The organism is Streptomyces sp. PTY087I2 (assembly GCF_001687325.1).
Lineage (GTDB): Bacteria > Actinomycetota > Actinomycetes > Streptomycetales > Streptomycetaceae > Streptomyces.
Map to the genome: position 1 here is coordinate 114,494 of NZ_LZRD01000009.1, position 56,293 is coordinate 170,786.

Sequence of the window (56,293 nt, forward strand, 5' to 3'; positions counted from 1 at the left end):
TCTCCACGTCTTCCTTCCAGGAGAGCGTCGTCCGCAGCTCCAGCCTCAACCGTGGATGCACGGGATGCGGGCGCACGGTCTTGAAGCCGACGGCCAGCAGATGATCCGCGGGGAGGACACAGGTGGCCTCCCCGGACCGCGCGTCGCCGAACGCCTCGATCGCCTTGAAGCCCCGGCGCAGCACATCCTTGGCCACCGTCTGCACCATCACACGGCCGAGCCCCTGGCCCTGGTACTCGGGAATGATCAGACCGGTGATGAGCTGAACGGCATCGGGGGAGACCGGGCTCGTCGGGAACGCCGTCGAACGGGGGACGTACGCGGGCGGGGCGTAGAGCACGAAGCCGACCGGCACGTCGTCCACATAGACCACCCGGCCGCAGGAGCCCCACTCCAGGAGAACCGCGGAGATCCAGGCTTCCTTCTCCAGCTCCGCCTTGCCCGCCTTTACCGCGGCTTCCCCACTGACCGGGTCAAGCTCCCAGAAGACGCACGAGCGGCAACGCTCGGGGAGATCCGGAAGGTTGTCCAGGGTGAGTGGTACGAGCCGGCGTCCCATGACGGCGATTCCTCACTTCCTTCGCCCGCCGCACCACGTGCGGCTGCCAGCGCGCTCCGTTCGCGGAACAGGCTGCCGACGAATCCCCCGACGGCGCCCAGGCCGAGACCGACCGTGACGAGCCGACTGCGGCTCACTCTTCGCAAGGCCTCCGCCCTCCTCTGAGGTCGATCACCGTGGATGCGCCGTCCCAGAACGCATCGTATCCACCCAGAGGTGATGCGGATACCGAGAGAGGGCAAAGGGCGGGCCGTGTTCCGGTATGCACCGGCGCACGGCCCGCCCTTCGATGAACCTCTGCGGCTCAGCCCTCGCCGTCCTCCTCGGACGCCTCGGCGAGCCCGCGCTCCAGCACCCGGCCCTCGCCCGGAGCGAGGCTGCCGAGGATGCGGTCCAGGTCCTCCATCGAGGCGAACTCGACGACGATCTTGCCCTTCTTCTGCCCCAGGTCGACCTTCACCCGGGTCTCGAAGCGGTCGGACAGCCGCGTCGCCAGGTCGCTCAGGGCGGGGGACAGACGCCCGCCGGCCCTCGGACCCTTGGACTTCGGGGAGCTCGTGGGGCGCGAGCCCATCAGTGTCACGATCTCCTCGACCGCCCGCACCGACAGCCCCTCGGCCACGATGCGATGGGCCAGCTTGTCCTGCTCCTCGGAGTCGTCCACGGACAGCAGGGCCCGGGCATGACCGGCGGAGAGAACACCTGCGGCAACCCGGCGTTGCACCGGCGGGGACAGCCGCAGGAGCCTCAGCGTGTTCGACACCTGCGGACGGGAGCGGCCGATCCGGTCGGCCAGCTGGTCATGCGTGCACTTGAAGTCCTTGAGCAGCTGGTCATACGCGGCGGCCTCTTCCAACGGGTTCAGCTGAGCCCGGTGAAGGTTCTCCAGCAGCGCGTCCAGCAGCAGCTTCTCGTCGTCCGTGGCGCGGACGATCGTAGGAATCCGCTCCAGGCCCGCTTCGCGGCAGGCCCTCCAACGGCGCTCACCCATGATGAGCTCGTAGCTGTCCGGGCCCACCTTGCGGACGACGACCGGCTGGAGAAGGCCGACCTCCTTGATGGAGACGACCAGCTCGGCCAGCGCGTCCTCGTCGAAGACCTCACGGGGCTGGCGCGGGTTCGGCGTGATCGCCGCGATCGGCAGCTCGGCGAAGTACGCACCGGACGTCCCGACGCCCTGCTCGGACCGGTCCTCCGGGGCGGACGCCGGCTCCGGCACCACCGGGGAGGACGGCAGCGCGGTCACCTTCGCGGCGGCCACCCCGCGCTCCGCCGTCAGCACCGGCCCCGTGCCCGACGCCGCACCGCTCCCGGGCGTCTGCACCTGCTTCTCCTGAGGAGCGGCGGGGATCAGCGCACCGAGCCCACGCCCCAGTCCTCTACGACGCTCACTCACTGAAGGCCCTCCGAAACGTTCTGCTGGCTGTTCTGACTGCTCGTGTGGGCGTGCTGAGCCTCGTAGTGCACACCGACGCCCCGCAGGGCGATCTCCCGGGCGGCTTCGAGATACGAGAGCGAGCCGCTGGATCCCGGATCGTAGGTCAGCACGGTCTGCCCGTAGCTCGGCGCCTCCGAGATACGCACCGACCGCGGGATGCTCGTCCGCAGCACTTCCTTGCCGAAGTGGGTACGGACCTCCTCGGCGACCTGGGAGGCGAGCCTCGTCCGGCCGTCGTACATCGTCAGCAGGATCGTCGAGACATGCAGCTCCGGGTTGAGATGGCCCCGCACCAGATCGACGTTCCGCAGGAGCTGCCCCAGGCCCTCCAGCGCGTAGTACTCGCACTGGATGGGGATCAGCACCTCGGCACCGGCCACCAGCGCGTTCACCGTCAGCAGCCCCAGCGAGGGCGGGCAGTCGATGAGGATGTAGTCCAGCGGCTGCTCGTACGCCTGGATGGCCCGCTGAAGCCGGCTCTCCCGCGCCACCAGCGAGACCAGCTCGATCTCGGCACCGGCGAGATCGATGGTCGCGGGGGCGCAGAAGAGACCCTCGACATCCGGTACGGGCTGGACCACCTCGGAGAGGGGGCGGCTGTCCACCAGGACGTCGTAGATCGAGGGGACATCGGCGTGGTGATCGATGCCCAGAGCCGTGGAGGCGTTGCCCTGCGGGTCGAGATCGACCACCAGAACGCGCGCACCGTGCAGGGCCAGGGAGGCGGCAAGGTTGACCGTCGTGGTCGTCTTACCGACCCCGCCCTTCTGGTTGGCCACCACCATGACGCGGGTGCGGTCAGGACGGGGCAGCCCTTCACCGGCGCGGCCAAGGGCCTCGACCGCCAGCTGAGCGGCACGGCCGATGGGTGTGTCGTCCATCGGCGGCGGTGTTTCACGTGAAACACCCTCACCCACGGACTCGGTTCGGGGACCGGGGACCGGGTCGGTCATCGGTCCCGCGATGTTGGCGTCGGACCGCAAGGATTCACTCTCCTCGACTTCAGGCTCGCAATGAACAGAGCCTGCCATGCTTTCGGGGTCGTGAACCAGCGAGGCCCGCTGTTCTGTGGATGAATCCGTGGGTGTGGACAACTCGGCCACCCGTCCGGGCTTGCGGTCGCGCGGCGTGGCAGCCGCACGACCGCGGCCGATGATTCCCTGCAACAGAGAGCGACGTTTCACGTGAAACACGATGCCCCTGCGGAGCAACTACCAGGCCACGACACTCCGCAGCGGTGAGGTATCGCCACTTTCCGTCGGAAATGCTGCTAAGCAACCCAAGGGACCACAGAGTTCGTATAGCGCACACCGCCGGAGTCCTTCCGGCCGGACGGCGTCGCCGTCTCAGCGACGCCTGCGCGTGCGCCCCGTGCGAGCGGCCTTGGCCCTCTTTGCGGCGAACCTCACACCGCCCGGGCTCTCGCCCACCACGACGCGGACCACCGTGGAGAGCGGATCGACGACGCCTTCACCGACATGGAGCACCTCGGTCTCCACGACACCGAGCTTGCCGAGCGCGGCCCGGGCGCCGGCGATCTCCTCCTCCGCGGTGTCGCCCTTGAGCGCGAGCATCTCCCCGTACGGCTTCAGCAGAGGAACGCCCCAGCCCGCCAGCCGGTCCAGCGGCGCCACCGCACGGGCGGTCACCACCTGAACGGGCTGCAACGTCCCGAGGACCTCCTCGGCCCGGCCGCGTACGACCGTCACATGGTCCAGGCCCAGCAGCTCGACGACCTCCTGGAGGAAGTTCGTCCGCCGGAGCAGCGGCTCCAGCAGGGTGATCTTGAGGTCGGGGCGCACCAGAGCCAGCGGGATCCCGGGCAGACCCGCGCCCGAGCCCACATCGCAGACGGTGACGCCTTCGGGCACGACCTCGGAGAGCACCGCGCAGTTCAGTAGGTGCCGCTCCCACAGCCGGGGGACCTCACGCGGGCCGATCAGGCCGCGCTTGACCCCGGCATCCGCAAGAAGTTCCGCGTACCGGACAGCCTCCGGGAAGAGCTCTCCGAACACCGCCTGCGCCTCCGCAGGTGCCTGGGGGAGCTCTGCTGCCTCCGTCACGGGGACCGTCCTTCCATACCGCACTCGCGCACTGTGGGTGGCTGACTATCGGGCTGACAAAGATCGGCCCCGCCTGCGTACAGACGGGGCCGACAGTACAAGGATCCGGTCAGGCCGGGAGAACGACGACGAAGCGCTGCGGCTCCTCGCCCTCCGACTCGCTCCGGAGACCGGCCGCGGCGATCGCGTCGTGCACGACCTTGCGCTCGAACGGCGTCATCGGGTCCAGCTTCACCGGCTCGCCCGTGCTCTTGACCTCGTTCGCGGCCTTGGCACCCAGCTCCGCGAGGACCGCGCGCTTCTTGGCCCGGAAGCCGCCGATGTCCAGCATCAGACGGCTGCGGTCGCCGGTTTCCCGGTGGACGGCCAGCCGCGTCAGCTCCTGGAGCGCCTCCAGGACCTCACCGTCGCGGCCCACGAGCTTCTGAAGGTCACGCGGCGATTCGCTGATGATCGACACCGCGGCCCGGTCCGCCTCGACGTCCATGTCGATGTCGCCGTCGAGATCGGCGATGTCGAGCAGTCCCTCGAGGTAGTCGGCCGCGATCTCGCCCTCCTGCTCCAGGCGGGTCAGGGTGTCGCTGCCCGCCTCAGCGGCGGCCGTGGAGGTGGTGCCTTCCGTCACGGATGGACTCCTTCTTACTTCTTGGACGGGTGCTTGGGCCGCTGCGGACCCTTGCGCTGCCCGGACTTGGCTTGGCGTGAGGAGCCGGAGGCGGGCTTGCCCGCCGACTTCGGCTTGCTGTCCTGCGGTGCGTCCTGCTTCTCGAGCGAGGTCTTGGAGCCGGCTGCCGCGGACTCCGTGTCCTTGGCACCCGCCGTCGCGTGACCGGCCGTCTGGCGCTTCGCCTTGGTCTGGCGCTTGGGCTGCTGGCGCTTGTGCGCCTGGCCGCCCTCGGCGTCGGCCGCGGCGGTCTCGCTCTTCGCCACCGTGCCGTCCTCCTGGGCCGCGAGACCCAGCTTGCCGAGACCGGTGATGAACTTGCGCTCGATGTCGTTGCGGTCGGAGCCCTTGGCGACGATCGCCTTGACCATCTTGCGCCGGGTACGGCCGCGCACCTCGCCGTGGGAGGTCACGCTCTTGAGCACCCGCTGGAGGTAGGCGTCCTGCGCCTTGCTGCCCGGCGTCGGGTTCTGGTTGATCACGTACATCTGCTGACCCATGGTCCAGACGTTGGTGGTCAGCCAGTAGACGAGGACACCGACGGGGAAGTTGATGCCCATCACGGCGAAGATGACCGGGAAGATGTACATCAGCATCTTCTGCTGCTGCATGTACGGGGTCTTCACCGTCAGGTCGACGTTCTTCGTCATCAGCTGGCGCTGGGTGAAGAACTGCGAGGCCGACATCAGCACGATCATGATCGCGGTGACGATCCGGACGTCCGTCAGGGACGCGTCCAGCGAGGTGACCTTCTCGACGCTGTCCGTGAACTTCGCGGCCAGCGGGGCACCGAAGATGTGCGCCTGACGCGCGCTGTCCAGCAGGTCCTGGTTGATCGCGCCGATCTTCTTGCCCGAGGCGATGGACGACAGCACGTGGTACAGGGCGAAGAAGAACGGGGACTGCGCCAGGATCGGAAGGCACGAGGAGAGCGGGTTGGTGCCCGTCTCCTTGTACAGCTTCATCATCTCTTCGGACTGACGCTGCTTGTCGTTCTTGTAGCGCTCCTGGATCGCCTTCATCTTCGGCTGGAGCACCTGCATATTGCGGGTCGACTTGATCTGCTTCACGAAGAGCGGGATCAGGCAGATCCGGATCAGCACCACCAGGGACACGATCGACAGGCCCCAGGCCCATCCGGAGTCATCGCCGAAGAGCGCTCCGTAGACCTTGTGGAACTGGACGATGATCCATGAAACAGGTGTGGTGATAAAGCTGAACAGACTGGCAATCGTGTCCACTAATCAGGCTCCTTGAGCATTGGGCGAGGTCTCTGCGGCCGGGCTCGGAGGTTCGGAGACCGACCCCCCGGACGGCACTTCAGCGGCGGACTCCCCGCCCTTTTCACCGCGCAGGGCGTTGCGCAGCAGCTCGTGCCACCGCGGACGCTTACGAGGCGGAACATGATCCACACCACCGGGTGACCACGGATTGCACCGCAGGATGCGCCAAGCGGTCAGCGCCGTTCCCTTGATGGCACCGTGCCTGTCGATCGACGTATATCCATAGTGGGAACACGACGGGTAATACCGGCAGACAGGCCCGAGGAGTGGACTGATCGTCCACTGGTACAGCTTGATGAGAGCAAGCAGCGGGTACTTCATCGCGCGCCCCCTCCCAGCAGCCGCTGAAGAGCGGCATCCAGGTCTCGGGCCAGCTGTGCATGATCGGCGTCGCCCGCACCGGGCAGCGCCCGTACGACAACAAGGCTACCGGGGGGCAGCTGAGCCAGCCGGTCGCGGACCAGGTGGCGAAGCTTCCGCTTCACCGCGGTGCGCACGACGGCGCCCCCCACAGCCTTGCTGACAACGAAACCCGCACGCGGCGGGGGAACAGTCTCCCCCGTCACGTGCGGGTCCGTTGCACCGCTGCGTAGATGGACGACGAGCAGCGGACGTCCGGCTCGACGTCCTCGTCGTACCGCGGTCGCGAAGTCCTCGCGCCGCCTCAGCCGATTCTCGGTAGGCAGCACGGCATGGACCTGTGAGCGATCAGGCGGACAGGCTGCTGCGGCCCTTGCCGCGGCGGTTCGCGAGGATCGCACGGCCGGCACGGGTACGCATGCGCAGACGGAAGCCGTGGGTCTTGGCGCGACGGCGGTTGTTCGGCTGGAAGGTGCGCTTGCTCACTCGGGGGCTCCAGAAATGATTCGTGTCTTGGCGGGACATCGCCTGGCTGTCACCGTGCGCCCACGAGGAACTCGCGTAAACGCCTTAGTGCACCGCTTCACAATCACAGATCGTGATCTTTGCCCATCGGAGGCAGGCGGCAGCAGCCATCGACAACTCGACCTGGTCACGGTACGCGCGGCTACGCCATCCGGTCAAACCGGCTCCGTGCGACCCCCCATTGTGCACAGCCTGTGGACAACAACTTGAACCGCGCGGGTCGGCCTGACTACCGTGGCTGAACTCCGGTTCTTTTCCTTCCCGACTGCCGGGCCTCACCCATCCCGACCCATCCCGTCCCGAGAACCACACATTCGTGGGACATGCGAGAGAGCGTGCCTTGTGGCTGACGTACCTGCCGATCTTGCCGCAGTGTGGCCGCGAGTGCTGGAACAACTCCTCGGGGAGGGCCAGCAGGGCATCGAGCCGAAGGACAAGCAGTGGATCGAACGCTGCCAGCCGCTGGCACTCGTCGCCGACACCGCGCTGCTGGCCGTCCCCAATGAATGGGGCAAGCGCGTCCTGGAGGGCCGGCTCGCACCGCTCATCAGCGAGACGCTGACCCGCGAGTGCGGCCGCCCCATCCGGATCGCGATCACCGTCGACGACTCCGCGGGCGAACCGCCCGCCCCGCCGGCACCCCCGATGCACCAGTCGCACCAGTCGCATCAGTCGCACGGAAGCCAGCAGGACCACCGCTACCCGGCGCCGCCGCGCGACGACGCGCCCCGGGGCGACGCGTACGACGGATACGGGCACCGGCCCTCCGACGACGGTATGCCGACGGCCCGGCCGGCCTACCCCGACTACCAGCAGCAGCGCCCGGAGCCCGGCGCCTGGCCGCGTACCCAGGAGGACCTCTCCTGGCAGCAGCCGCGGCACAGTGCGTACCAGGACCGCGAGCAGCCCGCCGGTGAGCCGTACCGCGAGAGCGAGGCGTACCGGGAGAGCGAGCAGTACCGGGAACAGCCCGCCGAGCAGTGGCGCGAGCCGTACGGAACCGGGCGTCCGCAGCAGCCGGGCCACGACTACCGGTCGCAGCCGCCCGAGCACCAGGGGTACGAACAGCAGCGCCCCGACCGGCAGGACCAGCAGCCGCAGCACCGCCCGACCGGTCCGGGCCACAGCCCCGGGCGCACCGGCGGCTCGGTCCCCGGTCCGATGGGCGCCCAGCCGGCCCCCGCACCGGGCCCCGGCGAGCCGCACGCCCGGCTGAACCCGAAGTACCTCTTCGACACCTTCGTCATCGGGGCGTCCAACCGGTTCGCGCACGCCGCGGCCGTCGCGGTGGCCGAGGCGCCCGCGAAGGCGTACAACCCCCTCTTCATCTACGGGGAGTCGGGGCTCGGCAAGACCCACCTGCTGCACGCCATCGGGCACTACGCGCGGAGCCTCTACCCGGGGACCCGGGTGCGGTACGTGAGCTCGGAGGAGTTCACCAACGAGTTCATCAACTCGATCCGCGACGGGAAGGGCGACACCTTCCGCAAGCGCTACCGCGACGTGGACATCCTGCTGGTCGACGACATCCAGTTCCTGGCGAGCAAGGAGTCGACGCAGGAGGAGTTCTTCCACACCTTCAATACGCTGCACAACGCGAACAAGCAGATCGTGCTCTCCTCGGACCGGCCGCCCAAGCAGCTGGTGACGCTGGAGGACCGGCTGCGCAACCGCTTCGAGTGGGGTCTGACGACCGACGTCCAGCCGCCCGAGCTGGAGACCCGGATCGCGATCCTCCGGAAGAAGGCGGTGCAGGAGCAGCTCAACGCCCCGCCGGAGGTACTGGAGTTCATCGCCTCGCGGATCTCGCGCAACATCCGTGAGCTGGAGGGCGCCCTGATCCGGGTGACCGCCTTCGCCTCGCTGAACCGGCAGCCGGTCGACCTCGGGCTGACCGAGATCGTCCTCAAGGATCTGATCCCGGGCGGCGAGGAGTCGGCCCCGGAGATCACGGCGCCGGCCATCATGGCGGCCACCGCGGACTACTTCGGGCTCACCGTCGACGACCTCTGCGGATCCTCGCGCAGCCGGGTCCTGGTGACGGCGCGCCAGATCGCCATGTATCTGTGCCGTGAGCTGACCGACCTCTCGCTGCCGAAGATCGGTGCGCAGTTCGGCGGCCGCGACCATACGACGGTGATGCACGCGGACCGGAAGATCCGGGCGCTGATGGCGGAGCGCCGCTCCATCTACAACCAGGTCACCGAGCTGACCAACCGCATCAAGAACGGCTGACGAAGCTCTCTCAAGGCGTCTAAGGCGCCTCGCACCGACCTCCCACGGTCCGCGCGAGGCGCCTTTTGTCGTTCCCAGAGGGCCCCGGGAGCCGTCGCAGCAGTCTCCTCCGCACCCCCACTGTTCGAATACGGGCAGCTCAGAGGCCCTTCTCCACAGATGTGCGGGAAATCTTCCGTCCACAGCCTGGGGACCGGGAAGTTGTCCATATTGCGTCCACAGGACCTGCTGCCGATACTCCATCAGGCCAGGTCACATGGTTGGGGATTTGTGGCCAACGATGATCCACAGCCTGTGGACAGAATCTTCGTCCACAGAGGGTCGTCGACGTTGTCCACCGGCGGCCCACAGGCTGGACGGTGTTGTCCCCAGCTTCGCCCTGCTTCTCCACACCTCTGTCCACTGTTCGGCAACGCAACACACGCTCTCACCGCCCGGAGTGAAAGGCGTCACACCAAGGTGCTGGGTTGGGCTGTGGGGAACAGGGGTAAAGCTGGGGACAGGTCTGGGGAGAAGTGGCCCCCTCCTGTGCATCGGGTGTGCAGAACTTTCGTCCGTCCACAGAAGGCCCGGGTTGTCCACGGGTGCCACCCACAGGACCGGTGGACAAAAAACAGTCGCTGACCTGCGCAAACGACGTTATCCACGGTATCCACAAGGCCTACTACTACTACCACCCAGAGTTAGCCAGGAATCCGCTTCGAAGTGGGGCCTGTGTACAACTCGACCGTCGACCGCCGCGAACCTCTTGGCCCGACTTGACCCCGAGCAGCAACGGCTGTCGGTGCCGTACGTCAGACTGGACCCCGGAGCATCCGCCGCCTCGGCAGCGGACTCCGTCCAGACGACGAAGGCCAGCAGGGCGAGCGAGCAACAGCAGGAGGCGGTTCCGGTGAAGATCCGGGTGGAGCGCGATGTACTCGCGGAGGCGGTGGCCTGGGTGGCCCGCAGCCTCCCGGCCCGTCCGCCGGCGCCCGTTCTCGCGGGCCTTCTGCTGAAGGCCGAGGACGGGGCTCTCAGCTTCTCCAGCTTCGACTACGAGGTCTCCGCAAGGGTCTCCGTCGACGCGGAGATCGACGAGGACGGCACGGTGCTCGTCTCCGGCCGGCTGCTCGCCGACATCTGCCGTGCTCTTCCCAACCGCCCGGTGGAGATCTCCACCGACGGTGTGCGGGCCACGGTCGTCTGCGGCTCCTCCCGCTTCACCCTCCACACACTGCCTGTGGAGGAGTACCCCGCGCTGCCGCAGATGCCGACCGCCACGGGCACCGTCCCTGGTGAGGTCTTCGCCTCGGCCGCCGCCCAGGTCGCCATCGCCGCCGGCCGCGACGACACGCTGCCCGTGCTCACCGGTGTGCGGATCGAGATCGAGGGCGACACGGTCACCCTCGCCTCCACCGACCGCTACCGCTTCGCGGTCCGCGAGTTCCTGTGGAAGCCGGAGAACGCCGACGCCTCCGCGGTCGCTCTGGTGCCCGCCAAGACGCTCCTGGACACCGCCAAGGCGCTCACCAGCGGTGACACGGTCACCCTGGCGCTCTCGGGCTCCGGCGCGGGCGAGGGCCTGATCGGTTTCGAGGGCGCCGGGCGCCGCACGACCACGCGGCTGCTCGAAGGCGACCTGCCGAAGTACCGCACGCTGTTCCCGACCGAGTTCAACTCCGTCGCGGTGATCGAGACGGCCCCCTTCGTCGAGGCCGTCAAGCGCGTGGCCCTGGTCGCCGAGCGCAACACCCCCGTACGGCTCAGCTTCGAGCAGGGCGTCCTCATCCTGGAGGCCGGCTCCAGCGACGACGCACAGGCTGTGGAGCGGGTCGACGCGGTGCTGGAGGGCGACGACATCTCGATCGCCTTCAACCCGACGTTCCTGCTGGACGGGCTGAGCGCGATCGACTCCCCGGTCGCCCAGCTCTCGTTCACCACGTCCACCAAGCCCGCCCTGCTCAGCGGCCGCCCGGCCGTCGACGCCGAGGCGGACGACGCGTACAAGTACCTGATCATGCCGGTGCGCCTCTCCGGCTGATCCCGCGTCCCCCGCCCGATCGGGGGACGTTCTCCGCGGCAGTTTCCGGCGGGCCCGCTCGGCGCGGAGCGGGCCCGCCGCGCTGTCCCCGGCCGGGCGTAGGCTCGGTCGTGGGTGCAAACGCCCCGACGCTTATCGCCACGACGCTTAAGGAATCTCTGATGGAGCTCGGTCTCGTCGGCCTCGGCAAGATGGGCGGCAACATGCGCGAGCGCATCCGCCGCGCAGGCCACACCGTCATCGGTTACGACCGCAACCCGGATGTCGCCGATGTCCACAGTCTCGAAGAGCTTGTGGGCAAGCTGAAGGGCCCGCGGGTCGTCTGGGTCATGGTTCCGGCCGGTGCCGCGACCCAGTCCACGATCGACGAGCTGGCCGAGCTGCTCTCGCCCGGCGACATCGTCGTCGACGGCGGGAACTCGCGCTGGACCGACGACGAGAAGCACGCCGTCGAGCTGGGCATCAAGGGCATCGGCTTCGTCGACTGCGGCGTCTCCGGCGGTGTCTGGGGCCTGGAGAACGGCTACGCCCTGATGTACGGCGGCGACGCCGAGCACGTGGCGAAGGTCCAGCCGGTCTTCGACGCGCTGAAGCCCGAGGGCGACTTCGGTTCCGTCCACGCGGGCAAGGTCGGCGCCGGCCACTTCGCGAAGATGGTCCACAACGGCATCGAGTACGCCATGATGCAGGCCTACGCCGAGGGCTGGGAGCTGCTGGAGAAGGTCGACTCCGTCACCGATGTGCGCGAGGTCTTCCGCTCCTGGCAGGAGGGCACGGTCATCCGTTCCTGGCTGCTCGACCTCGCGGTCAACGCGCTGGACGACGACGAGCACCTGGACAAGCTCCGGGGCTTCGCCGCCGACTCGGGCGAGGGCCGCTGGACGGTGGAGGCCGCGATCGACAACGCGGTGCCGCTGCCCGCGATCACGGCGTCGCTGTTCGCGCGGTTCGCCTCGCGTCAGGACGACTCGCCGCAGATGAAGATGATCGCCGCGCTGCGCAACCAGTTCGGCGGGCACGCGGTCGAGTCCAAGACCGAGCACTGATCGGTCCGTCGGCCGCGCGCCGGCGCACAACAACCTGCGAAGCACTGTCGGGAGAGGGTGGCCACCATGCACGTCACGCATCTCTCGCTGGCCGACTTCCGCTCGTATGCCCGGGTCGAGGTCCCTCTCGACCCGGGCATCACCGCGTTCGTGGGGCCCAACGGGCAGGGCAAGACGAATCTCGTCGAGGCCGTCGGCTATCTCGCGACCCTCGGCAGCCACCGGGTCTCCTCGGACGCCCCGCTGGTGCGCATGGGCGCGGAGCGGGCGGTGATCCGGGCGGCGGTGACGCAGGGCGAGCGCTCGCAGCTGGTCGAGCTGGAGCTGAACCCGGGCCGGGCGAACCGGGCCCGTATCAACAGGTCCTCGCAGGTCAGGCCGCGTGATGTGCTGGGCATCGTACGGACCGTGCTGTTCGCGCCGGAGGATCTGGCGCTGGTCAAGGGCGATCCCGGCGAGCGGCGGCGGTTCCTGGACGAGCTGGTCACCGCGCGTTCGCCCCGGATGGCCGGGGTCCGTTCCGACTACGAGCGGGTGCTCAAGCAGCGCAACACCCTGCTGAAGTCCGCGGCGATGGCACGGCGGCACGGCGGCCGCTCGATGGATCTGTCGACCCTGGACGTGTGGGACCAGCATCTGGGCCGGGTGGGCGCCGAGCTGCTCGCGCAGCGTCTCGATCTGATCGCCACGCTCCAGCCGCTGGCCGACAAGGCGTACGGGGACGTCGCGCCGGGCGGCGGTCCGGTGGCGCTGGAGTACCGCAGCTCGGTCGGCGAGGACGTGGGTCCCGAGCGCACCCGCGACGAGCTGTACGAGCAGTTGCTCGCGGCGCTCGCGGGGGTCCGGAAGCAGGAGATCGAGCGGGGCGTGACGCTGGTCGGTCCGCACCGGGACGATCTGCTGCTGGGCCTGCGCGGGATGCCGGCGAAGGGGTACGCGAGTCACGGCGAGTCCTGGAGTTACGCGCTGGCGCTGCGGCTCGCCAGTTATGAGCTGCTGCGTTCCGAGGGCAATGAGCCGGTGCTGGTGCTGGACGATGTCTTCGCCGAGCTGGACGCCCGCCGCCGGGAGCGGCTGGCGGAGCTGGTGGCTCCGGGTGAGCAGGTGCTGGTGACGGCCGCGGTGGCGGAGGACGTACCGGGTGCGCTGGCGGGGACGCGGTACGCGGTGACCGCGGGCGAGGTGGAGCGCGTATGACCGGCCGGGACGAGCAGCCGGGCGGGGCGGGCGCGGTCGGCGGTACGCCGGAGGCCGGGGGCCCGAAGCCGCCCGAGGTGTCCGGGGTCGATCTGGCCCGGGTCGCGTTGCGGGCGGCGAAGGAGCAGGCCAGGGCGCGGGGTGCGGCGGCGCAGCAGAAGAAGCAGGCGCGGCGGGGCGGCGGGCTGCGCTCGGGGGCGCGGTCGGACGGCCGGGATCCCCAGATGCTGGGTTCCGCGATCAGCCGGCTGATCACCGAGCGGGGCTGGGAGACGCCCGCGGCGGTCGGCGGGGTGATGGGCCGGTGGCCGCAGATCGTCGGTGACGACCTGGCGAAGCACTGTGTGCCCCTGCGGTACGACGACGATCCGGCCGCCCGGGTGCTGACGGTGAGCTGTGACTCGACGGCGTGGGCGACGCAGTTGCGGCTGCTGGCTCCGCAGCTGGTGGCCCGGCTGAACGCGGATCTGGGGCAGGGCACCGTACGGATGATCAAGGTGGTCGGGCCGGGGGGCCCGGAGCGCCGGTACGGCCCGTTGCGGGCCCCCGGCAGCAAGGGCCCGGGCGACACCTACGGATGAGCCTCGGGGCGCCGGCCGAGGGCGGCCGCGCCGCCGGGCCGAGGTCAAGGCTGAGCTGCACTTTCGGCGTAAAATTGTCGTGTACCGGGCGAGTTTCTGGGTGGGTTCGTCAGGGTTCGCGCGGTGGGAAACCGGACGGTACGGCCGGAGCGTCCCTCACCGTAGCGGTGGGTTGACAGGCCGAAGCGCTCAAAGCCCTTCAGGGCCTCTTGGAGCCCCTTCCCGAATATGGGGAGTCGTCAGCCGCTCATTCAGGGCGGCACATGCGTACTCAGGTACCGGCAAACCCCCATTCATGTCGGCGCTACCGGTAGACTGGTGAGTAATCCCGCCGCTGAGGCGGGAGTCGTCGATACAAGCCGAACGACGCAGCCGCTCCCGCCTGTCCGGAGAACGGCCTGTGCTGTGCCAGAAAGGGCGCTTCGTGGCCGATTCCGGCAACCCCAACGAGAACATTCCGTCCACCGCCGGTGAGCCGGGCGAGGTCTCCGCCACCTCGTACGACGCCAGCGCGATCACCGTGCTGGAAGGGCTGGACGCGGTCCGCAAGCGACCTGGCATGTACATCGGCTCGACCGGTGAGCGCGGCCTGCACCACCTCGTGCAGGAGGTCGTCGACAACTCCGTCGACGAGGCGATGGCGGGTCACGCGGACACCATCGACGTCACGATCCTCCCCGACGGCGGGGTGCGCGTGGTCGACAACGGCCGCGGTATCCCGGTCGACATCGTGCCGTCCGAAGGGAAGCCGGCCGTCGAGGTCGTGCTGACCGTGCTGCACGCGGGCGGCAAGTTCGGCGGCGGCGGCTACGCCGTCTCCGGCGGTCTGCACGGTGTGGGTGTCTCCGTCGTGAACGCCCTGTCCACCCGGGTCGCCGTCGAGGTCAAGCGTGACGGCTACCGCTGGACCCAGGACTACAAGCTCGGCGTCCCGACCGCCCCGCTGGCGAAGCACGAGGCCACGGACGAGACCGGTACGACGGTCACCTTCTGGGCCGACGGGGACATCTTCGAGACCACCGAGTACAGCTTCGAGACCCTCTCGCGCCGCTTCCAGGAGATGGCGTTCCTCAACAAGGGCCTCACCCTCAAGCTGACCGACGAGCGCGAGTCGGCCAAGGCGACGGCGGGCGCGGACAGCGCCGAGGCGACCGAGGTCCCCGAGGAGGAGGCGACGCGGTCCGTCACGTACCACTACGAGAACGGCATCGTCGACTTCGTCAAGTACCTCAACTCCCGCAAGGGCGACGTCATTCACCAGTCGGTGATCGACATCGAGGCCGAGGACAAGGACCGGCTCCTGTCGGTCGAGATCGCCATGCAGTGGAACACGCAGTACACCGAGGGGGTCTACTCCTTCGCCAACGCGATCCACACGCACGAGGGCGGTACGCACGAGGAAGGCTTCCGCGCCGCGCTGACCTCCCTGGTCAACCGGTACGCGCGCGACAAGAAGCTGCTGCGCGACAAGGACGACAACCTCACCGGTGAGGACGTCCGCGAGGGTCTGACCGCGATCATCTCGGTGAAGCTGGGCGAGCCGCAGTTCGAGGGCCAGACGAAGACGAAGCTGGGCAACACGGAGGCCAAGACCTTCGTGCAGAAGGTCGTCCACGAGCAGCTGACGGACTGGTTCGACCGGAATCCCAACGAGGCCGCCGACATCATCCGTAAGGGCATCGCCGCCTCGACCGCCCGTGTGGCGGCCCGCAAGGCGCGTGACCTGACGCGGCGCAAGGGGCTCCTGGAGAGCGCGTCGCTGCCGGGCAAGCTCAGCGACTGCCAGTCGAACGACCCCACCAAGTGCGAGATCTTCATCGTCGAGGGTGACTCCGCCGGTGGTTCGGCGAAGTCCGGCCGTAACCCGATGTACCAGGCGATCCTGCCGATCCGCGGCAAGATCCTGAACGTCGAGAAGGCCCGGGTCGACAAGATCCTCCAGAACACCGAGGTCCAGGCGCTGATCTCGGCGTTCGGCACCGGGGTCCACGAGGACTTCGACATCGAGAAGCTCCGCTATCACAAGATCATCCTGATGGCGGACGCCGACGTCGACGGCCAGCACATCAACACCCTGCTGCTGACCTTCCTCTTCCGCTTCATGAAGCCGCTGGTCGAGGCCGGGCACGTCTACCTCTCGCGGCCGCCGCTCTACAAGATCAAGTGGGGCCGGGACGACTTCGAGTACGCGTACTCGGACCGGGAGCGCGACGCGCTCGTGGCGCTCGGCAAGCAGAACGGCAAGCGGATCAAGGAAGACTCGATCCAGCGCTTCAAGGGCCTCGGCGAGATGAACGCCGAGGAGCTGCGCGTCACGACCATGGACGTCGACCACCGGGTCCTCGGCCAGGTCACGCTGGACGACGCGGCGCAGGCCGACGACCTGTTCTCGGTGCTCATGGGTGAGGACGTCGAGGCGCGGCGCTCGTTCATCCAGCGCAACGCCAAGGACGTCCGCTTCCTCGACATCTGAGTCGGCCGCACCCGCCACGCCGCAGCTCGAAAGGACTTTGACCAGCAATGGCCGACGAGAACACCCCTGTGACACCTGAATCCGCGACGCCCGACGAGGAGGGCACCGTCCCCGGCGTGGGGATGCGTGTCGAGCCCGTCCAGCTCGAGACGGAGATGCAGCGCTCCTACCTCGACTACGCGATGTCCGTCATCGTCTCGCGTGCGCTCCCCGACGTACGGGACGGCCTCAAGCCCGTCCACCGCCGGGTGCTGTACGCGATGTACGACGGCGGGTACCGCCCCGAGAAGGGCTTCTACAAGTGCGCCCGCGTCGTCGGCGACGTCATGGGTACGTACCACCCGCACGGTGACTCCTCCATCTACGACGCCCTGGTGCGCCTCGCCCAGCCGTGGTCGATGCGGATGCCGCTGGTGGACTCCAACGGCAACTTCGGTTCCCCGGGCAACGACCCGGCCGCCGCCATGCGGTACACCGAGTGCAAGATGATGCCGCTGTCCATGGAGATGGTCCGGGACATCGACGAGGAGACCGTCGACTTCCAGGACAACTACGACGGCCGCAACCAGGAGCCGACGGTCCTGCCGGCGCGCTTCCCGAACCTGCTGGTCAACGGCTCCGCGGGGATCGCGGTCGGCATGGCGACCAACATCCCGCCGCACAACCTGCGCGAGGTCGCCGCCGGCGCCCAGTGGTATCTGGAGCACCCCGAGGCCTCGCACGAGGAGCTGCTGGACGCGCTGATCGAGCGCATCAAGGGCCCCGACTTCCCCACCGGCGCGCTGGTCGTGGGCCGCAAGGGCATCGAGGAGGCGTACCGCACCGGGCGCGGCTCCATCACGATGCGCGCGGTCGTCGCGGTCGAGGAGATCCAGGGCCGCCAGTGCCTGGTCGTCACGGAGCTTCCGTACCAGACCAACCCCGACAACCTCGCGCAGAAGATCGCCGACCTGGTGAAGGACGGCAAGGTCGGCGGCATCGCGGACGTCCGCGACGAGACCTCCTCGCGTACGGGGCAGCGCCTGGTCGTCGTCCTGAAGCGGGACGCGGTCGCCAAGGTCGTCCTGAACAACCTGTACAAGCACACCGACCTCCAGACGAACTTCGGCGCCAACATGCTGGCGCTCGTCGACGGGGTGCCGCGCACGCTGTCGATCGACGCGTTCATCCGCCACTGGGTGACGCACCAGATCGAGGTCATCGTCCGGCGGACGAAGTTCCGGCTGCGCAAGGCCGAGGAGCGGGCGCACATCCTGCGCGGCCTGCTGAAGGCCCTGGACGCCATCGACGAGGTCATCGCCCTCATCCGCCGCTCGAACACGGTGGAGATCGCGCGCGAGGGCCTGATGGGCCTGCTGGAGATCGACGAGCTCCAGGCCAACGCGATCCTGGAGATGCAGCTGCGCCGGCTGGCCGCACTGGAGCGCCAGAAGATCACCGCCGAGCACGACGAGCTCCAGGCGAAGATCAACGAGTACAACGAGATCCTGGCCTCGCCCGCCAAGCAGCGCGCGATCGTCAGCGAGGAGCTGGCGGCGATCGTCGAGAAGTTCGGCGACGACCGGCGTTCCCAGCTGGTGCCCTTCGACGGTGACATGTCCATCGAGGACCTCATCGCCGAGGAGGACATCGTCGTCACGATCTCCCGCAGCGGCTATGTGAAGCGCACGAAGACGGACGACTACCGCTCGCAGAAGCGCGGCGGCAAGGGCGTGCGCGGGACGAAGCTCAAGGAAGACGACATCGTCGACCACTTCTTCGTCTCGACGACCCATCACTGGCTGCTGTTCTTCACGAACAAGGGCCGCGTCTACCGGGCCAAGGCGTACGAGCTGCCGGACGCCGGGCGGGACGCGCGCGGCCAGCACGTCGCCAACCTGCTGGCCTTCCAGCCGGACGAGAAGATCGCCCAGATCCTCGCGATCCGCGACTACGAGGCCGTGCCCTACCTGATCCTGGCGACGAAGGGCGGTCTCGTGAAGAAGACCGCGCTCAAGGACTACGACTCCCCGCGCTCGGGCGGTGTCATCGCGATCAACCTGCGCGAGATGCCGGACGGCGGCGACGACGAGCTGATCGGCGCCGAGCTGGTCTCGGCCGAGGACGATCTGCTGCTCATCAGCAAGAAGGCCCAGTCGATCCGGTTCACCGCGACGGACGACGCGCTGCGCCCGATGGGCCGCGCCACCTCGGGTGTGAAGGGGATGAGTTTCCGCGAGGGCGACGAACTCCTCTCGATGAATGTCGTCCGGCCCGGTACGTTCGTCTTCACCGCTACCGACGGCGGGTACGCGAAGCGGACCCCCGTCGACGAGTACCGCGTCCAGGGCCGCGGCGGCCTCGGTATCAAGGCCGCCAAGATCGTGGAGGACCGCGGATCGCTCGTCGGTGCGCTGGTGGTCGAGGAGACCGACGAGATCCTCGCCATCACGCTCGGCGGTGGTGTGATTCGTACGCGAGTCAATGAAGTCAGGGAGACGGGCCGTGACACCATGGGCGTCCAACTGATCAATCTGGGCAAGCGTGACGCCGTCGTCGGCATCGCGCGCAACGCCGAGGCCGGCCGTGAGGCGGAAGAGGTCGATGGGACCGATGATGCCGAGAGCGAGACGGCCGAGGCCCACGCCGTAAGCGCGGCAGAGGGCACTGTCGAAGGCACGGAGCCTTCGACCGGGGAGCACGAGGAGTAAGAGCGTGAGTGGAGCCACGGGCGCCGGTTCGGCCGCTTCCGGAGCTGGAGCGAACGGTGCCCGTGGCCCTGCCACGGACTCCCAAGGGGGCACTGTGACGGACACACGAGGGCCTCAGCCCCAGTACGAGGGTTACGCGACCGGGCCCCTGCCCGGCGAGCGTGAGCCCGCACCGGGGCCGTCGGGGCCGTACCACCCGCCCCAGGCGTACCAGGCGCCCGGCGGCGGCACCCAGGGCGGCCAGCAGCGCCCCGGACAGGGCGGCGGGACGCTGGGCGGCGCCCAGGCGATGCGCAAGCCGCGCACGGGGGCGCGGACCACGCCCCGCACCCGCAAGGCCCGGCTGCGGGTGGCCAAGGCCGACCCGTGGTCGGTGATGAAGGTCAGCTTCCTGCTGTCGATCGCGCTGGGCATCTGCACGGTGGTGGCGTCGGCGGTGCTGTGGATGGTCATGGACGCGATGGGCGTCTTCGAGACCGTCGGCGGCACGATCAGCGAGGCCACCGGCTCGAACGAGAGCAACGGCTTCGACCTTCAGTCGTTCCTGTCGCTGCCGCGCGTGCTCATCTTCACCTCGGTCATCGCCGTGATCGACGTGGTCCTGGCCACCGCGCTGGCGACGCTGGGCGCCTTCATCTACAACCTGTCGGCGGGCTTCGTGGGCGGCGTGGAGCTCACGCTGGCCGAGGACGAGTAGGGCCGCGGATATCGATTTTGGGACTGGCCCCGACGTGCGCTAATCTTCAGAGGTCAGCGCGGAGCAGTACAGCGCGGCGGGGCTATAGCTCAGTTGGTTAGAGCGCATCCCTGATAAGGATGAGGCCACAGGTTCAAATCCTGTTAGCCCCACCAGACTGAAGGCCCCTCACCGGAGACGGTGGGGGGCCTTTCGCGTGGGCGGGGTGCTCAGCTCTGGGTGGTGTTGCCCAGCTGGACGAGGTAGCCGGGTTCGGGACCGGTGAGTTCCAGCCATCGGGCGGCCGCGAACCAGAGGCTGGTGGGCTCGTCGGCGGTGGGGATCTGGAAGACGGCGTTCACCGGGCCCTTGCTCGCCGGGTTGAGACCGAACGACGGCCGGGGCTTCCCCTGGTCGTACCAGTACTCCTCGTAGGCGCTCGTGAGCTGGACGTCGTTCCGGGTCTGGCTGTAGGCGGTGTCGTCCACGTTGAGGGTGACCGTGTCGTCGGCGGTCCATCTGGCCTCGCCCTTGCCCACGTTGAGCACCTCCATGCGGGCCACGCAGAACTGTTTCCCGTCCTCGGGCGTCGGGGGCTCCGTCGGTGCGCTCAGGGAGTCGTGCGCCAGGACCTTCGGGTCCAGCGGTTCGCCGCAGGTGACGCCCTCGACCGTGATCTCGAACTCGTCGGGCCGTGCCTCGCCGGAGGAATCGATGGTCAGCTTGAACGGCTCCCCGACGGCGGCCCGGCCCAGGACCTCCGCGCCCGGTGGGGCCCCCACGTCCGGGTCGCCGGTCGTCGCCGCCGCGGGTACGGCGCTGCCGGGGCTCGACGACGTACCGGAGGAGGCGGCCGCCCCGCAGGCGGTGACCATGAAGAGCGCGGAGGCGGCGCCGAGGGCCGCGAAGGTACTGCCACGAGAGCTCATCGAACGGTCCTTTCGGCGGGGCGCCGGGTCCATCCATGGTCGTCCGGCCCGTCGTGTGCCGCCCGTCGGCGGTTCGGGCACACGAAAAGGCCCCCGGCCGGTGTGAACCGGACCAGGGGCCCCGGAGTGCGGTGGGCCGCCGGGATCAGGGGGGCGGGGCCGGGGAGTCGCCTTCCGGGGCTGTGTGGTGGGTGGCGGTGGCGGTGCGGGTCGTGGAAGCCGGGTCGGCGGCGAGGTGGCGGGTGGCCGGGGAGGAGCCGTGGGCCTCGGCCCGGATGCGCTGCTTCATCGTGGGCGGAAGGGCCCGGTCACGCGGAAGGGTCCATCGGACCGAGGGAGCGATCGGGGTTGCCGCAGTGGCACCCGTGTGCTCGTGGGTCGTGGTGCCCGGCTGCGCGGCGGCGTTCGTGGCGTTCGCGGTGCCCGCCGCGGCGGTGGCGAGGCCCAGCGACGCCAGGAGGGCGAAGAAGGCGGTGATGAAGGCGGTCCAGAGGTTCTTGGGCTTGAAGGTGCTCATGGCCCCTCGCTTTCTGACGGTCCGGTTGCTGACTTCTCCGATCATGTGGATCCCGGCCGCGATTCCGGGGAGCGACGCCCGCTCTGCGCCGATCTTCGGATTAACACCACTCGTATGGTGCAACCGGGCTGGACAGGCCCTCGCGGGCGGTCGGGAGGGGGTGGCCGGGGGGCGTTCCGGGCGCCGTGGAGGGGGTGTCACAGGGGTCCGGGCAGGTAACTGATCGGTATCGGCCGGTGTGTATAGTCGGCGACATAAGGCCCTTACGCCAAGGAAAGACGAGGTCGCGCGGTGAAGAAGCTTCTCCTGGTCGCACTGGCCGCCATCGGCGGGCTCCTCGTGTACCGCCAGATCCAGGCGGATCGCGCCGAGCAGGATCTGTGGACGGAGGCGACCGACTCCGTGCCCGCAGGTTCGGGTGTGTGAGACGACACAGTTTGTTACGGGCCCCGGTCGCTGAGCGACCGGGGCTTCGTGCTGTCCGGGGCCGGCGCCGACGCGTCGGCCCTTTTCGCTGGTGCGGGACCGTGGTGCACCACCCTTGAGTTCACTTAAGCGAATCATTAACTTGCTTAAGCGAAGAGGTCGATGGGGGGAGGGGGGAGAGAACAGGGACAAGAAGGGCAATGCGGCTGTGGCCGGAGACAGCGGCGGTGCGGGCGGGGCAGGATGGACCGGCATCGTGGCCGCTGCCGGGGCGGGCGCCCTGGTCGTCGTGGCCGGAGGGTTCCTCCTCGTCCGCCGCCGAGGCGGCAGCAGCCGTGGCTGAGCGGTCGAGTCGCCGAGCGGCTGAGCGGCGGAGGGGTACCGGTGGGTGAGGACGACGAGGGGAAGCGCGTGAACAGGCAGCGCAACAGGGGCCGGGTGACGGCCGCGGCACTCGCGGCGATGTGCGCGGCGGCGGTCCTGCCGGGGCAGGCGCACGCGGCGGGCCCCGGGATGTACGCGTTCGACCCCGACGCGAAGAACGTGCAGGGCGCGGTGACCAACGTCGAGGCGTCCACGCTGGACGAGGGCACCCCGTACCGCAGCTCGATCAAGCCCGGCGAGAAGCTCTACTACCGGGTCACGCTGGACGAGGACTCCGCCGCCTACGTCTCGGCGGTCGCGGTGCCCAGCGGCAGCGGCGCGGTCTCCTACGGCGACGGCATCACCATCAGCCTCCGGGAGACCGACGACACCCAGTGCAGCACCGGGCGGGCCAGCTTCGGCTCGGGCGCGTACGCCCGTCCCATCAGCGCGTACGCCTTCCGCACTGTCAAGGAGGGCAGCAGCACCTGCCAGGAGGGCGGCCCGTACGACGTCCTCGTCGAGCGCGAGAGCAAGGCCACCTCCAGCCCGGAGACCTGGGACCTGGAACTGCGCTTCCTCCAGGAGCCGAAGCTCAAAAGCGGTACGTCCATGCCGACGGAGGCCCCCGAGAGCTGGCCCTCCGCCTCGGCGAAGCCGCTGACCGGGAACCAGCAGAAGCGGTCCGGCGGGTCCGGGTTCTCCCAGGCCACCAGCCTGGAGAACGGCCGCTGGCAGGACAAGGTCGCCCCGGGGCAGACCCGCTTCTTCCGGGTGCCGGTGGACTGGGGCCAGCAGATCCACGCCACCGCCGCGCTCTCCAACAGCACGAGCGCCAAAAGGGACTTCGTGGGCAGCGCGCTCACCCTGTCGCTGGCCAACCCCGCCCAGGGCCCGGTCTCCGACGCCTCGCTCTCGTACTCCGGAGGACCCGCGTCCGCCTCCCTGCGGCCGCTGCCGCTGGTGGCGTACCGCAACAGGTTCGACTCGTCGTCCCAGGTCAACGCCATGCGTTTCGCGGGCTGGTACTACCTGTCGGTCTCCCTCAGCCCGAAGCTGAAGGAGTCCTACGGCGCCGAGCCGATCCCGTTCGAGCTGTCGGTCCAGGTGAAGAACAAGGCCGGGGACTCCCCGTACGAGGGTGACGCCGGGGTCTTCGGCGTCACCGACCAGGACCGGGAAGTGGCCCGGAAGGGGCAGAACGCCGAACAGGCCGCGAAGAGCGGCCCGATGACCGTGGTCGCGGCGGCCGGGATCGGCACGGGGTCGGTGCTGGTGCTCGGTCTGGGCGTCTGGACGCTGCTGGCCCGCCGCCGTGCGACGGCCGCTGCCCCGGTTGGCGGTCAACCGGCCGCCGGTCACCCGGCCGGTGGGGGTCACCAGCCGCCGCAGGGCTGGTAGCCGTCAGACCTGGGTGAGGGCCCAGAACCCGACCGCGAAGCAGATCAGCGCCACCACCAGCACCGGGACGGCCACCTTCAGGGGCGGTCCCGGGCGCGTTCGCCGTACGGGCGGGTGGGGCGCGGCGTGCTGCACCGGCGGGGCCGGCACGGGCGGGAACCGCTGGTGCTGCTGGGCGGTGTAGGGGCGGGTGGCGGAGGGATCGTGCGGTACGCCGGAGGTCGGCGCCTGGGAGGGGTCCGGCGCGCCGACGGCGTACGCGGGAGGTACGTCCCCGGCGAACGGCGCGGCCGGCGGCTGCTGGTACCCGGACTGCTGGAATTCCGGCTGCGGGTAGGGCTGTTGCTGCGGAGGCGCGGGCGGGGGTGCGAGGTGGAAGCTGCCCGTCTCGGACATGGAGGACGGGGGCGGGGTGGGGGCCTGCTGTCCGGACGGCTGCTGTCCGGAAGCGAGTTGGGGGGCCTCCTGCTGGGCGGCTCCGGCGACCGGGCTCGGTGTGGCCGCGGGGCTCGGTGCGTCCGCGGGGCTCGGTGCGGGCGTCGGCGGCTGCTGCGGGGCGGTGACGGGGCCATCGGGGCCGAATCCCTTGGGCAGTGGCCCGATCTGGTCGAACACTTCCACCGGTTCGTCGTCCGGGCCGGTCTCGGGCAGCATCTCGACCGCCGCGGTCAGGGCCTTGCGCGCGCCCGTGGCGGTACGGAAGCGGGCGTGCGGGTCGGGCTGGAGCAGACCGGCGAGAACCTGCCACAGCGGCTCGGGAATGCCCTCGGGGGCGCCCGGGGTGCCGTGCGCGGCGAAGTGCTCCACCAGCGCCTGGGCGTCGGGCTTCTGGCCCTGGAGGAGGTAGAGCGCGACCAGGCCGACCGCGAACAGGTCGGCGGGGAAGTCGGGTTCGGCGCCCATCATCTGCTCGGGGGCGAAGTAACCGGGCGTACCGACCACGTAGTTGGTCTCGGTCAGCCGGGGCTCGCCCTTGCGCATCGAGATGCCGAAGTCGGAGAGGCGCAGATGCGGGCGGCCCGAACCGGTCGCCTCCATCAGGATGTTGGCGGGTTTGATGTCGCGGTGCACCACCCCTTCGGCGTGCACCGTGGAGAGGCCGGAGAGCAGCTGGTCCAGCAGCAGGCAGACGAAGCGCGGGGGCAACGGGCCGTAGTCGCCGATGACATGGGCGAGCGAGCCGCCGCTCACCAGGTCCATGGTGAACAGGACCTTGTCGTCGTCGGCGGCCCAGCTGGCCGGGGCCAGTACATGCGGGTGCTCGATGCGCAGCGCCTGCTCGCGGACGAAGCGCAGCAGGGTGTGCGCGTCGCTCTGCTGGAGCACCTTGGCCGCGACGTACCGGCGGCGGCGGTGGTCCCAGGCCCGCCAGACGGCGCCGACCCCGCCGCGTCCGATCGGATCGATCAGCTCGTACCGACCGGCGAAGACCTCACCCATTGCGCTGCGCCCGCTCCCCGTTCGTGTGGTGCCGCGGCTCGTGCGGGGACCAGGGGCCCCGGCTGTGTGCGAGGCCCTGGTTCCGTCGTCCTGCGGCTGTGCCGTTCGTGATCCCGATGTGGCTAGCTCTGGTGTCCCTCGTAGTGCGCGACCGCGTCCGCGGTGCGTCCCGCGCCGTACACCTTGAGGAACTCTGCCAGCTCCGGGTGGGTCGGGGCGAGGGCGTCCGCGGCATCGATGATGTCGCCGGCCGCCGCGACCGACCGCAGCAGGGACTGGATCTCGCGCACCACGCGGCGGACGGTGGGAGCGCCGCCGGTGGAGGTGGTCTGGCCGGTGGCGGTGAGGACCGAGCCTCCTTGCGACTTCTTGATCTCCTCCATGCGGTCGGTGGCCTCGCCCGCGCTGACGCTGCCGTCGGCCACCTGGCCCGCGAGCTCCTGGAGGGCCTGGACGCGCTGGACCACCGCGGGGTTGCCGATCTTGGCCCGCTGGCCGCTCATGAGCTGCGAGAGCATCGGGGCGGAGAGCCCGAGAACGGCGGCCAGCCGGGCCTGGTTCAGACCGAGGTCATCGATCAGCCGACGGAAGAGCGCCCCCAACGGCTCTCCGTACCAACTGCGTTGAAGCTCTCTGGCTCTTGCCGTCGCCTCTTGTTGCGCTGCGTCCATGGCGTCTCCCCATCGCTGCGGCTTCGCTGCTGCGAACCTTGCGAGCATCTTACGGAGCGTGGTCGTTCCCGGGGAGTCCCTATCCTTTTGGAAGAACCCGGGGGGTACCCGGTACTCTGGTCCCCGACGGTGACCCGGGGCCTTAGCTCAGTTGGTAGAGCGCTGCCTTTGCAAGGCAGATGTCAGGAGTTCGAATCTCCTAGGCTCCACATCCGAAAAGCCCCTCTTGCCTGCGGAAACGCAGGTCAGAGGGGCTTTTTGCGCTTGTGCGGCACCGTCCCGGGGCACCGCCTCGTCACCGTCGGCCGCCGCGCGAGCCGGTGGCCTGGCTCCAGCGGGAGTCCAGGTGCCCTCCAGAGAGTCCGGTGACGCTGTCCGGCGTGGCCGGGATCCGCCCGGCGCTGTGAACGTGCGATGTGACGGCGGTGAGGGGCAATGGCTGTGGGGCCTGAGGCATTCCGCGAGTTCTTCGGATCCGTACCGACGGCCGTCGCGGTGGTGACCACGGTGGGCCCGGACGGCAGACCGCTCGGCTTCACCTGCAACGCGTTCTGCTCCGTGTCCCTGGACCCGGCGCTGCTTCTGGTCTCGGTGGACGAGGGTTCGCGCACACTGCCGGCGGTGCTCGGCTCGGAGGCCTTCGCGCTGCACCTGCTGTCCGCCGAGGGCGGCGAGAAGCTCGCACGGACCTTCGCGGGGCGCTCGGACTGGAAGTTCGACGGTGTGGCGTGGCGGCGCGGCGAGACGGTGCCGGACTGTCCGGTGCTGCTCGACGGGGTGCTCGCGCATGTCGAGTGCACCCTGGAGCGGAGCATCCTCGCCGGGGACCACCGGCTGCTCATCGGGCGTATGGAGCAGGTCCGGATGCGCGAGGAGACCCGCCCGCTGCTGTACCGGCGGGGGGCCTTCGGCGCGTGGGGCGCGGCGGTCGCGGAGACCGCCGCGCGCCCGTGAGTACCCCGTGCTCAGGCGTGGCAGGCAGGCAGTCCGCCGTGGTACTCGACCATGCGGCGGAAGAGCTCGCCCATGTCCACGCGGGAGCCGCGGGGCTCGCCCTGTTCCTCGGCATACGCCCGGAAGAGGTTGGGGACGAGCCGCTCGCCGTCCAGCCATTGTGCGTACGGGCCCAGGTCGGTACGGCGGGCCAGAGCGACCGGGTCGAGTCCTTCGGCGAGTCCCTGTTTCGCGAGGTCCTGGAGCAGACGCAGGTATCCCTCGGTCTCGTCGAACACCTTCGGCCCGCCGACCGGCCCGTGCCCGGTGACGACCACCTCGGGAGCGAGGGCGCGCAGGGTGTCCAGCGCCTCCAGCGTGCCGGCGACCGAGCCCATGGGGCAGAACGGTGTCACTCCGTTCATCACCAGGTCGCCGGTGAACAGAACCCGCTCGGCGGGCAGCCAGACCACCGTGTCGCCGCTGGTGTGCGCCGGTCCCAGGTGCAGCAGTTCGGCGGTCCTGTCGCCGATGTGGACCGTGAGCCGGTCGCGGAAGGTCAGGTCGGGCGGGACGATTTCGAGGTGGCCCCACTCCACGTCCGGCCACAGGCCCGTCAGGTGCAGGCCCGCCTCGGCCATCTCCGTACGGAGCCGCTCCTGGCCGATGATCACGGCCTCGGGGAAGACGAAGTTGCCGAAGGTGTGGTCGCCGTGGAAGTGGGTGTTGACCAGGATCCGGGGCGCGTTCGGGGCGACCTCGAGCACCGCCGTCCGCAGCGCACGGGCGCGGGCCTCGGTAGCCGTGGTGTCCACGAGGGCCGCGCGGTCGCCCGAGACGATCAGACCGGCGTTGTTCAGGCACCAGCCGCCGGGGGGCTGGAGGTAGGCGAACACGCCGTCGGCGACCTCCGCCAGCTCCGGGCCGCCGTCGACCGGTCCCCCGGCCGTGCGGCCGGTCGCTCCGGCAGTCAGTCCGCTCATATGGGCCTCCTCCTCGACATCATGGATCTGGCTCATCGTCGGCTCAGCGGCTGGAGTCCGGCTCGAACCACGTCGGCTGCCGCCTCGGACGCGCCGCGACCACGCTGACCAGTGCGCCGCCGAGCAGATGCGTCGAGGCGGTGAGGCGGCCGGTCAGCGGAGCGCCTGCCGCGTCCCGCGGGACGGGGCGGCCCGCCGGGTCCGCGGCGTCCAGGCCGAACGTGCGCGGCGGGTGGCGCAGCCCCGTGCCGAGCGCCTTGGTGTAGGCCTCCTTGAGCGTCCACAGGCGCAACAGCTCCGCGTCGCGATCGGCACCGTGCAGGCCCCGCGCGTCCAGCTCGGCGCGCTCGTGGGGCGTGCACATCCGGTGCTCGAGTACGGACATGCGGCGGCCGGGACGTTCCGCGTCCACGCCGACGCGGCCGCCGCGCAGGACCGCGACGGCCAGCAGGGGGCCGGTGTGGCTGAGGCTGAAATCCAGCTCCGGCAGGCCGGGGGCGTACGGGCGGCCCAGAGCGGTGCGGTCGAGACGGATCCGGTCGGGGGTGCGGCCGCAGAGCGCGCCGAGCGTGGTGCGGATCAGCAGCCGCGAGGCCCTGAAGCGGGCGCGCGTCCGGTCGTCGCGGAGCGCCCGGAGGCGCTCCGCGTCGTCGGGGTGATCGCCGTGCCCGTCCGCCAGCGCCGCCCATGCCTCGACGGTGCCGTGGACGAGCAGCGGCCGCCCGGCACCGGCCGGGGGCGGAATGTGCACCGGCGGGCTCAGGCCAGCTGGTCGTGGGTGACCAGACGGGAGCGGGTGCGCACGCCGTCCTCGGTCACGACCAGGACGTCGTGCACGACGCAGCTGGGGGCGATCTCGGGCTTTCCACCGGGGCGGACCGTGACGACCAGCGCGTACACCGTGGAGCGCAGCGAGCCGTCGGCCTGCGGCTCCAGCGCGATGTGGTTGAACCAGTGGCGGCGCTGGACCGGATCGCCGTCGTAGCGCTTGTGGAACTCCACCAGTTCGGCCACGATCCCGGCGCGGCCCACGGCCGGCTCGGCGGCGGGTGAGTGCTGGAAGGAGCCGTCCTCGGTGAAGGTGGCCGCGTAGTCGGAGAAGCGGCCTCCGTCGAGCGCCTGCATCTGGTGGGCGTAGAAGTGCTGGACCTGGGCGTAGACGTCGGTACGCACTGCGGTGGCGGTCACTGATTCCTCCAAGGGGCGGGGTGGTCGTCGCGTCAGGCTCGCGGAGCCGGCTCGAAGGACCCTCCACTACGGCTCGAACCCGGCGGGGAGGCCGCCGGGAGTCGCCTCAGACACGCTGGTCGGCCTCGGCGGCATGGCGGAGTGTGGCCAGGCTGTTGCGGCCGAGCGCGTCGCGGAGGTAGGCGCGGGCGTCGGAGGCGGTGGCCTCGGGACCGAGGACCTCGGTGATGCCGCTCGGGTCGATGGCGACCGTGTGGCGGGCGGTGGCCACCGGGCCCTCGGCGGTCTGGGCGAACGTCCACTCGCCGCTGTGGCCGGACAGCAGCCGAGGGGTGCGCTGCTGTTTGTACGCGATCCACTCGGGCGCGCGGCAGATCCGGACCGAGCGTGTGGTGTGCGTGGAGCCGTCCGCCGTCACGGTGTCCATCTCCAGCCACTGCACGCCCGGCTCCGGCTCGGTCAGGTCGACCCGGGCCACGTGCGGCAGCAGGTCGGCCCAGCGCTCGGCACGCTCGACGAAGGTGTACGCGCCCAGGGCCCCGCCCGATCCTCGCAGCGGGATCGTGTCGGTGAACGAGAAGACCAGGTCGTCGACGGCGTGACCGGTCCCGGTGAGTGCGGCGAGCGCGCCGAGCTCGCGGGCGCTGTTGCGGTCGAGGGCCTCCTCCACCCGGGCCACCGCGGCCGGGTCGTCGTCCGCGACGGTGAACCGATGGCGCAGGACGATCTCCGTGCCGCCGCCGGCCGGTCGCCGGAACAGCCACCCGCCGGACATCGATGTGACGGGCGGCCTGCTGTGCTCCTGACGGAACGACACGTACAGGCGGCGCGGATCGAGGACCCGGTGCGAACGCCAGTGCGCGACCTCGCCGTTCACCTCGGCCCAGATCTCGAACCTCTCGGTCCGCCCGTCCCGGGCGAGATGGCGCACGTGCACGGTCGGCTCGAACACGGCCGGCCACCGCCTCACGTCGGCGACCAGCGCGTACAGATCCTCGGCCGGTGCGGAGACGGTCAGAGTGTGCTCACTGCGATGAACGGTCGGGCGGGTGGCGGTCCGGGCCATGATGCGTACTCCTTCGGCGGTTCGGGCACAGAGCGGAAAGCCTCGGGGCACGCATCGGACGTGCGTGCCCCGAGGCCCGAGGACGGCGTGTCAGGCCGCGTCGGCCACCGTGACGTTGACGAGATCGAGAAGGCGGCGCGGAGTGAGCGTCTCGTCGATGTCGTCGTCGGAGAGCGAGACGCCGAACTCGCGCTCGATGCGCGAGGCGCTCTCCATGAGGGCGAGGGAGTCGTAGCCGAGGTCCTCGAAGGTGACGTCGAGGATGTCGCCGGAGAGGTCGATGCCGTCGTCCTCCCCCGCGCAGGCGACGAGGACGGTACGCAGAGCGTCAAGGGTCAACTGGGCCATGGCTGGTTCTCCTTGGGGGTTCAGGGGCGGTGGGAGGTGAGGACGACGGCCGAGTTGAAGCCGTGCCGACCACGGGCGAGCACCAGGGCGGTGTCCAGGGCTGCCGCACGGGGCTCCCCGGTCACGAGGTCGATGCCGTACGCGTCGGGCACCCGGTCGGTGCGGCCGCTCGCCGGGATGATCTGGTCGCGCAGGGCGAGCAGAGCGGCCGCGACGTCGGCGGGCCCGCCACCGGCGCACATGCGGCCGGTGAGCGCCTTGGGCACGGTGACCGGGACGCCGCGTGGGCCGAAGATCCGGACGAGTGCGTCGGCCTCGGCCCGGTCGAGCTCCGGGACGCCCACGCCGTCGGCGAAGACCACGGAGACGTCGGAGGGACGCAGACCGGCTTCGTCGAGCGCCAGCAGGGCGGCGCGGTCCAGGGCCGGCGGGCGGCCGGATCCGGGGGCCGGGTCGAAGGTCGCGGCATAGCCGGCGATCTCTCCGTAGATCCGTTCCGCTCCGCGTTCGTTCGCCGAGTCGGCGTCCTCGACGACGAGGACGGCGCCTCCTTCGCCGGGAACGTACCCGGAGGCGGCGGAGTCGAACGGCAGATAGGCGCGCTCCCGGTCGAGGACCGTGGAGACCAGGCCGCCGGCGAGCTGGGAGGCGAAGCCCCACGGGTCCAGCGCGGAGTCGACGCCGCCGCTGACCACCAGTCCGGTGCCGCGGCGGACCGTGCGCCGCGCGTGCCCGATCGCGTCGAGTCCGCCGGCCTGTTCGCCGACCAGCGCGGCGCTGGGGCCGCGCATCGAGTTACGGATGGAGATCTGTCCGGTGTTGACGGCGTAGAACCACGCGAACGACTCGTACACGCTGACGTATTCGGGTCCCTGGCTCCACAGCTTGTGGAACTCGCGGTGGGTGAAGTCGAAGCCGCCCTGCGCGGTCGAGGTGACGACGCCCAGGTCGTAGTCGTCGAAACCGGAGTCGGGGCCGACGCCGGCTTCGGACAGCGCCCAGTCGGCGGCGGCGAGGGCGTACCGGGTGGAGACGTCGGTCTGGGGCAGGAGGCGGCCCGGCAGGTGTTCGGCGGCGTCGAAGTCGGTGATCTGTCCGGCCAGCCGGGACGGGTAGCGGGTGGCGTCGAAGCGCGTCAGCTCGGCGATCGCGTTCTCGCCGGTCAGCAGCGCCTTCCAGTAGCGCTCGGTGCCGAGGCCCCCGGGTGCGACGACGCTGATGCCGGTGACGACGACACGTTTCGTGGGGCGGGTGCTCACGCGGCCACCTCCGGGCGGTGCAGGACCATGGCGCTCTGGAAACCGCCGAATCCGCTTCCCACGGTGAGCACCGTGTCGACACGCTGCTCGCGCGCGGTCAGCGGGACGTAGTCCAGGTCGCATTCGGGGTCGGGAGTGTGCAGGTTCGCCGTCGGCGGTACGACGTTGTGCGCGATGGCCAGAACCGACGCGGCGATCTCGATGGAACCGATCGCGCCGAGCGAGTGGCCCACCATCGACTTGATGGAGCTGACCGGCACGGCGTAGGCGTGCTCGCCGAGGCTGCGCTTGAACGCGGCTGTCTCGTGGCGGTCGTTCTGCCGGGTGCCGGAGCCGTGCGCGTTGACGTAGTCGATGGTGGTGCGGTCCAGGCGGGCCTCGTCGAGTGCGGCCCGGATGGACTCGGCCATCTCGCGGCCGTCCTTCTTCAGACCGGTCATGTGGTACGCGTTGCAGCGGGTGGCGTAGCCGCCGACCTCGGCGTAGATGTGCGCGCCGCGTCGCTTGGCGGCCTCGTAGTCCTCCAGGACGAACATGGCGGCGCCCTCGGCCAGAACGAAGCCGTTGCGGGTGCCGTCGAAGGGCCTGGACGCGTGCTGCGGGTCGTCGTTGCGCGGTGTCGTCGCCTTGATGGCGTCGAAGCAGGCGACCACGATCGGTGAGACCGGGGTGTCGGCGGCGCCCGCGACCACCACATCGGCGCTGCCCTCGCGAATCAGCTGGACGGCGTAGCCGACCGAGTCCAGGCCGGAGGTGCAGCCGTCGGACACCATGGTGACCGGGCCTTCGGCTCCGGCCGCCCAGGCGACCTCGGCGGGCATGACGCCAGGGCTGAGGTAGTCGAACATGTACGGGGACAGGTGCGCCGGGTCCACCAGCCACTCCCGGCCGGCGTCCGACATGACCAGGTACTCGTTCTCCAGGCTGGTCGCCGAGGCGACGGCGCTGCCGAGGGCGACGCCGATCCGCGACGGGTCGAGTACGCCGGTGTCCAGGCCGCTGTCGGCCAGCGCGTCCCTGGTGCAGGCGACGGCGAACTGCGTGGCGCGGTCCATGCGCCGGGTCTCCCGGGGGGAGAAGCCCTCGGCGGCGGCGTCGAAGTCGACCTCGCCCGCGATCCGGGAGCGGAAGGGAGAGGCGTCGAAGACGCTGATGGGCCGGGTGGCCGTGCGGCCGGCGGTGAGCAGGTCCCAGAACTCCTTCGTCCCCGGCCCACCAGGGGCGCGCACCCCGACACCGGTGATCACTACGCGCCGGGTCATCGTCGTACTCCTGTACTGCTGGGCATCGCGTGGGGCTCCTTTCGCCCGCCGTACCTCACTGACACCCCGGCACGCTCCCCGCCTCTGCTCGAGGGCGGCTCGCGGACGGATGGGATGCGGCGGAGGCCCGGCGGCCGGCTCGGGCCGTCCGCTCGCGGAGTCGCCGGAGCGCACTCACTTCTCCTCCATCCGTCTTCCAGCCCCGCTCGAGCGCGCCTGGTGAGGCTTCTTCGCGGCACGGCAGGACGACGTCCCATCCCACCCGCCCGAAGGAGACGAGCAGTGATGACGACAGCGACGGCCACGGAGGCTTCCGCCACGGCAGCGAAGCCGGTGGCGCTGGTGACCGGCGCCACCAGCGGCATCGGTCTGGCGGTTTCCCGGCGACTGGCAGCCCTCGGCGCGCGTGTCTTCCTGTGCGCCCGTGACGAGGAACGGCTCGCCCGAACGGTGAAGGAGATGCGGGCCGAGGGCTTCGACGTCGACGGCACGGTGTGCGATGTCGCGGACCAGGCCCAGATCCGCGCCTATGTGGCCGCGGCGGTGCAGCGGTACGGCACGGTCGACATCCTGGTGAACAACGCGGGCCGCAGCGGCGGCGGCGCAACCGCCGAGATCCCGGACGAGCTCTGGCTCGACGTCATCCGGACCAACCTGACCAGTGTCTTCCTCGTGACGAAGGAAGTGCTCAACGCCGGAGGCATGTTGGCCAAGAAGCGCGGCCGGATCATCAACATCGCCTCCACCGGCGGCAAACAGGGGGTCGTGCACGCGGTGCCGTACTCCGCCTCCAAGCACGGGGTGGTCGGCCTGACCAAGGCGCTGGGCCTGGAGCTGGCCCGTACCGGCATCACCGTGAACGCGGTGTGCCCGGGCTTTGTCGAGACGCCGATGGCCGAGCGGGTGCGTGAGCACTACGCGGACATCTGGCAGGTGTCCGAGGAGGAGACCTTCGACCGCATCACCAACCGGGTCCCGCTGGGCCGGTACGTGGAGACCCGGGAGGTCGCCGCGATGGTCGAGTATCTCGTCGCGGACGACGCGGCGGCGGTCACCGCGCAGGCGCTGAACGTCTGCGGCGGACTGGGCAACTACTGATGGCCGCCGTGGACCGGGCTCCGGTCGCACTGGTCACCGGGTCCACTTCCGGTATCGGGGAGACCGTCGTCAGGCGGCTCTCCGCCGATGGATACCGCGTGGTCGTCAACTCGCGCCGCGGGGTGGAGGAGGGTGAGAAGACGGCCGCCTCGCTGCCGGACGCCCTCTACGTCCGGGCCGACGTCTCCGATGAGGCGGAGGCCCGCCGACTGGTGGACACGGCCGTCGAGCACTACGGCCGGTTGGACGTCCTGGTCAACAATGCGGGGCGGACGCGCGCCATCCCGCACGCCGACCTGGCCGCCGCCACCCCCGAGGTATGGCGGGAGATCTTCGACCTGAACGTGATCGGCACCTGGCAGACGACCGTCGCCGCGATGCCGCATCTCTCCCGGTCGGGCGGCGGCGCGGTGGTGAATGTGTCCTCGATCGCGGGCAGTCGTCCGGCCGGCAGCTCCATCCCGTACGCGGTGAGCAAGGCGGCCATCGAGCACATGACCCGGCTCCTGGCCCACACGGTGGGTCCGGAGGTACGGGTCAACGCCGTCGCTCCGGGCCTGGTCGAGACGCCGTGGACGCAGAACAGCGAGTTCTTCGAACCGATCGCCGAGTACGTGCGGCAGACCACGCCGCTGCGCCGGACGGGCCGGACCGAGGATGTCGCGGACGCCGTCGTGGGGCTCATCCGGTCCACGTACACCACCGGGCAGGTCCTGCTGGTGGACGGCGGTGCCCACCTCCTGTGACCCGGGCCCCACGCCCGCTTCCCCCCTTCGTTCTCTTTCTGTCCCGAGGAGTCGGACTGTGCAGCTCGCCGTGAACCTCGTCCACCAAGGCGCCGGCGAACTCGCCCGCGCCGCCGAACGGCTGGGGTATGCCGCTGCTCTCGCGCCGGAGGGCTACCGGTCCGACGCGGTGAGCGTCCTCGGCCTCGTGGCCGGGGTGACCGAACGCATCGCGCTCGTCTCGGGCGTGATGCAGATTCCGGGCCGTCCTCCGGCCATGGCCGCGCTGACCGCCGCAACGCTCGACTCCCTGAGCGGCGGCCGGTTCCGGCTCGGCCTCGGAGTGTCCAACCCCGATGTGTCGGCCGGCTGGTACGGCGTGCCGTTCGACCGGCCACTGGAACGGACGCGTGAGTACGTCGACATCGTGCGGCGCGCGCTCGACGGGGCTCCGGTCACGCATCGGGGCCCCCACTTCGAGGTCGGCGGGTCCGCCCCGCTGCATCTGCTGACCGAACGGCGCTCGACCGGACTTCCGGTGCTTCTCGCGGCGGTCGGTCCACGCAACCTGCGGCTCGCGGGCGAGATCGCGGACGGCTGGCTCGGCGTCTTCACCTCACCGGAGGCCGTGGCCCGGTCCGTCGCCGAGATCCGAAAGGGCCGGAGCGTCGACGATCTTGGCGGCTTCGAGGTCCTGCCCAGCCTGCCCACGGCTGTCGCGGACAGTGCGGAGGAGGCGGCGGACATGCTGCGCGGCCAGTATGTGTATCTGATGGGGATCGGCAACCCGGACCGTAATTTCTACTGCGGGATGGCGCGTTCGATGGGGTACGGGGCCGAGGTGGACGCCTTCCTGGAGCGGCTCGGCGCGGACGACCGTGCGGGCGCCGGGGCCGCACTGCCGCTCGGCTTCATCGACCGTACGGCGCTGATCGGCCCGGTCGACCGGATCGCGGACCGGATGCGCGAGTACGCCGACGCGGGAGTGACCACGCTCGGCGTCATGGTCTCCGCTGCCGCGACCGGACTGGAGGGACGGATCGCGATCGTCGAGGCGGCTGCCCGCGCCCTGGACCGCTCAGGCACCGCCGCACTCTCGGCCCCCGCCCCCTGAATCTTTCCGGTTTCACGTGAAACATCGCCGGACCGGACCCGCCGTCCCGTCGCCCGTCCGCCACGCCCCGCACCGACCGGAGAGCCCGGAGAGTATGGAGAACGCCATGACGACCCTCTTCCACGACGACTTCGCCGAAGGGCTGCGGGTACGCGATCCCCGGACCCGGCCCGACGGCCCGTGGTCGATACGGCCCGCCGGAGCGCTCCCGGTCGGGGACGGCACCGTGAGTGCCACGGCCTCCGGCCTCGTGGTCCAGCCCCCCGGCGTCGACCCCGAAACCGGGGGCCCGGCCTTCGTCGTGCCGGACGGGGAGCCGGCCGACCATCTGCGCTGGGCCGCCCTGGGGCCGGCCTGCGCCACCGGCGGAGCGACGCTCACCGTGTCGGCGACACTGTCGGCGCAGGTACGGGGGGCGGCGAAGGACGACATCCACGAGGGTGCGGGCGCGCTGATCGTGCTCGACCGGGACGCCGGGGCGGTCATGGACTTCGCTGTCACCGACGGACAGGTCTGGGCGCTGTACGGCCGGTTGGCAACACCGGACGGCACGCGTGGCGGATTCTCCTACAGCGTGCCGCTCGCCTCGCGTCGGCCTTCCGACCGCCACCACTGCTCCCTGGTCGTGGACCCGGTTGCGGGAGCCGCACGCTGGCTGCTCGACGGCGACGAGGCGTTCACCGTGGACCGGCTGGGACACGGCCTGCCCGAGCCGGCGCGTGCGGACTCGTGGACGCCGGGGCCGCTCTCCACCGTGCGGCCCGCGTTCATCACACCCGGCCTCGCGCTCATGGCGGATTTCCCGTACGGCCAAGGCGTACGGCTGACCGTCTCCGAGCTGTCCGTCACGCGGCCCGGCTCGCGAGGAGCGGCGGGCTGATGCGGATCAAGGACGCGGCCGCGTTCCGTACCTGGTTCGCCGGGCGGAGCGAGGCCCACCGCTATCGCGTGACTCCAGCCCCGCTGCACGACCTGGACGGCTGGTACACCGACCCGGAGAGCGGCGACATCCGCCACCGCAGCGGCCGGTTCTTCTCCGTCGAGGGCCTGCGGTACAGCCGTCAGGAACCGGACGCGACCTCGTGGACGCAGCCGATCATCCGGCAGCCGGAGAACGGCGTCCTCGGGGTGCTGGTCACGTGGTTCGACGGGGTTCCCCATCTGCTGATGCAGGCCAAGATGGAGCCCGGCAACATCAACACGCTCCAGCTCTCGCCGACGGTGCAGGCCACGTACAGCAACTACACGCGGGTGCACCGAGGTTCGGCGGTGCGCTACATCGACCACTTCCTCCGGCCCGGGGCCAGGGACCGGGTCCACTACGACGCCCTTCAGAGTGAGCAGGGCTCGTGGTTCCTGGGCAAGCGCAACCGCAACATGGTGGTGGAGACGACCGGGGACATCCCGGTCCACGATGACTTCTGCTGGGTGCCGCGCCCGGTGATGGCGGAGCTGCTGCGGATCGACAACCTCGTCAACATGGACTCGCGCACCGTACTGGCAGGTCTGCCGGACGGGCCCGGCGGAAAACCCGTGCCGGGGCGCGCGGCGGAGAAGCCGCTGCACGACACGGCCGCGCTGCTGCACTGGTTCACCGGAGCCAAGGTGCGCCATCGCCCCGAGCGCACGACGATCCCGTTGAACCGGGTCGGCGGCTGGCGTCGCGATGACGGGCGCGGTGAGATCGTGCACGCGTCGGGCCGGTACTTCCGGGTCATCGGCGTCGATGTCGAGGCCGACAGCCGTGAGGTGACCTCCTGGTCGCAGCCGATGCTGGCGCCGGTCGGCCGCGGAGTCATCGCCTTCATCAGCAAGGAGATCCACGGGCAGCGGCATCTGCTGGTGCAGGCACGGGCCGAAGCGGGAACCTTCGACGCCGTCGAGCTGGGACCCACCGTGCAGTGCAACCCGGGCAACCTGGCCGCCGACGCGCCCCGTCCTCCGTATCTGGAGACCGTCCTGACCGCACGGCCCGAACAGATCCTCTTCGACACCGTCCACTCCGAGGAAGGCGGACGGTTCTACCACGCGGAGAACCGCTACCTCGTCCTGGACGCGGACGAGGTTTCCCTCGACGTACCGGAGGACTACACCTGGATGACGGTACGACAGCTCACCCGCGCCGGCCGGATCGGCAACCTCGTCGACGTGGAGGCCCGCACTCTGCTGGCGAGCGTCCGCACTCTGCCCGGCCACGGAGCAGCCCGATGACCCGGGCGCCCCAGCACCCGGGGAACGCGCCCCGCGCTCTGCCGCCGAAGCCGCTGCGGATCGGGGTCGCGGGCTGTGCGGACATCGCGCTGCGCCGGATGCTGCCCGCCTTCGCCGCTTCTCCGCACACCGAACCGACGGTGATCGCCAGCCGCAGCGCCGACAAGGCCCGGTCCGCCGCGGGGGATTACGGCTGCGAGGGCGTCGAAGGATACGACGCACTGCTCGAACGCCCTGACGTGGACGCGGTGTACGTGCCGCTGCCGGTGGCCCTGCACGCGCGGTGGACCGAGCGCGCGCTGCGCGCCGGCAAGCACGTACTCGCCGAGAAGCCGTTGACCGCACGGGCCGCCGACACCGCGCGGTTGCTGGGTCTCGCTCGCGAGCGGGGCCTCGTCCTGGCGGAGAACTACCTGTTCGTCCACCACAGCGCGTACACGGCCGTGCGGGAACTGGTGGCATCCGGTGCGATCGGTGAACCCCGGTCGCTCAGTGCCTCGTTCACCATCCCGCCGCGTCCCGTGGACGACATCCGCTACCGCGCCGACCTCGACGGCGGAGCTCTCCTCGACATCGGCGTCTATCCGCTGCGGCTGGCCTCCATGCTGCTCGGCGCGGGGCTGCGGGTGAACGGCGCCGTACTGCGCCACGACGTCGCGCACGGTGTCGACCTCGGCGGCAGCGCACTGCTCGACGATCCCGCCACCGGCGTGAGCGCGCAGCTGGTGTTCGGAATGGAGCACGCCTACACGGCGAGCTGGCGGCTTCTCGGCAGTACGGGCAGCCTTTCTCTCGGCCGGGCGTACTCGCCGCCCGCCGGACACCGCCCGGTCCTGCGGATCGACGGCGCCGACGGCTTCGAGGAGCGGGTCCTGCCCGCGCACGACCAGGCGGCCGCCGCTGTCGAGGCCTTCGCCGACGCCGTGCACGCCGCCGGCCGGGGAGAGGCGGTCGACACCGCACCGGTGCTCCGCCAGGCCGAGTTGGTCGACGCCGTCCGCCGGGCGGCCCGCCTCGTGAAGATCTGAGAGGCGCGGAGGATGGACATCCGAGAACTGCCGGAGGTACCGGGCGCCCATGTGATCGTCCCGCGTACCTGGCCCGATCCGCGCGGCACGTTCTTCGAGTCGCTCCGCACCGACCTGATGGGCGAGGTCCTCGGCAGGCCCTTCGAGGTCCGGCAGATCAACTACTCGACCTCACGCCGCAACACGCTGCGCGGTGTCCACGGCGTGCTGATACCGCCCGGCCAGGCGAAGTACGTCACCTGTGTGCGCGGGGCCCTGCGCGACATGGTGGTGGACCTGAGGGTCGGCTCGCCGACCTTCGGAAACAGCGCGAGCACTCTGCTCACTCCGGAGAACGGTGTGGCGGTCCATATCTCCGAGGGCCTCGGCCACGGCTTCCTCGCCCTCACCGACGACACCTGCATCTCCTACGCCCTGTCCACCGGACATGTGCCCGGCACCCAGTTCGAGATCGACCCGCTCGACCCCGAACTGGCGCTGCCGTGGGGCTTCGAAGAACCGCCCCTGCTGTCCGCGAAGGACGCCGGTGCGCCATCGCTGCGTACGGCACTCGAACGGGACATCCTTCCTCACTGGCCGGGTCCCGAACTCCACCACGGGAAACGGAGACACCCATGAAGCTGCTGTTCGTCGCCCCGGTCGTCGGCACCCACGGCGAGGTCACGACCGGCTTGGACCTGGCCGGACAGCTCGCCCCCGCCGGGATCACCGCCCACTTCGTCGTGGACACCCACAACGCGCCGCAGATCCGGGCCGCGGGTGTGCCCGGCACCGTGATCGACACGGCGATGGGCGCCGGCGTCCGCAAGGTGATCGAGGACGCCGTACGGGCCGAGCGGCCGGACGTGATCGTGCTCAGCGACTACCTCTCGTACTGGCTGATGATGCACCGCGTCTACCGCACCGACCCCTGGTTCGTGGAACGGCTGAACGTCCCGGTGATCCCGCTCGACCTCTACGAGTGGGAGAACACCGACTTCCGTATCGATCACTTCGGTCTCGACCTGGAGGTGGACCGAAGGATCCTCGGCATGCCCGTACAGCTGCGGCCCGCCCCCTGGGCGCGTCCCGACCCGGGCCCCGGAAGCCGTGCACTGACCTACCCCTTCATGCGTCCGCTGCCCAGGCCCACCGACGAGGCGCGCCGCGCCGTGCGGAGCGCGCTCGGTCTGCGCGAGGGGGACCGGCTCCTGTCGCTGTCCGTCTCCGGCTGGCAGCGGTACGCCCAGACGGTGGAGAACCCGGTGACACGCGGACTCGCCCGGCAGGTGCCGGAGCGGGTCGCGGCGATGCTGCGCCGGCTGTCCTCCACCACCCGCTTCCTCGTCATCGGCCCGGACCTGGAGGGCCTGGAAGGGCTGCCGGCCGAGCGCACCCACCGGGTGCCGGCCTGCGCACCCGACCGCTACCAGGAGCTCCTCGACGCCTCGGACGCCGTGCTGTCCCTGCACGTACCCGCATCGGCGCTGGTCCGTTCGGTCTTCTCGGACCTGCCCGCGGTGCACATCGTCCACAGCGGGCCGGACACCGGAGCGGCGCACGCCGAAGGCCCGGGAGGTCTGGAGCCGTACAGCATGTGGCCGCTGCGCTGGAACTCCGTCGTCCGCCCGCTGCTCTCGGACAACCCGCTGGCCGCGGCCTTCCGCCGTGCCGAGCTCCTCGACACCGAAGGCACGGTGGAGATGCTCGACGCCGTCCTCAACGATCCGTGGACGCGCGCCGGGCTGTCCGAGGCCCGCGGCCGCTACCTGGCGGCGCTCGACGCCCTGCCGCCTGTGCCGGAGATCTTCGCGGAGGCGGTCCACCGGGCGAGTTGAGTCCGGGTGGCCGAACGCTCAGTGTCCTGACCCGGCGAACTCCCGTATGCTTCCGGCCACATGGTCGATCATCTCGTCGGTCAGGCTCGGGTGGACGCCCACCCACAAGGTGTGCTCCGTGATGATGTCGGAGTTCGTCAGCTCGCCCACCACGCGGTAGTCGCGGCCCTGGTAGGCGGGATGCCTGGTCAGGTTGCCGCCGAACAGCCGCCTGGTGCCGATCTTCCGGGAGCCCAGGAAATCCTCCAGGCCCCGCCGTGTGAACGGCGCTTCGGGTGTGACGGTGAGCGCGAAGCCGAACCAGCTCGGGTCGCTGTGCTCCGTCGCCCGGGGCAGCAGCAGACCGGGAACGCCCGCCAGACCGTCGTGCATCCGCTGCCAGTTGGCCCGCCTGGCCTTGCCGAAGGAATCCAGGCGCGACAGCTGGCTGACGCCCAGCGCGGCCTGGATGTCGGTCGCCTTCAGGTTGTAGCCGAGGTGGGTGAAGATGTACTTGTGGTCGTAGCCGTGCGGCAGCGTCCCGAGCTGGTAGTCGAATCGCTTGAAGCAGGTGTTGTCCTTGCCCGGCTCGCACCAGCAGTCCCGGCCCCAGTCCCGTAGCTGCTCCACGATCCGCGCGAGCGCCGGACTGCGGGTGAGCACACAGCCGCCCTCGCCCGTCGTGATGTGGTGCGCCGGATAGAAGCTGGTGGTGGCCAGGTCGCCGAACGTGCCGGTCAGCCTGCCCCGGTGGTACGAACCGACGGCGTCGCAGTTGTCCTCGATGAGATACAGGCCGTGCTCCGCCGCGATGGCGGCGACATCCGCCACCGGGTACGGGTTGCCCAGCGCGTGCGCGATCATGATCGCTTTCGTGCGCGGGCCGACCGCGGCGAGGACCCGCTCGGCCGTCGTGTTGTACGTACCGAGCTCGACGTCGACGAAGACAGGAATCAGTCCGTTCTGGATGATCGGGTTGACGGTCGTCGGGAACCCGGCCGCCACCGTGATCACCTCGTCCCCGGTGCGCAGCTTGTCCTTGCCCAGCGTGTGGGAGGTCAGCGAGGTCAGGGCGAGCAGGTTCGCCGAGGAACCCGAGTTGGTCATGTGCGCCTTGCGCAGCCCGAAGTAGCGGGCGAAATCGCGCTCGAAGCGCTGTGTGCTGGGCCCGGCGGCGATCCGCAGGCCGAGCGCCGCCTCGACGAGCGCGACCCGGTCGCTCGCGTCCAGCGCCGCGCCCGAGGGCTGTACCGGGGTCACGCCCGGGACGAACTCCTTTTCCTCCCTCGCCCGGTGGTACTCGCGCACCCTCTCCAGAATGTGCTCCGTCTCCGCATCCATCGGGATCGTTGCCTTTCGCCGGACCGACAGGGGCTGGGGGCGCGCACGTGCCGCCTCGAGCTCCGTCACCCTGGGCTCGCCCGCTAGCCGGTCGCTAGAGGCCCGGTGGAAGTCGCCGCCTCCCACAGCCCGCGCAACGACTCCCGAGGTTCGCGGACCGCGTGCCAGCCCAGCAGCCGTGCGGCCTCCACGGGACCGGCCGGCCCGCCTTCCACGCCCGCCAGGCCGCCGGGCGGCGCTTCGCCGGGTGCGGGGAGCCGCTCCGCCACGCGCGCGGGCACGCCGCTGATCCGGATCAGCAGGTCGAGGAGGTGGCGTACCTCGACGGGACGACCGGTGGCCAGGTCGAGGGACCGGCCCCGTAGCGTTCCGGCCGTGGCGGGGTGCGCCGCGGCGACCACCGCTTCGGCCGCGTCCCGCACGTCCAGGAACTCACGGCGTTCGCGCAGGGCGAGCGCCGTCACGGTCACCTCCTCGCCCGTCCGCGCGGCGTGGGCGAGCTGTGCGCCGACGCGGCCCAGGAAGCTCCCCTCGGGTGTGCCGGGGCCCAGCAGGTTCGGCAGGCGCAGCACGGTGCCGCCCGCCGCCAGGACGCGGGCCGATGCGGCGGCCTTGGTCCGCCCGTAAGCGGTCGCCGCCCGGTGTTCGTGCACGCTGCCGAGCTGGACGAAGTGGGCCCCCGGGACCCCCAGGGCAGCGAGGACGCGGGACACCGCGGTCTCGTTGGAGGCCGCCATCTCCGCCTCGTCCACGCCCCACACCGCCCCGGCGGCGTTGACCACCGTGTCCGACGCCACCGCGGCCAGCTCGGCGGCGAGCCGGGCCGGCTCCGCGCGCACCAGGTCGACGGCGCGGGTGATCACGCCCGGCTCCTCCCGACCGCTCCGCGTCCAGCCGTGGACCTCCCAGCCCCGGGCCAGGAACGCGGCGCACACATGGCGGCCGACGAAACCGCTGCTGCCGAGGACGAGAACGCGCGCTGCCGGAGCGGAGCGGGACATGGCGGGGCCTCCTGGAGGAGCTGCGACGGGTGCTGCCGGGCCCGGCAGCCTTCCAGGGCGGCCTGTAGTCCGGCTCGAGCGGGGCGCGTGAGGCTGCGTCCAGCACTGTCCAGAGGCACTGTCACGAGGAGCAGACCAGGATGCCGACACAGCAGACGTCCCCGCCCACGTCTTCCCGTACCTCCCGGCAGGGGTCCGTCCAGCGGGCCTCCCGCACCGATTCCGTCATCGCGTCCGCCGGGCTCGCGAAGACCGCCGCAGAGCACGCGACGGCGGCCGAGCGGGACCGCCGGCTCGCTCCGGAGGTCGTGCGGGCCATGCTGGACGCGGGGTTCGCACGTCACTTCGTGCCGCGTCGGCACGGCGGCGACGCCGGAACCTTCGAAGCGGTGGTCCGGGCCGTCGCCACGGTCGGCGAAGGCTGCACCTCGGCCGCTTGGGCTGCTTCGCTGACCGCCTCCCTCGGCCGGATGGCGGCCTACCTTCCCGAAGCCGGCCAGCGGCGGGTGTGGGCCGACGGCCCGGACGCCCTGATCGTGGGCGCCCTCATGCCGCTCGGCCGGGCCCGCCGTGAGGGGAACGGCTGGCGGATCAGCGGAACCTGGCCCTACGTCAGCGTCGTCGACCACGCGGACTGGGCTCTGGTGTGCGCGATGACCGCGGGGGAGCGTCCGGTGGCCCGCTTCTTCGCCGTGCCACGGGGCAGCTGGCGCACCGAGGACACCTGGTCCTCGGTGGGTATGCGGGGCACCGGCAGCAATACGCTCCATGTCGAGGACGCCCTGGTGGCCGACGAGCTGACCTTCACGAGGGAGGCGATCGCCGCGGGTGTCGCCGACAACGCGGAGGCGCCGTGCCACCGGGTGCCTCTCAAGGCCGTCAACGGCCTGTGTTTCGCCGCTCCTGTGCTGGGCGCCGCGCGGGCGGCGCTGGCAGCCTGGCGCGAAGGGACCGCGCCCCGCCACACCTCCGTCTCCGGCGGTCTGGACAGCTCCGCGGCCGAGGTTCTCGGCCGTGCGGCGGGGGAGACGGACCTGGCGGCGCTGCTCCTGGAGTCGACGGCCCGTGTGGCCGACACGGGCCGGGTCACCGACCTCGAGGTGGCGCGCAGCGGCCGGGACTGCGCACTGGCCGCCGAGCTGGCCACGGCCGCCGTCGACCGGCTCTTCGCCTCCGCCGGGACGCGGGCGCACCAGGAGGCTTCACCGCTCCAGCGTCACTGGCGGGACGCGCACTCGGCGGCCGGCCACGTCGTTCTCGGGTTCGCCCCCGCGGCCGAGGCGTACGCCCGCGTACTTCAGCACGGCACGTGAGCCGCTGAGCGTCGGATCACGGACGCCGTACGTCTCAGCCGGCCGCTTCGTCCGCGTCGCCCCGGCACGACGTGCTCGCGCCGCCGCACGGATCGGCTGCCGGGCTCTGCGCCTTAGCCGTCTTCTGCGTGCGGCCGCGGGCCGCGGCGCCCTTCCGCCCGCGCAGCAGGCGTCGGGGGCCGGGACCTTCCTCGCCGAGTTCGTCGTACGGGTTGGTCAGCGGACAGTCGCTCACCGACAGGCAGCCGCAGCCGATGCAGTCCTCCAAGCCGTCGCGCAGCGCGCGGAGTTGTTCGATCCGCTCGTCGAGTTCGGCACGCCAGCGCTGCGAGAGCCGGGCCCAGTCGGCCCGGTTGGGCGTGCGGCCCTCGGGCAGGGCGGCGAGCGCCTCGCTCACCGTGCTCAGCGGGATGCCCATCCGCTGGGCCACCCGGATCACCGAGATGCGACGCAGCGTGTCCCGGGTGTAGCGGCGCTGGTTGCCAGGGGTGCGGCGGCTCGTGATGAGCCCTTTGGACTCGTAGAAATGCAGCGCCGTGACCGCGACGCCACTGCGCGCCGACAGTTGTCCGACGGTGAGTTCGGTGACGTTGTACGCGGGTCGGGCGACGCTCATCTCAGCCGGCCTTCTCCAGTGCCCGGTGGAACTGCTCGACGGAAGGAACGCCGGTGGCGACCCGGACTCCGTCGACGAAGACGGTCGGCACTCCGGTGACTCCACGGCGCACGGCGGCTGCCTCGTCCTCGCGGACCTCGGCGGCGTACATGTCTCCCGACAGGACCCGTGCGACGTCGTCGGGGTCGAGGCCGGCGACGGTCGCGGTGTGCGTCAGGACGTCGTGGTCCGCCACGTTCTGCTGTTCCTGGAGGTAGACGCGGAACAGGTCGTTCTTCAGCCGGTGTGCGAGGCCGCTCCCGGCCGCGAGATGCACCAGGCGCTGGGCGTCGAAGGAGTTGACGGGACGGACGCCGCTGAGCCGGATGTCCAGGCCCTCGGCCTCGCCGAGAGTGCGGATCTTCTCGAACAGCTCGACCGTCTCGCCGTCCTTGAGCCCGAGGTTCTCCCGCATCATCTCGCCGAGCGTAGCACCGGGTGTGCGTGGCTGATCGGGGCGGAGTTCGAAGCTGCGCCAGATGACCTCGACGTCGTCACGGCCGACGCGGTCGATCGCTTTGTCGAGCCGGGCCTTGCCGATGTAGCACCACGGGCACATGATGTCGGACCAGATCTCGATCTTCACTGCCACTCTCTCCCCTACTTCAGGACTTTTCCCGACCAGCCTGCAACCTCTAGCGCACTAGAGGTCAAGCGCGGCCGCGCCGGCCCGCCCCACTGGGGCGGGCCGGCGCGGTACCTACCGACATTTCCGGAGGCGACGGTTACTGCACGACCGTCTTCACCAGCGCGATCGGCTGGTCGGGCCAGCAGGCGAGCTGGGCTTCGCCGGGCCAGGAGGCGGGGGTGAAGGTCCAGCTGAAGCCGGGGTCGTCGTGCGAGGTGCCGCCGAAGCGGGTCTCCAGGGTGGTCGGCGTCTCGGGGGCCTGGAGCTCGAAGGTCACCTTCGGCAGGTCGAAGGGGGTGTCGGAGACGTACGGGCCCGCCGCGTGCAGTACCGCCTTGGTGCCGTCCACCTCCAGCGTCGGCGTGCCGGCGTCACCGCCGTCGGCGACGTCGTAGGAGACGACGGTCGCGCCGTCGGGCAGCTTGAACTGCAAGGCCACGTCCTTGACGGACTGGTTGTAGGCGGGGTTCGGCGTGATCGGGTCCGGGTCGAGCGTGAGTTCGAAGGTCGCGCCCGGCGCGACGGTGGCCGGGGCCACGGCGTCGACGTACGTGCTGTACGCGAGACCGGTGGTGGTGCCGACGCGGCAGTCGAAGTACGTCTTCACCGGGGCCGCCGAGGCACTGGAGGTGGCGGCCACCAGCCCGGCGAGGGCCAGCGGGACGGCGATGGCGGCAGTGCGGGCACGGCTGCGCAGAGCGAACATGTGGGTTCCGTTTCTCGTTGGCGGTTCTCCGCCGGGCGGTGCCGGCGGTGCGGACAACTTGGTGGTGTGGGGTGTGGACGGTCCGGCGTCGCGGCGGTGGTCGTCAGGAGACCGCGGTGCGCCAGAATTCGGGGTGATCGCGGTACCAGTCCACGACCGACCCCAGCCCGCTCCCGATCGACCAGCGGGGCGCGTAGCCCAGCTCCTCGCGGATCTTGGAGTCGTCGATCGCGTAGCGGAAGTCGTGTCCGGGCCGGTCCTCGACATGGCGCACCATGTCCCAGTCGGCGCCCAGGAGTTCGAGCAGGCGGCCGGTCATGTCGCGGTTGCTCAGCCCGCTGCCGCCACCGATGTTGTAGATCTCGCCGGCCCGGCCCTTGGCGAGCACCAGGTGCAGAGCCCGGCAGTGGTCGTCCACATGCAGCCACTCGCGTACGTTGCCGCCGTCGCCGTACAGCGGAACCGGGCGGCCCGTCAGCAGGCGGGTGACGAAGTTCGGGATGAGCTTCTCGGGATGCTGGTAAGGGCCGTAGTTGTTGGAGCATCGGGTGACGCGCACGTCGAGCCCGTGCGTTCGGTGGTAGGCGCGGGCGACCAGATCGCTGGACGCCTTGGACGCCGCATAGGGCGAGTTGGGCAGGAGCGGGCTGGCCTCGGTCCAGGTGCCGGTCTCCAGCGAGCCGTACACCTCGTCCGTGGAGACATGCAGGACCCGGTCGACGCCGGATTGCAGCGCCGCGTCGAGAATCTGCTGGGTGCCCGTCACATTGGTACGGATGAACTCGCCGGGAGCGGTGACCGAGCGGTCCACATGGGACTCGGCTGCGAAGTGCACGATCGCGTCGTGGCCCGGAACGATCCGGTCCAGCAGGCCCCGGTCGCAGATGTCGCCGTGGACGAACGCGAAGCGCTCGTACTCGGCGGGCAGGTTCTCGCGACGGCCGGCGTAGGTGAGCCGGTCCAGGACCGTGACTCGGACGTCGTCGGACTCGGGATAACTGCCGGCGAGGACCTCGCGGACGTAGTGCGAGCCGATGAAACCGGCGCCGCCGGTCACCAGGATCCTCATGCCGCCACCTCCGCCCGGGTGTGGTCGCCGATGATGAGGCGGCGCCCGGTGGCCGCTCCGCCGCGCACCGCGGCCGAGCGCCCGATGATCGAGCCGGACAGTCCGCGCACGTTCTGGATGGACACCCCTTCCAGGACGATGGAATTGCCGATCCCGGCGCCGTCGAGAACGCAGTCGCGTCCGAGCGCGGTGTACGGGCCCAGGTCGCTGTCGCGCACGACGCTGCCCGCTCCGACGACGAGCGGTCCGACGAGGCGTGAGCGCTCCACGACGGCTCCGGCCTCTATGAGCACCGGTCCTTCGACGGTGCTGCCGGTGTCGACCTCGCCGTGCACGCCGTGGCCGAGCCGGCCGAGCAGCAGCCGGTTGCAGTCGAGCAGGTCGTCCGGGCTGCCGGTGTCCTTCCAGTAGCCGGCGTACTCGGTGGCCACCACCCGCTCGCCGCGCTCCACCAGGTGCTGGACGGCGTCGGTGATCTCCAGCTCGCCGCGGGCGCTCGGCTCGATGGCCCGCACCGCGTCGTGCACCGCGGCGGTGAAGAAGTACACACCGATCACCGCGAGGTCGCTGCGCGGCTGCTGCGGCTTCTCCACCAGCGCGAGCACCTGGCCTTCGGCGCCGACCTCGGCGACGCCGAAGGCCCGCGGGTCGGCCACCTTCGTGAGCAGCAGCTGGGCGGCGGGGCGGTCGGCGCGGAAGGCGCGGGCCGACTCGGCGATGCCCTCGGCGAGGACGTTGTCGCCCAGGTACATCACGAAGTCGTCCTTGCCGAGGAACCCCTCCGCGATGGAGACCGCGTGCGCGAGGCCGAGCGGGGCGTCCTGCTGGAGGTAGGTGATGTTCAGGCCGAACGCGGAGCCGTCCCCGACGACCGTGCGGATCTCCTGGCCGCGATCGCCGACGACGACGGCCACGTCCTCGACACCGATCGCACGCACGTTCTCCAGGCAGTGCGCGAGGATCGGCTTGTTGGCGACGGGCACCAACTGTTTGGGCATGGAATAGGTGAAGGGACGCAACCTGGTCCCCATCCCTCCGGACAGAATCAGCGCCTTCATGGCAACCCTTCACTCATCCCTTTGCCGCGGCATCGGTTACGGCACCGATTCTGGAAAGGCGACCTAGAGGGAGGGTCCACTTCAGCTGGACTCGTCCGGCCGGACTCGTCGGCCGGGGTGTGCGACGTCCGGCACGGCGAAGGGGGCCGGCGGATGCCGGCCCCCTTCGTGGACGGGCGCGCGGGGGATCGCACTCGTCCGTATGAGGGTGCTCGCCCCGGCAGAAGGGCCGGGAGAGCACGTGGTGGCCGCCTGGACCAGGCGGTGTGCGGGATCAGTTCCTGCCCGCGGGCTCCTTGTCGTCCTTGCCGTCCCCGGCGCCGCTGGGTGCGGCGGCAGGTTCGCGGCGCTTCTCCTTCGGGACGGCCGCGAGGATCAGCGCGACGAGGAGCATGACCCCGCTGACCACGAAGACGATCTGCATCGCCTCGGCCATGCCGTGCAGGAACGGCTTGGCCAGGCGCGGGTCGACATGGTCGAGGAAGGAGCTGTCGTCCAGCGGGACGTCTCCCTCACGGGCGCCGAGGAGCACCTTGTTGGCGGCCTGCCCGGTCACCGAAGGGTCGTTGACGGCCGCCGTGTACGCGGGGTCGGAGGCCGCGTCGCGGTAGGAGGCGGCCACCTTCTCGCTGACCGCGCCGAAGAACATCGACAGGAAGACCGCGATGCCCGCCGTACCGCCGATCTGGCGGAAGAAAGTGAACGAGCCCATGCCCGCGCCCATGTACTGCGGCGAGACGCCTGTCTGGATCGCGATCAGCATGACCTGCCAGCACAGCCCGATGCCGAAGCCCATCAGCCCGGCGGCGATACCGGTCTGCCACAGGGAGGTGTCCTCGGTCAGCGTGCCGAACCAGAAGGTCGCGACGACCATCAGAACGAGGCCGGAGAGCAGGACGATCTTGTAGCGGCCGGTCTTCGTGACGAACGGGCCCGCGACGCGGCCCGCGACGACGATGCCGAGGGTCTGGGGCAGCATCATCAGACCGGCCTGGGTGGGCGACAGGCCCTTGACCATCTGGAGATAGAGCGGCAGCACCGACAGCGCACCGAACACGGCCGCGCCGACGAGGACGTTGACGCCGTTGTACACGGAGAAGAGCGGGTTGCGGAACATCGGCGTGGGCAGCAGTGCCGCACTGCCTGCCCGCTTCTGCGCCAGTAGGAACATCACCAGTCCGAGCAGTCCCAGGGCGAACAGGGCGAGCGTCCCGCCCGCGCCCCAGCCCCACTTCGGGCCCTGCTCCACCGCGAAGAGCAGCGGCACCAGGCAGACGACCAGCGCGAGCAGTCCCGCGATGTCGAACTTGTGCTGGACGCGGTTGGGCTGGGTGCGCACCATCGAGGCGATGATCAGCGCGGCCGCCAGTCCGATCGGCACGTTGATGTAGAACGCCCAGCGCCAGCCGGACGCGCCGAGGAAGCTGTCGAGACCGGCGAAGAAGCCGCCGGCCACGGGCCCGATGACGGCCGAGACGCCGAAGACCGCGCCGAACCACGCCTGGTAGCGGGTGCGTTCGGTGAGCGGCACCAGGTCGGTGAGGATCGCGAAGGCAAGGCTCATCAGGCCGCCCGCGCCGATGCCCTGGATACCGCGGAACACCGCGAGGAGGGTCATGGACGAGGCGAGGGCGCACAGCACCGAGCCGAGCACGAAGATCGCGACGGCGGTGCAGTAGACGGGCCGGCGGCCGTAGATGTCGGAGAGCTTGCCGTACAGCGCCGTCGTGATCACCGACGTGATCATGTACGAGGTGTTCGCCCAGGACTGCTGCGAAAGGCCGTTGAGGTCGTCCGCGATGGTGCGCAGGGCGGCGGAGATGATCGTCTGGTCGAGCGCGGCCATGAACAGGCCGAGCAGCAACCCCGTCATGATCAGCCGGATCCTGCGCCGGTCCACCGCGTCGGCACCGGAACCGGACGCCGGGGCGCCCGGCTTCGCTGTGTCTGTCATCGGGAGTTTCTTCCTTCGGGATACGGAGGCGGAGAGGGAAGCGGTGCGCCCACAGGTTCGGTACCTGCACGAACGGGAGCCCGTGGGCAGGTTCCGGCCGCTGCGTCCGGACCAGGATGAAACCTCCAGTGCGCTAGAGGTCAAGGGGGAGTGTGTGCCGCCCGGCTAGGGCCTGGCTCAAACGCTCCTAGGACCTTTCGCCGGCTCCCGGCCCGGCGGCCCCGGTGTTTCCAGCACCGCTCCAGAGGCGCTCGACCCGGACTCCCTAGCGTCCGCGGGCATGAGATTCCTTTTTGTGTCCGGAGGAAGCGCGGGAGCCGTCTTCCCCATCACCCCGCTGGCGCTGGCGGCTCGCAACGCCGGCCACGAAGTGATCGTCGGCGCCACGGAGAACGTGATGCCGCTGGTCGCGGCGACCGGCCTGCCCGGCGCTCCGATCACCTCGCGCACCATGTTCGACTTCATGCAGCGCGACCGGCACGGCAGTCCGCTGGAGATCCCCAAGGACCCGCACGAGCGCAATCTGTTCAACGGCCGGGGCATGGCCCGCCTCGCGCTCGGCAGCATGGAGGGCCTGGTTCCGCTGGTCGAGTGCTGGCAGCCGGACGTCCTGGTCGCCGGGGCGCTCTCGTACGCCGCTCCGCTGCTGGCCCACCGATTCGGTCTGCCATGGGTGCGGCACGCCCTCAACATGGGCGAGCCGTCCATCATCGACCTGTCCGCCGCCGCCGAACTCGCCCCGGAGCTGGAGGAGATGGGCCTGTCCGCCCTACCTGCCCCGGACATGTACGTGGAGATCTGCCCGCCGGGAGCCCGGCGACCGGACGCCGGGCCGGCACAGTTCATGCAGTACGTGCCGTTCAACACCCAGCGTGCGCTCGAACCCTGGATGTACACCAGGGGAGAGCGGCCACGCGTCCTGGTCTCGGCGGGAAGCCGCATCAACGCCGACTACGAGGCTGACGCACTGTCCGCGCTGGTCGAGAAGGTCGCGGGCCTCGACGTGGATCTCCTCATCGCCGCTCCGCAGGAGATGGCGGACGCCTTGGGCGATCTGCCGGACAACGTGCGCGCCGGCTGGCTTCCGCTCGACGTGGTCCTGCGGACCTGCGACCTGCTGGTGCACCGGGCCGGCGGCAACACGATGCTGCACGCGATCGTGTGTGGCGTTCCCCAGCTGGTGATCCCGGCCATGCCCAAGCAGGTCGGCATGTCCGAGCGGCTCGCCGAGTACGGTGCCGCGATCATGCTGACGGCCGGTCAGGACGACTCGCCGGAGAACGTGGCCAAGGCCTGCCGTGAACTGCTGGAGGACCCGTCGTACCGGGCCAGGACCGACGAGCTGAGCAAGGAGATCGCGGCGCTGCCCACCCCGCACGACGTGACGGTGGCGATCGCCGAGCTGGTTCGCACCCGCGGGCGACTGTGAATCCGGCATCCCCGAATACATGAGGAATGCACTGGTGAGTGATCATCAGGTGTTCGCACAATCCAGTCGGGCTGCATCACGGCACCTTCGAGCCGCACCTGCCCGCTCGGATCTCGTGGAAGGAACCTCATGCACACTGCCCTCATCGACGACCCGTCATGGGCCGGCGTCCTCACGCCGGACCCCGGGGCCTCGGCCACTTTGACGATCGAGGACCTGGACTCGGCCCCCGGTGACACGTCGGCCCTCTTCACCCTCTGCGTGCTGGCTCCCGAGCCGGCCGAGATCGTCGCGGCCTGACAGCCGCGGTGCGGGAACAGGCGGGGCCGGTGCCCGGCGGCGGCACACCGAGGATCGGCTGGCGCGCCCATCTGCGGAGCGTCGTCGTGCCGGGCGAGGCCGTGTACCTGGTCTCCGACCGGGGCGTCCGCGCCGTGCGCGGCCCGGCGGCCGAAGCACTGGCCCCGCTGCTCGACGGCACCCGCACACCCGAGGAGGTGCTGCGGCTCGCCGCCGGGAACGCCGCGGTGTCCGCCGACGAACTGCGCCGCCCGCTCTCCGAGCTCTGGGCCGCCGGTCTGCTGCGCGCCCGCTCCCCGGAGGCGCCACCGTCGTCCGACTCCTCGGCCGATGCCTTCTGGGACCTGACCGGCGCCGCGCCGCCGACCGGGCCGGCCGTACGGCTCGTGGTGCTCGGTGGCCCGGTCGGTCACGCGCAGGCGGCAGCCGCCTGTACCGAGTCCGGGCTCACCGTCGCACCCTCCGACGCGGCGGAGGCCGAGGTCACCCTGGTGCTCTGCGCCGACTACCTGGAACCGCGTCTCGCCGACATCGACGCCCGCCTGCGCGCGGCGGGCCGCCCCTGGATCCTCGCCAAGCCCGGCGGCCCCGCACCGTGGACCGGCCCGGTGTTCCGTCCCGGCGACGGCCCCTGCTGGCACTGCCTCGCCGAGCGTCTGCGGCTCCACCGCGGATCCGAGGAGCCCCTCAACCGTGCTCTGGGCAGTACCGGTCCGGTCGACAGGCCCGACGCCTCGCTCGCCGCGAGCCGCGCGCTGGGCCTGCACACCGCTGTACTGGAGACCGCCAGGTACCTGGCCGGCACGCCGGGTCCGGCACACGACTCCGTGCACGTCCTGGATGCCCTCACGCTCACGGCCGAGCAGCATCCGGTGGTCCGCCGCCCCCAGTGTCCGGCCTGCGGCGACCCCGGGCTGGTCGGCGCCCTGGTGCGCGCGCCCTTCGTCACCGAGCCACGCCCCAAGGCCGCGGCGGGCGGTGGCAACGGCCACCGGTCCATGACGCCCCGCCAGATGCTGGAGTCCTACGGTCACCTGGTGAGCCCGGTCACCGGCGTCGTGCGTGAGGTGCTGCGCGACCCGCGCAGCCCGGACTTCACCCACAGCTACCTGTCCGGTCACAACCCGGCGCTGCGGGCGCAGACCCTGGCCGGGCACACCGCCGGCCTGCGCGCACTCAGCGGCGGCAAGGGCCTCACTTCCGAGGAGGCCCGGGTCAGCGCGCTGTGCGAGGCCGTGGAGCGCTACAGCGGCACTCGGCACGGCGACGAGCCGGTGGTCCGCGACAGCCTGCGCTCGCTCGGGGCGGCCGCTGTGCACCCGGACGCCGTCCGGCTGCATGACGCCAGGCAGCTGCGTGACCGGGACGCCTGGAACGCCGCCCGCTCGCCCTTCCAGTACGTCGGTCTCCCGTTCGACGAGGACGCGGTGCTCGACTGGACCCCGGTCTGGTCCCTGACCGAGGGCCGGCAGCGGCTGCTGCCCACGTCGCTGCTCTACTACGACCCCGACCCCGCGGCCCCGCTGCGCGCGGACTCCAACGGCAACGCCGCCGGGTCCAGCCTCGAGGACGCCTTCGTCCAGGGCTTCCTGGAACTGGTGGAGCGCGACGCGGTCGCCCTGTGGTGGTACAACCGCACCCTCGCGCCCGCCCTCGACCTCGACGCCTTCGCCGCCTCGGGCGAGGACTGGATCGAGCCGCTGCGTGCCGGTTACCGTTCCGTCGGCCGCGAGGTCTGGGCTCTCGACCTGACCTCCGACTTCGGCATCCCGGTGGTCGCCGCCCTCTCCCGGCGCACCGAAGGGGCCGCCGAGGACGTGCTGTTCGGCTTCGGCGCCCACCTGGACCCGCGCGTCGCGGTGCGCCGTGCGCTCACCGAGATGGGCCAGCTGCTGCCCGCGGTCATCGGAGCCTGCCCGGACGGCACCGGCTACACGGTGGACGATCCGCAGGCCCTGTCCTGGTGGCGTACGGCCGTCGTCGCCGACCAGCCCCATCTGCTGCCCGACCCGAAGGTCCGGCCGACCGTCCCCGGCGATCACGAGCTCCGGTTCCGGGACGATCTGGCCGAGGACGTGGCGGCTCTCACGGAGCTCGCCGCGGAGCGCCGTCTCGATGTCCTGGTCCTGGACCAGACTCGTCCCGATATTGGGCTTCCCGTAGTAAAAGTGATCATTCCGGGCATGCGCCACTTCTGGCCACGATTCGCGCCGGGACGCCTCTTCGACGTGCCGGTCGCTCTCGGGAGACTCGCCGAACCCACTGCGTACGAGCACCTCAATCCGGTGCCGCTCTTTATGTGACCTCAGTCTCTTCCGCAGTGACCTTCGGGGATCTGACCTGGGATTATCGCGACGCCTGTGGCCCGAGGGCCGTCGACGGCGCCGGGGCTGCCGCCCGTCGGACGCCCCGGACCGGACCTCCGGACGCCATCGAATACCCCTGCTATTCGGCCAAGCGCGATGCTATTTCCTCGTCAGGACGAGGGCCCTTCGAGCGATGATCGGCATGCCCCGTTGTCCCGGCCACCGCCGGGGTGGCCGCCAGGTGTGCCCATCGCCCTCTCGCGGAGGAGTCGTCGCGTCCGATGAACTCACGTGAACAGCACCTCGACGAACCGGACGATCCTGCCCTGAACCTCTCCGGCGAGGACTCCGGCCTGCCCGCCCCCCGGCTGGCACACGCGGTCCTCGTGGCGGTGATGACTGGATATTCGCTGGTCACCGCGGTGAACATCGTCGGTCGCCGACTGGCACCGGTAGAGGACTTCGTGGCCTTCACCTCGCTGCTCGCCGTATTCGGTCTCCAGATCGTGCACTCCCGGCCGGCAGCCCGGCAGAGCGCGTACTGGCATCGAGTGACCACCCTCCTTCTGCAAGGCGTCTTCTGTTTCGTGCCGCTCGCGCTCTTCGGCATCGCCTGGGGCGCGATGAGCGGTTTCCTGGCCGGCTCCGTGCTTCTGCTGCTTCCCGGCCGGGCCGCCTGGCCGCTGTACGGCGTGATCGGCCTCTGCCTCTTCGCGTACTCGGCGCTCAAGGGCGACAGTGTGCTCGACAGTGTCTATGCGATGGAGGCCACGCTCGTCACCGGGCTCGTGGTGTTCGGGCTGAGCACCCTCACCGGCCTGGTGACCCGGCTGCACGCGCACCGCGCCGACCTGGCGCGGCTCGCCGTGGCCAGCGAGCGGGTGCGCTTCTCCCAGGACCTGCACGACCTGCTCGGCTACAACCTGTCCGCGATCACGCTCAAGACCGAGCTGGTCCGCCGCCTCGTGCCGGACATGCCCGAAGCCGCCCGGAACGAGACCGAGTCCGTCCTCGCGCTGTCCCGTCAGTCGCTCGCCGACGTGCGCAAGGTCGCCACCGGTTATCGCGACATGTCCTTGGCCGAGGAGGCGGCGGTCACCCGCTCGATGCTGGAGTCGGTCGGCATAGCGGTGGAGACCGACATCGGTGTGGGGCCGCTCCCGCCGGAGATCGACACGGTTCTCGCCACGGTGCTCCGCGAGGGTGTCACCAACGCGCTGCGGCACAGTCTCGTCCAGCACTGCACCATCCGGTGCCGGGAGCAGGACGGCACGGTCACGCTCAGCCTCGCCAACGACGGCGTGGACTCCGCCGTGGCGGCCCAAGGGCCGCGGCGGGTGGCCGACCCCGGAGGCAGCGGTCTGGGCAATCTCACCCACCGGCTGTCCCGCATCGGCGGCAGCCTCACCACTCACCTGCGCGACGACGGCTGGTTCGAGGTGGTGGCCCGCGGTCCGGTCGACCCGCACTCCGCCGGTCCGTGCGAAGGGCCGGCGGAGACCACGCGGAAGTAAAAAACTGTACTGTGAAACGGTCGGAATGCCGGGGGGGATCGACCGCAGTGATACGCATATTGCTGGCCGAGGACATGGACCTCGTCCGAGGAGCGCTCGTTGCGCTCCTGGGCTTGGAGGACGACCTCGAAGTGGTCGCGGAGGTCGAGCGCGGTGACAAGATCCTGTCGGCCGCGCTGGAGGCCCGACCCGATGTGGCGATCATCGACATCGGGCTTCCCGTGCTCGACGGTCTGTCGGCGGCAGCCCTCCTCGCCGAGGAACTGCCGGGCTGCCGCGTGCTCATCCTGACCAGCCTCACCCGTCCGGGCGTGCTGCGCCGGGCGCTGGACGTCAAGGTTTCCGGCTTTCTGCCGAAGGACGCCTCGCCGCAGGAGCTCGCCGAGGCGGTGCGCCGCATCATGGCGGGCCACCGGGCCATCGATCCCCAGCTCGCGCTGGCGGCCTG

At 70.6% G+C, this 56,293-nt stretch carries 54 protein-coding genes and 2 tRNA genes (2 of these 56 cut by a window edge); 28 read left to right on the forward strand and 28 right to left on the reverse strand.

All coding sequences use genetic code 11. The annotated features are described in order from the left end of the window. The 9 genes from A3Q37_RS11835 to rpmH form a co-directional block, all read right to left on the reverse strand. A protein-coding gene (locus A3Q37_RS11835; RefSeq protein WP_065482117.1) for a GNAT family N-acetyltransferase crosses the window boundary here: on the reverse strand, window positions 1-559 show its 5' portion. Its footprint begins 59 nt before the window's first position; 559 of the gene's 618 nt are visible here — the first part of the coding sequence; it begins with the start codon at window positions 557-559; its stop codon lies off the left edge, out of view. Window positions 560-863: 304 nt separating this feature from the next. Next, the gene (locus tag A3Q37_RS11840; protein WP_079137751.1) at window positions 864-1,955 is read right to left on the reverse strand and encodes a ParB/RepB/Spo0J family partition protein; all 1,092 of its coding nucleotides are present in this window, start codon (window positions 1,953-1,955) and stop codon (window positions 864-866) included. Next, window positions 1,952-3,028, reverse strand: a complete 1,077-nt coding sequence (locus A3Q37_RS11845) for a ParA family protein (protein WP_079137752.1) — start codon at window positions 3,026-3,028, stop codon at window positions 1,952-1,954. Before A3Q37_RS11845 ends, A3Q37_RS11840 begins: the two co-directional genes overlap by 4 nt. A gap of 315 nt (window positions 3,029-3,343) precedes the next feature. Then, window positions 3,344-4,060 (reverse strand): 16S rRNA (guanine(527)-N(7))-methyltransferase RsmG, encoded by a 717-nt coding sequence (rsmG, locus tag A3Q37_RS11850; protein ID WP_065482136.1) that lies wholly within the window; start codon window positions 4,058-4,060, stop codon window positions 3,344-3,346. Between the two features lie 109 nt (window positions 4,061-4,169). Further along, window positions 4,170-4,685, reverse strand: coding sequence for a R3H domain-containing nucleic acid-binding protein (locus A3Q37_RS11855; protein ID WP_032776537.1), 516 nt, complete (start codon window positions 4,683-4,685; stop codon window positions 4,170-4,172). A gap of 14 nt (window positions 4,686-4,699) precedes the next feature. Then, window positions 4,700-5,965, reverse strand: a complete 1,266-nt coding sequence (gene yidC, locus A3Q37_RS11860; protein WP_065482139.1) for a membrane protein insertase YidC — start codon at window positions 5,963-5,965, stop codon at window positions 4,700-4,702. A gap of 3 nt (window positions 5,966-5,968) precedes the next feature. Next, window positions 5,969-6,328 carry a membrane protein insertion efficiency factor YidD gene (yidD, locus tag A3Q37_RS35580; protein WP_079134237.1) on the reverse strand — a complete coding sequence of 120 codons (360 nt, stop codon included), beginning with the start codon at window positions 6,326-6,328 and terminating at the stop codon, window positions 5,969-5,971. Then, window positions 6,325-6,696: a ribonuclease P protein component gene (rnpA, locus tag A3Q37_RS35585; RefSeq protein WP_079137753.1), complete on the reverse strand. Its 372-nt coding sequence runs from the start codon at window positions 6,694-6,696 to the stop codon at window positions 6,325-6,327. The genes yidD and rnpA overlap by 4 nt, the downstream gene beginning before the upstream one ends. A gap of 19 nt (window positions 6,697-6,715) precedes the next feature. Continuing rightward, a complete protein-coding gene (rpmH, locus tag A3Q37_RS11865; protein WP_003967884.1) occupies window positions 6,716-6,853 on the reverse strand; it encodes a 50S ribosomal protein L34 in 138 nt (45 codons plus the stop codon). Window positions 6,854-7,234: 381 nt separating this feature from the next. Here rpmH and dnaA point away from each other — a divergent pair, with 381 nt between their 5' ends. The 9 genes from dnaA (at window position 7,235) to A3Q37_RS11910 (ending at window position 19,989) form a co-directional block, all read left to right on the forward strand. Then, entirely contained in the window at window positions 7,235-9,127 is a 1,893-nt protein-coding gene (gene dnaA / locus A3Q37_RS11870; RefSeq protein ID WP_079137754.1) for a chromosomal replication initiator protein DnaA, read from the forward strand. 892 nt (window positions 9,128-10,019) lie between these two features. Beyond that, on the forward strand, window positions 10,020-11,150 hold the full coding sequence (dnaN, locus tag A3Q37_RS11875; RefSeq protein ID WP_003967886.1) for a DNA polymerase III subunit beta: 1,131 nt from the start codon (window positions 10,020-10,022) through the stop codon (window positions 11,148-11,150). A 161-nt stretch (window positions 11,151-11,311) separates the two neighbouring features. Continuing rightward, window positions 11,312-12,196: a phosphogluconate dehydrogenase (NAD(+)-dependent, decarboxylating) gene (gene gnd, locus A3Q37_RS11880; RefSeq protein WP_065482148.1), complete on the forward strand. Its 885-nt coding sequence runs from the start codon at window positions 11,312-11,314 to the stop codon at window positions 12,194-12,196. A gap of 66 nt (window positions 12,197-12,262) precedes the next feature. Then, window positions 12,263-13,393, forward strand: a complete 1,131-nt coding sequence (gene recF, locus A3Q37_RS11885) for a DNA replication/repair protein RecF (protein WP_065482565.1) — start codon at window positions 12,263-12,265, stop codon at window positions 13,391-13,393. 77 nt (window positions 13,394-13,470) lie between these two features. Beyond that, window positions 13,471-13,974: a DUF721 domain-containing protein gene (locus A3Q37_RS11890; protein ID WP_024263702.1), complete on the forward strand. Its 504-nt coding sequence runs from the start codon at window positions 13,471-13,473 to the stop codon at window positions 13,972-13,974. Between the two features lie 400 nt (window positions 13,975-14,374). Beyond that, window positions 14,375-16,447, forward strand: a complete 2,073-nt coding sequence (gene gyrB / locus A3Q37_RS11895) for a DNA topoisomerase (ATP-hydrolyzing) subunit B (protein WP_065482152.1) — start codon at window positions 14,375-14,377, stop codon at window positions 16,445-16,447. 47 nt (window positions 16,448-16,494) lie between these two features. Further along, window positions 16,495-19,137, forward strand: coding sequence for a DNA gyrase subunit A (gyrA, locus tag A3Q37_RS11900; protein ID WP_065482155.1), 2,643 nt, complete (start codon window positions 16,495-16,497; stop codon window positions 19,135-19,137). A gap of 94 nt (window positions 19,138-19,231) precedes the next feature. After that, the gene (locus A3Q37_RS11905) at window positions 19,232-19,834 is read left to right on the forward strand and encodes a DUF3566 domain-containing protein (protein ID WP_065482158.1); all 603 of its coding nucleotides are present in this window, start codon (window positions 19,232-19,234) and stop codon (window positions 19,832-19,834) included. A gap of 78 nt (window positions 19,835-19,912) precedes the next feature. Continuing rightward, window positions 19,913-19,989 (forward strand) — tRNA-Ile (locus A3Q37_RS11910). 54 nt (window positions 19,990-20,043) lie between these two features. Here A3Q37_RS11910 and A3Q37_RS11915 read toward each other — a convergent pair. Both A3Q37_RS11915 and A3Q37_RS11920 read right to left on the reverse strand, forming a co-directional pair. After that, window positions 20,044-20,742: a hypothetical protein gene (locus A3Q37_RS11915; RefSeq protein ID WP_065482161.1), complete on the reverse strand. Its 699-nt coding sequence runs from the start codon at window positions 20,740-20,742 to the stop codon at window positions 20,044-20,046. A 145-nt stretch (window positions 20,743-20,887) separates the two neighbouring features. Beyond that, a complete protein-coding gene (locus A3Q37_RS11920; RefSeq protein ID WP_065482164.1) occupies window positions 20,888-21,259 on the reverse strand; it encodes a DUF6344 domain-containing protein in 372 nt (123 codons plus the stop codon). 291 nt (window positions 21,260-21,550) lie between these two features. Between A3Q37_RS11920 and A3Q37_RS35595 the strand changes: the two genes are divergently transcribed. The 3 genes from A3Q37_RS35595 (at window position 21,551) to A3Q37_RS11925 (ending at window position 23,449) form a co-directional block, all read left to right on the forward strand. Continuing rightward, a complete protein-coding gene (locus A3Q37_RS35595; protein WP_003958712.1) occupies window positions 21,551-21,685 on the forward strand; it encodes a DLW-39 family protein in 135 nt (44 codons plus the stop codon). 208 nt (window positions 21,686-21,893) lie between these two features. Then, window positions 21,894-22,028 (forward strand): hypothetical protein, encoded by a 135-nt coding sequence (locus A3Q37_RS37745; protein ID WP_255311786.1) that lies wholly within the window; start codon window positions 21,894-21,896, stop codon window positions 22,026-22,028. Window positions 22,029-22,096: 68 nt separating this feature from the next. Then, window positions 22,097-23,449 carry a hypothetical protein gene (locus A3Q37_RS11925; protein ID WP_065482568.1) on the forward strand — a complete coding sequence of 451 codons (1,353 nt, stop codon included), beginning with the start codon at window positions 22,097-22,099 and terminating at the stop codon, window positions 23,447-23,449. A gap of 3 nt (window positions 23,450-23,452) precedes the next feature. On the opposite strand, the gene A3Q37_RS11930 is transcribed toward A3Q37_RS11925, so the two are convergent. Together A3Q37_RS11930 and A3Q37_RS11935 are read right to left on the reverse strand one after the other, a co-directional pair. Continuing rightward, window positions 23,453-24,889, reverse strand: a complete 1,437-nt coding sequence (locus A3Q37_RS11930; protein WP_065482167.1) for a serine/threonine-protein kinase — start codon at window positions 24,887-24,889, stop codon at window positions 23,453-23,455. A gap of 122 nt (window positions 24,890-25,011) precedes the next feature. After that, on the reverse strand, window positions 25,012-25,560 hold the full coding sequence (locus A3Q37_RS11935) for a DNA-binding protein (RefSeq protein WP_065482169.1): 549 nt from the start codon (window positions 25,558-25,560) through the stop codon (window positions 25,012-25,014). A gap of 136 nt (window positions 25,561-25,696) precedes the next feature. Between A3Q37_RS11935 and A3Q37_RS11940 the strand changes: the two genes are divergently transcribed. Together A3Q37_RS11940 and A3Q37_RS11945 are read left to right on the forward strand one after the other, a co-directional pair. Then, window positions 25,697-25,769, forward strand: a tRNA-Ala gene (locus tag A3Q37_RS11940). A gap of 226 nt (window positions 25,770-25,995) precedes the next feature. Next, window positions 25,996-26,514 carry a flavin reductase family protein gene (locus A3Q37_RS11945; RefSeq protein ID WP_065482172.1) on the forward strand — a complete coding sequence of 173 codons (519 nt, stop codon included), beginning with the start codon at window positions 25,996-25,998 and terminating at the stop codon, window positions 26,512-26,514. Between the two features lie 11 nt (window positions 26,515-26,525). Here A3Q37_RS11945 and A3Q37_RS11950 read toward each other — a convergent pair whose 3' ends face one another. The 7 genes from A3Q37_RS11950 to A3Q37_RS11980 all read right to left on the reverse strand — a co-directional run bounded on the left by A3Q37_RS11950 (window position 26,526) and on the right by A3Q37_RS11980 (window position 32,599). Then, window positions 26,526-27,476 (reverse strand): MBL fold metallo-hydrolase, encoded by a 951-nt coding sequence (locus tag A3Q37_RS11950; RefSeq protein ID WP_065482175.1) that lies wholly within the window; start codon window positions 27,474-27,476, stop codon window positions 26,526-26,528. A 43-nt stretch (window positions 27,477-27,519) separates the two neighbouring features. Beyond that, complete coding sequence (locus A3Q37_RS11955) at window positions 27,520-28,227, reverse strand: 4'-phosphopantetheinyl transferase superfamily protein (protein ID WP_079137757.1); 708 nt, start codon at window positions 28,225-28,227, stop codon at window positions 27,520-27,522. A gap of 8 nt (window positions 28,228-28,235) precedes the next feature. After that, window positions 28,236-28,664, reverse strand: coding sequence for a nuclear transport factor 2 family protein (locus A3Q37_RS11960; RefSeq protein ID WP_065482178.1), 429 nt, complete (start codon window positions 28,662-28,664; stop codon window positions 28,236-28,238). 106 nt (window positions 28,665-28,770) lie between these two features. Then, window positions 28,771-29,730 carry an aromatase/cyclase gene (locus tag A3Q37_RS11965; protein WP_065482181.1) on the reverse strand — a complete coding sequence of 320 codons (960 nt, stop codon included), beginning with the start codon at window positions 29,728-29,730 and terminating at the stop codon, window positions 28,771-28,773. Between the two features lie 90 nt (window positions 29,731-29,820). Further along, on the reverse strand, window positions 29,821-30,078 hold the full coding sequence (locus tag A3Q37_RS11970) for an acyl carrier protein (protein ID WP_065482184.1): 258 nt from the start codon (window positions 30,076-30,078) through the stop codon (window positions 29,821-29,823). A gap of 20 nt (window positions 30,079-30,098) precedes the next feature. Further along, a complete protein-coding gene (locus A3Q37_RS11975) occupies window positions 30,099-31,337 on the reverse strand; it encodes a ketosynthase chain-length factor (RefSeq protein ID WP_065482186.1) in 1,239 nt (412 codons plus the stop codon). Next, a complete protein-coding gene (locus A3Q37_RS11980; RefSeq protein WP_065482189.1) occupies window positions 31,334-32,599 on the reverse strand; it encodes a beta-ketoacyl synthase in 1,266 nt (421 codons plus the stop codon). Before A3Q37_RS11980 ends, A3Q37_RS11975 begins: the two co-directional genes overlap by 4 nt. A gap of 285 nt (window positions 32,600-32,884) precedes the next feature. On the opposite strand from A3Q37_RS11980, the gene A3Q37_RS11985 reads away from it, so the two are divergent. The 8 genes from A3Q37_RS11985 to A3Q37_RS12020 all read left to right on the forward strand — a co-directional run bounded on the left by A3Q37_RS11985 (window position 32,885) and on the right by A3Q37_RS12020 (window position 40,592). Further along, the gene (locus tag A3Q37_RS11985) at window positions 32,885-33,697 is read left to right on the forward strand and encodes an SDR family NAD(P)-dependent oxidoreductase (RefSeq protein WP_065482192.1); all 813 of its coding nucleotides are present in this window, start codon (window positions 32,885-32,887) and stop codon (window positions 33,695-33,697) included. Beyond that, a complete protein-coding gene (locus tag A3Q37_RS11990) occupies window positions 33,697-34,443 on the forward strand; it encodes an SDR family NAD(P)-dependent oxidoreductase (RefSeq protein ID WP_065482195.1) in 747 nt (248 codons plus the stop codon). Before A3Q37_RS11985 ends, A3Q37_RS11990 begins: the two co-directional genes overlap by 1 nt. A 58-nt stretch (window positions 34,444-34,501) precedes the next feature. Further along, a complete protein-coding gene (locus tag A3Q37_RS11995) occupies window positions 34,502-35,536 on the forward strand; it encodes an LLM class flavin-dependent oxidoreductase (protein WP_065482198.1) in 1,035 nt (344 codons plus the stop codon). Between the two features lie 106 nt (window positions 35,537-35,642). Next, window positions 35,643-36,416, forward strand: a complete 774-nt coding sequence (locus A3Q37_RS12000) for a DUF6081 family protein (protein ID WP_141693561.1) — start codon at window positions 35,643-35,645, stop codon at window positions 36,414-36,416. Beyond that, window positions 36,416-37,747 (forward strand): NDP-hexose 2,3-dehydratase family protein, encoded by a 1,332-nt coding sequence (locus tag A3Q37_RS12005; protein WP_065482205.1) that lies wholly within the window; start codon window positions 36,416-36,418, stop codon window positions 37,745-37,747. The genes A3Q37_RS12000 and A3Q37_RS12005 overlap by 1 nt, the downstream gene beginning before the upstream one ends. Continuing rightward, a complete protein-coding gene (locus A3Q37_RS12010) occupies window positions 37,744-38,775 on the forward strand; it encodes a Gfo/Idh/MocA family protein (RefSeq protein ID WP_065482208.1) in 1,032 nt (343 codons plus the stop codon). The genes A3Q37_RS12005 and A3Q37_RS12010 overlap by 4 nt, the downstream gene beginning before the upstream one ends. 12 nt (window positions 38,776-38,787) lie before the next feature. After that, the gene (locus tag A3Q37_RS12015) at window positions 38,788-39,393 is read left to right on the forward strand and encodes a dTDP-4-dehydrorhamnose 3,5-epimerase family protein (RefSeq protein WP_065482211.1); all 606 of its coding nucleotides are present in this window, start codon (window positions 38,788-38,790) and stop codon (window positions 39,391-39,393) included. Then, a complete protein-coding gene (locus A3Q37_RS12020; protein ID WP_065482214.1) occupies window positions 39,390-40,592 on the forward strand; it encodes a DUF6365 family protein in 1,203 nt (400 codons plus the stop codon). The genes A3Q37_RS12015 and A3Q37_RS12020 overlap by 4 nt, the downstream gene beginning before the upstream one ends. Window positions 40,593-40,610: 18 nt before the next feature. On the opposite strand, the gene rfbH is transcribed toward A3Q37_RS12020, so the two are convergent. Both rfbH and A3Q37_RS12030 read right to left on the reverse strand, forming a co-directional pair. Further along, the gene (gene rfbH / locus A3Q37_RS12025; protein ID WP_065482217.1) at window positions 40,611-41,912 is read right to left on the reverse strand and encodes a lipopolysaccharide biosynthesis protein RfbH; all 1,302 of its coding nucleotides are present in this window, start codon (window positions 41,910-41,912) and stop codon (window positions 40,611-40,613) included. An 83-nt stretch (window positions 41,913-41,995) separates the two neighbouring features. Beyond that, window positions 41,996-42,913, reverse strand: coding sequence for an NAD(P)-dependent oxidoreductase (locus tag A3Q37_RS12030; protein WP_065482219.1), 918 nt, complete (start codon window positions 42,911-42,913; stop codon window positions 41,996-41,998). A 140-nt stretch (window positions 42,914-43,053) separates the two neighbouring features. Between A3Q37_RS12030 and A3Q37_RS12035 the strand changes: the two genes are divergently transcribed. Then, on the forward strand, window positions 43,054-44,226 hold the full coding sequence (locus tag A3Q37_RS12035) for an acyl-CoA dehydrogenase family protein (protein WP_065482221.1): 1,173 nt from the start codon (window positions 43,054-43,056) through the stop codon (window positions 44,224-44,226). Between the two features lie 34 nt (window positions 44,227-44,260). On the opposite strand, the gene soxR is transcribed toward A3Q37_RS12035, so the two are convergent. The 6 genes from soxR to A3Q37_RS12065 form a co-directional block, all read right to left on the reverse strand. Next, entirely contained in the window at window positions 44,261-44,842 is a 582-nt protein-coding gene (gene soxR / locus A3Q37_RS12040; RefSeq protein WP_079137758.1) for a redox-sensitive transcriptional activator SoxR, read from the reverse strand. A 1-nt stretch (window position 44,843) separates the two neighbouring features. Further along, on the reverse strand, window positions 44,844-45,473 hold the full coding sequence (locus tag A3Q37_RS12045; RefSeq protein ID WP_141693562.1) for a DsbA family oxidoreductase: 630 nt from the start codon (window positions 45,471-45,473) through the stop codon (window positions 44,844-44,846). Between the two features lie 133 nt (window positions 45,474-45,606). After that, window positions 45,607-46,215: a hypothetical protein gene (locus A3Q37_RS12050; protein WP_065482226.1), complete on the reverse strand. Its 609-nt coding sequence runs from the start codon at window positions 46,213-46,215 to the stop codon at window positions 45,607-45,609. Between the two features lie 103 nt (window positions 46,216-46,318). After that, on the reverse strand, window positions 46,319-47,284 hold the full coding sequence (gene rfbB / locus A3Q37_RS12055; RefSeq protein ID WP_065482228.1) for a dTDP-glucose 4,6-dehydratase: 966 nt from the start codon (window positions 47,282-47,284) through the stop codon (window positions 46,319-46,321). Beyond that, window positions 47,281-48,342, reverse strand: coding sequence for a glucose-1-phosphate thymidylyltransferase (locus A3Q37_RS12060; protein ID WP_065482230.1), 1,062 nt, complete (start codon window positions 48,340-48,342; stop codon window positions 47,281-47,283). Before A3Q37_RS12060 ends, rfbB begins: the two co-directional genes overlap by 4 nt. 274 nt (window positions 48,343-48,616) lie before the next feature. Continuing rightward, on the reverse strand, window positions 48,617-50,296 hold the full coding sequence (locus tag A3Q37_RS12065; RefSeq protein WP_065482232.1) for an MDR family MFS transporter: 1,680 nt from the start codon (window positions 50,294-50,296) through the stop codon (window positions 48,617-48,619). A gap of 280 nt (window positions 50,297-50,576) precedes the next feature. Between A3Q37_RS12065 and A3Q37_RS12070 the strand changes: the two genes are divergently transcribed. The 5 genes from A3Q37_RS12070 to A3Q37_RS12085 form a co-directional block, all read left to right on the forward strand. Continuing rightward, window positions 50,577-51,725 (forward strand): glycosyltransferase, encoded by a 1,149-nt coding sequence (locus A3Q37_RS12070; RefSeq protein WP_065482234.1) that lies wholly within the window; start codon window positions 50,577-50,579, stop codon window positions 51,723-51,725. 129 nt (window positions 51,726-51,854) lie between these two features. After that, window positions 51,855-52,025 carry a hypothetical protein gene (locus A3Q37_RS37215; protein WP_162603949.1) on the forward strand — a complete coding sequence of 57 codons (171 nt, stop codon included), beginning with the start codon at window positions 51,855-51,857 and terminating at the stop codon, window positions 52,023-52,025. An 8-nt stretch (window positions 52,026-52,033) separates the two neighbouring features. Further along, window positions 52,034-54,328 (forward strand): TOMM precursor leader peptide-binding protein, encoded by a 2,295-nt coding sequence (locus A3Q37_RS12075; protein WP_255311787.1) that lies wholly within the window; start codon window positions 52,034-52,036, stop codon window positions 54,326-54,328. A 284-nt stretch (window positions 54,329-54,612) separates the two neighbouring features. Then, window positions 54,613-55,845, forward strand: a complete 1,233-nt coding sequence (locus A3Q37_RS12080; RefSeq protein ID WP_065482240.1) for a sensor histidine kinase — start codon at window positions 54,613-54,615, stop codon at window positions 55,843-55,845. Window positions 55,846-55,892: 47 nt separating this feature from the next. Then, window positions 55,893-56,293: the 5' portion of a LuxR C-terminal-related transcriptional regulator gene (locus tag A3Q37_RS12085; RefSeq protein WP_079137759.1), read on the forward strand. The gene runs 208 nt beyond the window's last position; 401 of the gene's 609 nt are visible here — the first part of the coding sequence; the start codon lies at window positions 55,893-55,895; its stop codon lies beyond the right edge, outside the window.

What these genes read in the sequence shown, in the direction of transcription:
- A3Q37_RS11845 (WP_079137752.1), bottom strand. Translation starts at nt 3,028, where the DNA reads ATGGCAGGCTCTGTTCATTGCGAGCCTGAAGTCGAGGAGAGTGAATCC.
- yidD (WP_079134237.1), bottom strand. Translation starts at nt 6,328, where the DNA reads ATGAAGTACCCGCTGCTTGCTCTCATCAAGCTGTACCAGTGGACGATC.
- gnd (WP_065482148.1), top strand. Translation starts at nt 11,312, where the DNA reads ATGGAGCTCGGTCTCGTCGGCCTCGGCAAGATGGGCGGCAACATGCGC.
- recF (WP_065482565.1), top strand. Translation starts at nt 12,263, where the DNA reads ATGCACGTCACGCATCTCTCGCTGGCCGACTTCCGCTCGTATGCCCGG.
- gyrA (WP_065482155.1), top strand. Translation starts at nt 16,495, where the DNA reads ATGGCCGACGAGAACACCCCTGTGACACCTGAATCCGCGACGCCCGAC.
- A3Q37_RS11915 (WP_065482161.1), bottom strand. Translation starts at nt 20,742, where the DNA reads ATGAGCTCTCGTGGCAGTACCTTCGCGGCCCTCGGCGCCGCCTCCGCG.
- A3Q37_RS11920 (WP_065482164.1), bottom strand. Translation starts at nt 21,259, where the DNA reads ATGAGCACCTTCAAGCCCAAGAACCTCTGGACCGCCTTCATCACCGCC.
- A3Q37_RS11930 (WP_065482167.1), bottom strand. Translation starts at nt 24,889, where the DNA reads ATGGGTGAGGTCTTCGCCGGTCGGTACGAGCTGATCGATCCGATCGGA.
- A3Q37_RS11935 (WP_065482169.1), bottom strand. Translation starts at nt 25,560, where the DNA reads ATGGACGCAGCGCAACAAGAGGCGACGGCAAGAGCCAGAGAGCTTCAA.
- A3Q37_RS11945 (WP_065482172.1), top strand. Translation starts at nt 25,996, where the DNA reads ATGGCTGTGGGGCCTGAGGCATTCCGCGAGTTCTTCGGATCCGTACCG.
- A3Q37_RS11950 (WP_065482175.1), bottom strand. Translation starts at nt 27,476, where the DNA reads ATGAGCGGACTGACTGCCGGAGCGACCGGCCGCACGGCCGGGGGACCG.
- A3Q37_RS11965 (WP_065482181.1), bottom strand. Translation starts at nt 29,730, where the DNA reads ATGGCCCGGACCGCCACCCGCCCGACCGTTCATCGCAGTGAGCACACT.
- A3Q37_RS11970 (WP_065482184.1), bottom strand. Translation starts at nt 30,078, where the DNA reads ATGGCCCAGTTGACCCTTGACGCTCTGCGTACCGTCCTCGTCGCCTGC.
- A3Q37_RS11980 (WP_065482189.1), bottom strand. Translation starts at nt 32,599, where the DNA reads ATGACCCGGCGCGTAGTGATCACCGGTGTCGGGGTGCGCGCCCCTGGT.
- A3Q37_RS11985 (WP_065482192.1), top strand. Translation starts at nt 32,885, where the DNA reads ATGACGACAGCGACGGCCACGGAGGCTTCCGCCACGGCAGCGAAGCCG.
- A3Q37_RS11990 (WP_065482195.1), top strand. Translation starts at nt 33,697, where the DNA reads ATGGCCGCCGTGGACCGGGCTCCGGTCGCACTGGTCACCGGGTCCACT.
- A3Q37_RS12000 (WP_141693561.1), top strand. Translation starts at nt 35,643, where the DNA reads ATGACGACCCTCTTCCACGACGACTTCGCCGAAGGGCTGCGGGTACGC.
- A3Q37_RS12005 (WP_065482205.1), top strand. Translation starts at nt 36,416, where the DNA reads ATGCGGATCAAGGACGCGGCCGCGTTCCGTACCTGGTTCGCCGGGCGG.
- A3Q37_RS12010 (WP_065482208.1), top strand. Translation starts at nt 37,744, where the DNA reads ATGACCCGGGCGCCCCAGCACCCGGGGAACGCGCCCCGCGCTCTGCCG.
- A3Q37_RS12015 (WP_065482211.1), top strand. Translation starts at nt 38,788, where the DNA reads ATGGACATCCGAGAACTGCCGGAGGTACCGGGCGCCCATGTGATCGTC.
- A3Q37_RS12020 (WP_065482214.1), top strand. Translation starts at nt 39,390, where the DNA reads ATGAAGCTGCTGTTCGTCGCCCCGGTCGTCGGCACCCACGGCGAGGTC.
- rfbH (WP_065482217.1), bottom strand. Translation starts at nt 41,912, where the DNA reads ATGGATGCGGAGACGGAGCACATTCTGGAGAGGGTGCGCGAGTACCAC.
- A3Q37_RS12030 (WP_065482219.1), bottom strand. Translation starts at nt 42,913, where the DNA reads ATGTCCCGCTCCGCTCCGGCAGCGCGCGTTCTCGTCCTCGGCAGCAGC.
- A3Q37_RS12035 (WP_065482221.1), top strand. Translation starts at nt 43,054, where the DNA reads ATGCCGACACAGCAGACGTCCCCGCCCACGTCTTCCCGTACCTCCCGG.
- soxR (WP_079137758.1), bottom strand. Translation starts at nt 44,842, where the DNA reads ATGAGCGTCGCCCGACCCGCGTACAACGTCACCGAACTCACCGTCGGA.
- A3Q37_RS12050 (WP_065482226.1), bottom strand. Translation starts at nt 46,215, where the DNA reads ATGTTCGCTCTGCGCAGCCGTGCCCGCACTGCCGCCATCGCCGTCCCG.
- rfbB (WP_065482228.1), bottom strand. Translation starts at nt 47,284, where the DNA reads ATGAGGATCCTGGTGACCGGCGGCGCCGGTTTCATCGGCTCGCACTAC.
- A3Q37_RS12060 (WP_065482230.1), bottom strand. Translation starts at nt 48,342, where the DNA reads ATGAAGGCGCTGATTCTGTCCGGAGGGATGGGGACCAGGTTGCGTCCC.
- A3Q37_RS12065 (WP_065482232.1), bottom strand. Translation starts at nt 50,296, where the DNA reads ATGACAGACACAGCGAAGCCGGGCGCCCCGGCGTCCGGTTCCGGTGCC.
- A3Q37_RS12070 (WP_065482234.1), top strand. Translation starts at nt 50,577, where the DNA reads ATGAGATTCCTTTTTGTGTCCGGAGGAAGCGCGGGAGCCGTCTTCCCC.
- A3Q37_RS37215 (WP_162603949.1), top strand. Translation starts at nt 51,855, where the DNA reads ATGCACACTGCCCTCATCGACGACCCGTCATGGGCCGGCGTCCTCACG.
- A3Q37_RS12080 (WP_065482240.1), top strand. Translation starts at nt 54,613, where the DNA reads ATGAACTCACGTGAACAGCACCTCGACGAACCGGACGATCCTGCCCTG.